The organism is Bradyrhizobium sp. 2TAF36 (assembly GCF_052114925.1).
GTDB lineage: Bacteria > Pseudomonadota > Alphaproteobacteria > Rhizobiales > Xanthobacteraceae > Bradyrhizobium > Bradyrhizobium barranii.
Genome location: NZ_JBFRFR010000064.1, coordinates 1 through 52,301, shown reverse-complemented (window position 1 = coordinate 52,301; position 52,301 = coordinate 1). Strand labels below are relative to the sequence as shown.

Genomic DNA, 52,301 nt, shown 5'->3' with positions numbered 1-52,301 from the left:
CCCCCCGCCATGCAAGACGTACCGGGAACACGATTCCATAGATCGATGCCAGGACTGCCAAACTCCCAACGACTATTGCAACGTACATGGTCCGTCGGGCCGCTCGCTCAATCCGGTAACTCATCATCAAGCCTTTCGCAGCGTCCTCTCTTGAGAGGGAGCTAACGGCACGTTGCAAACGCTTCTGCTTTACGTCCTTCATGAGCCGGTCACATCATGGAAGTTTTAGTTGCACCGAAGACGCATCGGTTGGGCAATGAATTCACCTCCACCTCATTTTTGCTTCCACGTCTTTGCCGAACATCGCCTTGAGTCTAGCCGCAATTCGAAAGTACCGAACGCGAAAGCGGGAATACTGGATCGTTGGCGGCTGCGGCTCAAAGCCTGTTCTCTGTCCGGCGGCCCAGCATCGAAGCTGCGATTGCATGTAACGCTTGTGAGCAACGCGATAATAGTGCCTGAAAACCGGGTACATCGTGGCCACGGAAATTCCGTGGATACGCAGACATTCGGACAATGCGATTTRCTCGATTGTGAGCAGCCTCGCGCCATGATCAAGCATGGCATCGATCAAAGCTATGGCATCTTTCAGAACCGGAATATGCCTTGCTGGGTCGACTGCAGTTAGCCCGCTATTATACTCAACAGATCGTTTTGTGTCGTATTCGTAAGGTCCAGCATTAGGCAGATTAGTGCGAAATCCCGAAATGGCGCGGAACGGATTACGTCCGTGAAAACGGTCCACGGCAATCGATCCTTCACTTAGCGCCGACCAGAGCTTTTCGAAGAAGCCCTCTTGGAAGAATGTGTCCGTGTCGATCATGACACAGAAATTCGGATTGTTCCTCATTTCCTCCAAGAGAACGCAAGGCTTGATGCGATGATGATAGAGACCATTGCGAGAGAACTCTGTAATTTTCTTTGAGATGTCGACGATCCTAACAGGCAGATCCAAGTAGCGACTTGGCTTGTCCGTATAAACAACAACCTCTACGGGGCGCTGGAATTGCAAGTATAGCAAGGTTGTCAAGCTATATCGCAACTCCAAGAAAAGACGCTCAAGATCCCCGTACTCGACATAGATGAACGTAAGCCCCCGAGTATCCATACGCCTGATCTTCCAACTCAATCTAATTTCTTATCTGCTTTACTCTCAGCGCGGAGGGCCGACCTAAAGGCACCATCGAATAGGCCCCTAAATTGGATCGCGTTGACATTGGAAATGTGGGCTGTATCGCGGAAGTTGGCCTGCCCGTTCCTGACGAGAAAACATTGGTTTTGCTCGCAGACCACCGATTGGGGATCCACCATAACCAGTCGCGGATTGTCCCAGTGCTTGTGGAGGTCTTGAGCGATTTCGGCTCGGAAGCCGCTCATCGTCAGACTAGGATCGGCGTCCACCCTCCATTCACCAATGGCTCCCCCAACGCGGACCTGTTTCTCAATCCATCGCTGTGGCAGGTCGAAGCCAATATTGAGTAGCGGCATGATCAGCACAACGGTCTTGCCGGAGGAAAGCAGTCGGTCAGCCAGCGAGGAGACCTCAAGAGCATTTCCCCAATTACCGCCAACGACAACGATGCTTGGCTCAGTGTGGTTCAGCACGTAGTCCAGCGTGCTGCGGTTGAAATCACGGCACGGCTGCTGATCTGCAGAGTTTCTAACAGGATCGTCAAGGAAGGGCCTGCACGCGCTCTGGGTTGCGATCAATCCATGGATTCCGTTGGCAAGCGCAGCCGAAGAAATTGGCTCAAGGTACTGGTTAGCAAACGAATCTCCCCACAGCATTACGGAAGGCTTTCCGGCGACCTCCGCGCTACCGAAACTGCAATAGGTCTCGGCCGCCTGCTTTGTGGAGTTGGCGTTCCTGAAACACTCGTCGCGAGGTGTGTTGGTCCTTCTCGCCAGCTCGGCTGGCAACAGGTAATCCGGCAACCTGTTTGGGAAACCATTGGTCAAGGAAGCCAGCGCGATGAAGCCGAGCAACAGAGCGAACGCTGCGCCAGAACTCGTCAGAAGCCTTCGCGGCGTCCAGAAGTCCCGTCGCATTCTGATTGGCTGCTCCACGTAACGATACGAGACGATGCTGAGCGCCAGCGACGCCAAAACCATCAGCACCTTTTGCGTGGCGTCTACGCCATACCCTCGCAAGGACAGCCACCCTAGTGCGAAGACCCAAATCGGCCAATGCCAAAGGTAAAGCGAGTAGGACCAATCGCCTAACCGCTGAATGGCAGACATCCCGAGCAAGCTCGCTTCCCCGGTCCACTGCCGCGCACTGACTATCATTGCCGCGCCCAGAATCGGCAGGACTGTAAGAACGCCCGGCCATCGCGATTCAGGGAGCGGATAGACGATACAAACCGCGACCAACGCCCAGCCCACGGTGGCGACTATCCCAGTTTCCAGCCACGGAATCTTGGAAGCACCGTTGGATCGTCGCCTGATTTCTGCGGCAGCGATCAATCCACCGGCCAAAGGTTCCCAAGCTCGGGCACGCAAGGAGAAAAAGGAAGAGCCAATCGCGTCGCTTTGGGTCTCCCACAAACACCACGCCAAGGAGAGGACAGCGACGACCTGAAGCGCAATCATCACTGTGCTGATTTTAGACTTCGAGCCGGAAGCGAAACGCCAGATCAGCGATGCGACCAAAGGCATCCAGATGTAGAACTGCCACTCCACCGAAAGAGACCAAGTGTGCAAGAGCGGCTTGGTCTGGGCCGCCATGGCGAAATAGCCGTTGTCGCTGTCGAAAGCAAAATTCGACACGAATGTCAGCGCAGACAACGCCTGCAGCAGGTGCTTCAAGTATTCGCGTGGCAAGGTCACGAACCAGCCAGCAACGACCGACGAAGCGGTCATAACCGCAAGCGCAGGATAGATGCGGCGTATTCGCATGATGCTGAAGTCACGGAATGAAAAACGACCCAAAGTGAGGTCGGTCAGCACTTTACCCGTCATCAGGTACCCGGTTATCACCAGGAAGACATCGACGCCGACAAATCCTCCGGCGAACCCCGATATTTGGAAGTGGTAGCCAACGACAGCCACCACTGAAAGCGCCCGGAGCGCGTTAATATCTAGCCGGAAGGCATCGCCACCTGCACCCACCATTCGAGGAGACAGCGGGCCAAATCCAAACGACGAACTACGCCCGTCAAATCGGACGGGTAACGACGCACCCCGCCGCACATGCGGCTGAGCACCGTCAAGCGAATAAGACAATGTGAGGCCCCCCGGCCCTTTGCGAATGCTGGTGGGGACCATAGACGGCACAGCACAGCCTAGACAAGTAGCGGATTGCTAAGGCTCGCAGCCCGCCAGAGCTATGCAAAACGGAATCGCCGGGATTCCCTGCGAGCGCCGCCCTCGGCACAGTTGGGTGGGAACCGCTTCGGCCGGCTTTCGTACTGAGCGCGTCGTAAGTGCTCCCTCAGGCCTCGACGATAATCTAAAGTCGACCTTCTCGCACCGCTAGACAGGTTGTCGCCAGCCACCAAATCACGCTAAAGGTTGCAAACACTCGGCTGGGGGGCGGACGTGGTTTCAAGGCAGCTGCGGCTAACTAAATTCCGTGAACTTCGACTTGATGATCCTTTTTTCGACAGCCTTAAGAAAGGCTACGTTGATTTTGCAGACTGGTTCGCCCGCAAAGCAGACGCCGACGTTTATGTGGTCGAAGATGACACCGCGATGAGCGGCATGATCTACCTCAAGCCTGAGATAGGTCCGGTTCCCGACGTAGATCCTCCATTGCCGCACCTTAGGTGGCTGAAGGTCGGCACTTTGAAGATTGAGGGCCGCGGGACCAAACTTGGCGAAAGAGTGCTGAAGAAAATATTCGACACAGCCATCGCCGAAAACATGAACGGCGTCTACGTCACCGTTTYCGACGTGCACGAGGAGCTAATCCGTCTCTTTGAACGGTATGGCTTTGAGAGAGCAGGCACGAAGACAACCGACAGCGGAGAAGAGTCAGTCTATGTAAGACGCTTAGATAGATTTTCCGGCAACATGCTAAGCGATTATCCTTTCGTGCATACGGAGAGCCGACGGTCTTGGCTGCTTGCGGTTTATCCAGAGTATCATACCCAGCTTCTACCTGACTCGATATTGAACAACGAGGCGCGCGAAATCGTCCGAGACGTTTCACACACGAACACAATTCATAAGGTTTACGTTGGTAAGATACCGCTCACGCGCATGTCGCCTGGAGACGCAGTAGTCATCTATCGAACGACGGATCACAAGGGACCGGCCCATTACCGCTCCGTCGCATCGTCCATTTGCATCATCGAAGAGGTTCGTCGTAAGAAAGACTTCGCGGGGGTCGAAGCTTTTCTGGAATACACTGCTCCACATAGTGTGTTTTCGGAGGAAGAGCTTCGAGAACAGTTTGATGAAGGCGACCGCTTGTATGTCGCACGTATGACGTACAATGTTGCATTCAATCGCCGTATTACCCGTGGACGCTTACTCGAAGAGGCTCATATAAGCGTACACCCAAGGTGGGACCTTCGAGAATTAACACCGACGCAATTTCGCGCGATTGTAGAGATGGGAGATGTAAATGCGCGTATTGTTGTCGATTAGGCCTGTACACGTCGAGAACATTATCTCCGGTACAAAGACGTTTGAATTCAGACGGAAGATGTTTTCGCGTCGCGACATCAAGACGGTCTTGATCTACTGCACAAGACCTGTCGGGCGCCTAGTCGGGGAGTTTGACATTGCAGACATCTTAGAAGATCACCCGGAACAGCTGTGGCTTAAGACTCGCTCGGGCTCGGGCATTTCAAAGGAGTATTATGATGGCTATTTCTGTGGGCGAACACGGGCATACGCCCTAAAAATTGGCGCCGTTAGACCGTTCGCGAAACACATCAATCCTTCTCACGTGATGAAGAACTTCAGTCCGCCTCAGTCATTCATGTACGTCGGAAATCAGCGAGCACCCCTATTTGAACAAGCCGAACTCTTCTAAAATCGGGACCGTCATCGTTTTCGGCATCTCAGGTGTGGGAAAGTCCACTGCCTGCGCCTCTTACATCGCTCGGCATCCGACGGTTTTGCACACGAGCGCTGGGGCTCTGCTGCAAGAAGTGAAAAGAACTGCTAGCGCCCTTCTGCGGACCGAAGATGCTCAAGGCATATTGCAAAATCAAACTCTTCTAGGCACCGCACTGGCGCGCTTTCGCCTCGACCGCGAAGACGCCGATATCCTGATCGACGCCCACAGCGTAATCGACAACGACCACGAACTCATCGAGGTTCCGGTTGATGTAGTGCGCGCCCTGAAGCCTAACGGATTGATCCTGCTAGAGGCATCCCCTGAATTGGTATTTGAGCGGCGACAAAAGGATGCGCGTTCACGGCCATCACGAACTGTCGAAGAGCTGCAATTTCAGATGACTATCGCGCGAACAGCCTGCGAAAAATATGCTGGCGAGCTAAACTTGCCTCTTGAGGTGGGGACAGTCTCGCGTGACCGGGACCTAGATGCGCTCATCATCAGAATGGCATCCCGCAGGAACTCCAACTGACCCGCTTGGGCACAAACCCGATACTCTATTCTCATTGTAGGAAATCTCAGAAGCGTTGGGGACGTACAGGCCCCGTTGGACCGACGTCAAGTTGAACCCGTAAAAGTCAAAGATGCGCTCAAATGCAGGCAGCCGGCTCTCGCTAACTGTGAGATGCGGCTTGTCATCGTTCAGCCAGCGCAGCACTTCGTCAAAAAGTCGAACACCGATACCGCGTCCGAAGTAGCTCGGAGCAATCCGAACGGTGCAAATCTTGTTCTCTTCAGGTTCACGCTTTCCGATGGCCAACCCCACAAGTTGTCCGTGCCGTTCGACACGAAGTAATACTCTGCTGTCGTTTCTTAAGCCCGGGACAACTTTCGTCCGAAACCAAGCTTCGATGCCCGGGTAATCGTGAGAGAGAGGAATTAAAAACGCGAGCGCCTCCTTCTCCTCATCACGAAGGGGCAGGGCTTCGAAAAGTCGGTCCGAGACGATAGTTGTCGGGGTTATCATCAATTCCCAGCCGCCGCAGCTGCCTTCAACATCGATGAAATCCACGGCTCAATCGCTGACGCAGCGAGATTCCCCAAGACGCCAAACGCAAAAGCAATAATCAAATAGTTCTGAAGAATCTGGCGCCCTGTGCGCCGCGTCTGCAGCTTAACGAAAGCAGAGAAGTCTTCGACTCCCGCCAAATCGTCCTCCCGCCAATGATACACCATCATCCCGTCCGGAATTCCGCTCGGAACATACTCGTTCCAAAAATCGTGTTCCAGCAATCTGCTTTTGTGGGGCTCCCTGCTGCTTAGCGTTAGATCGGCCAGTACGGGGATAGCCGTCAGAAACGCCACTCGCGTAAGCGGGACCGGCTGCCCACCAGCACCATCCGCGCGCATCAGGCTTTCTACACGGATCGGCAGGGTGCGAGCCTCATTGAGCCTGAAATCAACGTACTCCACCTCTTCAAACCCGCTCTGAAAATAACGGTCACGCGGTGTAATAGTACGAACAAACGGTTCTTTTTTGTCAAAATACATGCGAAGGCGAAAATACGCAGGACATCCAGGCACGAGATTTGTGCAGACTTCATCGATAGCGTGCCGCGTAATCGTTAGCAAAGTGCCATCTGAATTCTCTGACACTTCGAGCTGACGCGGATCAAGCTTCCCCTGCTCTTTCATGAACATGTGGATACGGCAAAAGGAAGTGCCATCCTTTATCAATTCCACACTTTGCGGACCTCTTCTCGAATTGCTTGTCAGCGGCTCATTGAAGATGCCTTGAGCGATTTCGACGCGCGCGAAATATGGCGCACAATCCTCTATCTCGATTTTCGCCATTGGTTGCGGCAGGAACAGATTTACCTTCTCAATGAGCATCGGCTCGGATAGCCAAATACCTAGCTCCAAAAAGTCGCGAACCCCGCCGCTTTTCCCTTTGAACTCGACGTCTCCAGCTACCCGCCAGTAGTTGCAGTGAATCTCCGCCGTACATCCTTGCGCACCGGGTCTATGGATACACCAGACTGCCACACTGCCATCGCTGCTCATCACATTGCCTATCGACCGCAGATGATCGTTAAATTCGCGCGGTGTTCCAACCTTCATGATTTGCCTCTAGATGTCCATGGACGAAACACAACCTCCGTAACATCTCAACAGGCAGGGGATTTTGTGGGCTTTGCCTCAGAATACCCTCAATAGTAGCCATGCAAAACGGAATCATAGGGATTCCCAAACGGCTCTGTATAAATCCAAATTGGACGTATAGGTCTTATACAAGCATCGCTTGGAGGACCTCGACATGCCCACTGCTCCCCTAATCTCCTACATCCGCGTTAGCACCTCAGCTCAAGGCCGCTCGGGCCTGGGCATTGAGGCGCAACGGAATGTCCTGGCTCACTTCGCCGCCTCCGAGGGTTACGAAGTGGCCCGCGAGTTCGTTGAGGTCGAGACGGGCAAGGGCTCGGACGCGCTGGACCGCAGGCCACAGCTCAAGGCCGCCCTGGCCGCAGCCCGAAAGCTCAAGTGCCATGTGGGTGTGGCGAAGCTCGACCGGCTCAGCCGCGACGTTCACTTTATTTCCGGCCTCATGGCCCACAAGGTGCCCTTCGTGGTCGCTGAGCTTGGGCCTGATGTTGATCCGTTCGTCCTGCATCTATTCGCCGCCCTAGCCGAGAAGGAACGCTCCCTGATCTCCACCCGCACCCGGCAAGCCCTCTCGGCTGCTAAGGCTCGCGGGGTCGCATTGGGCAACCCCAAGCTTCACGATGCCCGCAAGAGCGCGGTGAAGGCGGTGACCACCGAGGCCGACAGGTTCGCGGCGAACGTTCTGCCTATCGTCCGCGAGGCGCAGAAGGCCGGTGCTCACACGCTGCGCCAGATTGCTGAGGCACTGAATGCACGAGGGATACCTACGGCACGCGGTGGCCAGTGGCACGCGAAATCAGTCAGTAACATCCTTGAGCGCACATAGAGGAGCGGCGCTGCTGCTGGCAAACACGGGGGTATGCTTGGATCAACGGGTCCCATATTCGACCATGGGACCCTTTTTGGCCGATATGGCCTGATCGATTTCAAGTTCCTTCGGCTTAGCTGCGGCTGCTGCTCGGCAGAAGCGTGCTTCTCGGGGGAAATCAGCCGGTGAAGCTGCGCCCGACCGTGCCCCCTATTGAGCCTCGGTGCTCCTCTGGGTGGCGTGCGTCGGTCAAGGGGTAAGCCATTGCACCGCAGGCTCCCGAGCCTCCTCAGGCGCCACCGCGACTAGCGTCCGTGCATCCGTGATGCCGAACCGCCTTGTGAGATGGGTCCCCTATCGAGTGGGACGCCTATTTCCCGAGATTTCTGAGGTGAGCGTTCTGCAGGGTTTGGATTGTTTGGCTGCTCGGCTGAAGCAGCGCTTGAGAGCGCTCGGTTTCTGAGGGACTGTCATCGTCACTCGGCCACGCCTTGGCCATGATTTCGAGCGTACATCGCCAAATCTGGGCGATGGCAGGGCAGCTGCAATGACGGCTCAGTTCCGCAAGACCGCAGAAGAAGAGTACGAGGAGCAAGTTCGCATCCTCGTCCGCATCGTTTCAGTCTGCACTTCGGGGCTTTTCGCTTTCGCTGCAGGCCTGCTGATTGGTACCTTTCTGTTTTCGTGATCGAAATCAATGACCGGCCCTTCGGGCGCCGTTCTTTTTGGTTCAGGCCAGTCGGCGCAACGGAAGCAGCGGAACGTCAAGGCCCCCCGTCGCCCCCCAAACCGTTACATGGCGCTAGGAGTCCGTAGGAGAGCCCATGCGCGAGGCAGCTACCCGGGTAGCCCGGGCGCACCCGAACGAGTCAGCGAGTCTCCTAGGAGTCCTGAGGGGCATATCGCGAGCGGTGGTCCGAGGAGCGGGAAAGTCCAATTACCTCAGACATAATACGCCCGTGTGAGTACAACCGATCAGAACCTTGAACTGCAACAGAGCGCCCCGCGTGCGGCAGGCTGCGACATGATCCGCTCGGAGAAGCGCAGCGGCACAACGACCACAGGGCGGCTGAGCTGCGCACTGTGCTGGACTTCCCGCGATCCGGTGACGTGCCGATGGTTAGCGTATCGACCGGCTCGCGCGTAGCATTGGAGACCTTCAGCACATCGTGCGCACCGTAAAGGTCCGTGGCGCTTCCCTGCGAGCCACAGAGCAGCCCATCGATACGAGCACAGCGGCGGGGAAATGCTTCCTCGACATGCTCGGTGTATTCGCTGAGTTTGAGACCAACCTACGGCGCGAGCGCCAACTGGAAGGCATAGCGGACGCTAAGGCCCGTGGGGTCTACAAGGGTCGCAAGCCCTCGGTGGACGCTGCCAAGGTGAAGGCAATGCACGCGGAAGGCAAAGGACCGTCAGCCATCGCGAAAGAGCTTGGGATAGGCCGTGCGTCGGTCTATCGCGCTCTAGAAGGCAAGGAGGGCTGAGCCCATGCGGAAGCTCCCTCGCTGGCGCTGCCGCCCAGCTAATCGGCAGCTAAGGGACTCCGGCTCCCGGTGGGGCCCCCTGGGCCATCGTTGCCGGGGCCCCGCTTTCAAAAAGCTCGGGCTAAAGCCTTTGGCCTCTGCTCAGCTGAACAGGGCGGTGTGCTTCGCTGGGAGTACCGTGTGGGCCCAACAGGCCGGGGCTCAACAGGAACAAGGCGCAACACAAGGGCACTCTGGCGCCAATGCCCCTAGGGGACTCAGCGGAGTCCTCTGGTGGGCGCTATGGCTAGCCGCCGGTACTGCCTGGGCATAGCGTCAATGGCGCTCACGGGCTTCCTTGAGTCCCACAGGGGCATTGCAGGGATGCCCCTGGTCCGCCCAAAGCTAGACCATCGGCCGTGTGCACCTATATGGCCGCTGATTCTCGCCCAACCTATTGTTCGGCCCGGTGGACGGATCACAGTCAAATTCGTTCTCCGTTATGGTCTAGGTGCACTGTGGGGTGTTTGCTAGCAGCTACCCTCCTCTATCTCTCATGATAGGCTGGGCTCTAGTGGTGCGGGTGCGTAAGGCGGGGGCATCACGGCACAAACCGGTGGCTTCCCTGCCTGCTGTTGATTTTGAGGCTAGGACTTACCGGGATATGGCCCACGCGGAAATGCCCCCCGAAAGCTGCCATCAAAGCCATCGCGCCTTGGCGCTCATGTTGTTCAGGCACTATCAGGCTATCATGCACCGCTAGGCTAGGGACGCCGTCCCGCATCAACCCTTGCATCGCGGCAACGACAACGCGGCTCTCATCAAACATGAGATCAGCCCAAGTGCGCACACGGCCATCCTTTAGCGGCTGGCCCCACTGGCCCAGAAGCGGGTGGTGCTTGATTATCAGCTCACCTAGCTGGACCGCATGGTACTTGTTGCGGTCTAGAGGATGGCCGTGCTTTTCCTTGTAATCCTTCAGAATGACCGTAGGCCACTTGCGCAGCGGTTCGGTGCTGCCGAACGTCGCGGCCACCCAGAGCTTAACGACATCCCGCGCCTCCTCGCCTAGTCCGGGAATAACGTAAGGGTCCTGTTCCCTGTCGAGTTGGACGCCATGCCAAGCGTGGAAGATGGTCAGGTAACTTGCTCGCAGATCAATCTCGACTACCGGCAAGCCATTGACGGTCATCTCAAGGCGCTTCTCGCCGCTCAGCTGTTGGTAGTTCCTGTCTGCCGGTTGGCTGTACAGACGCCCGCCCTGATCCCAATTGAAGTCTGCCGCGTCGCCGTTATGGAACATGCGCACGTAACCTCGGTGTACGCAGCCCCCACCGAAGGTCTGTTTTGCAAGAAACTCATTCAGCTCGCGCACGTCCGCTTCCAGCTTTAGGGACAGGTCCGAGTGAACGAACTTCATGACCTGGCCTTGGATCTTGCGGCCAGCAGCTCGTGTGCTCGCGGCGCGTTTCTGAAGCGGCTGTTTCGGCAAGCCATAGTCGAAGTGGTCTAGCGCGTTCTCCAAGCTAATTCCGTGCTCGCCCGCCAGCGCTATGAGCTTCTTGGTAGGACGATAACGCGAAGCCCTTCGACGGTTGGCCAGCGCTGGTCCGCCTTCGTCAAATCGAACCCAATGACTAACGACACCGCCATGATGCTCCACGAGGCCAAGCTCTCGCATGGCTTGCTGGAGAGCAAGGAAGGCCCGCGCGCCGACCCCCGGCCCCGTGAAGCTGTCCTTTTTGAGTGACCGATAAATCCATTTGCCTTCAGCGCTCAACAAATCCGCTAGGAACGCCGCGATGGCGGGCTTGAGCTTATTGCGGTTCGCCTTGGCCTCACCCCCAAACTCTGCGTGGGCTAATTGATGCAGCACCTGTTCGTTAACGGCCTCGGTTAGAGCCTGCGCCGCTTCGGTGCATGGGTATCCCTCAAGGGAAGCGAAAGTAGCATCGCGCAGCTCAGCGCCATTAGGTGCCTCCGACTCGGGGGCAGTAGGAATTGCATATTTCAACAACGTAGTCTTCTTCCTCTCGTTACCTTCTCGCGTGAGCGCTGTGCTGGTGCAGCTAAGTTTTTCGGGCGGGCAGCCGCACGGCCAAAGCCCGCTTCATCTGGGCGGGCTTGACGCTGCGCACGAACGCTTCGTAGTTCTCGGCTTTCTTCCGTGTCGGGAACGTCTGTCTAAACACCTTGCCCGCGTCTGGGCGATCCACCTCGCCCACCCACAGGCCCGTTAGCTTGTCGTCTCGCGTCTCTGCGTATGCCATAGCTATTCATCCCCAGGTGTTGAGCTATTATCTGCGACTAAGTTCCCAGGTGCGACGGACCTTAGACAACAAGTTCGCGCCCTTCTCACTGATGAATGACCTGTTAACCCGCAGGTCCTTCCGGTCCCGCTTCTGCTCGATGATGTTCATCCCTTCCCCACCGCGTCGATCCCGCTCCCCAAGGTCCAACAGGTGGCGCGTCATCACAGCTTTGTAGATGCCCACCTCGCCCGCGTACTCGTTGACCGGGCGCCCTTCTTTCTCAGCTACCGTCAGAAAGCTAATGATGTAGCTGGCCGGTATCGTCGGGTTTAGCTCCACAAAGGGCTCTATGGCCAAGCGCAGCGCTTTGGCAGCCTGTTTAGTCTCGTCTGACAATAGTGACTTGTAGCCAACTGGTGTATCGGCGTTAGTCATGTGTGCGTGATGCTTTCGCTGCTATTCCGGCGTTGCCCTAGCGCCCCCGCCGGTAGTCCTTTAGTGCCACTGCGTACATACTACTATTCGGGCCCAGCCCGTTGCAGCCCCTCAAACAATCATATGAAAATCCTTATTCCCCGGTATGCGCCCGGTGTCCTTTGGTTGCCTTGGTGGTGGCGCGTGGACGCAGTGGTACGCAGAGCGGTTTGACACGCGACAGGTCAAGGCCGGGATAGGAAATCCGGTTGATAGCGTCCGACAATCCGGCAGCGCCGAACCGCGACAACATGGCGTTAGCGCCGTAGCCCCAGCTCACCGAGGACGCCTGTGCGTGCCCAATCAATGCCTCGCGCATCTCGTGGTCCGCCCTGCCTCTGCGTAGTGCGTCCTTCACGGTGTGCCTGAAGCTGTGGAATACCTTGGCTCTGTTCGTGACCCCTGAAGCACGAAGATAGCGGCCGAACCACTGCGACCACGCGGGCACGCCAGCGCGGCCACGGTCTGGCGACACCGAAGGAAACAGCCAAGCATCTGCGCCATCGGCCTTCCTTCGCTCCTCGACATAGCTGAGAAAGCCCAATCGGATCACTTCGGGATGCACGGGTACAACGCGCTCGGATGCGTCTGTCTTCACGCGCTTTCCCCGTGCCCGCTCGGTCATGAAATAGAGCAAGGGCACTCCCGTTTCAGCGTCCACCCGCACATTAGCAGCGGTGAGGCTTCCCAGCTCAGCCTGCCGTGCGCCTGTGAAGAGAGCCAGCACCGGTAACCAGAACCCAGCGGCCCCATGTGCCCCTAGTGGAAACTCGTGTTCGGTAAACACCGACGCATTGAACAGCGATTGAAGCTCCGCAATCTCAAATGACGTGCGCTCCGAGCGCTCCTCGGGAAGCCTGAGTTTGCTAAAGGGATCAGTCCACTGCGTGTCATCCGGCACAAGCCCGTTATCGCTGGCCCAGATGCAGATGGACTGCACAGCGCCAAGTTGCTTGTTGATGGTGGCTGCGGTGATCCTTGGCTCTTCTGGGTGCTCGCGGCCCCAAGCGGCCTGCGCAGGAAGCGTTGCGCGCAGCAAGTCGCCCGTTCGGCGGCGCGGCACGTCCTGAAGAGCTTTGCGAAGATCCAGCGCGTGGGCCTTTTTGATCGCCGCTACGGGCATGTTGCCGTGAAGCTGGATGAACATCTCCACGCTGCGCCCGAACTCGTCCACGGTGCGCTCGGGGCGCGTCCGGTGACGCTTCCAGCCATCTAGCGCATCTTGCAGCGTTCCGCCTTCTCCATGGCCATCTAAGGCTTTGGAATCAGGTAGGCGCGGAGTTTCAATAACTGCACCCGCATAACGAAGCCCAATGTCATCAAGGGCATTAAGGAGCGCCTTGGCGCTTTCGATACAAAGGTTGTGATAGGCCGTGCAGCTTTGGTCCAGCGCGATACCGAAGGCCGCTAGGGCATTTTGGGCGCGCTGCTCGGCGAAAGAAACATCCCCAACAGCAAACTGCTGCCTAAAATCTCGTAGTATGTCCCCATGTGCATCGGCGTTAACATTCTCGCCATGCGGTCCTATTAGCTCTAGCCTGCCCGAAAACCTTAGCGCCTCATCTTCGTTCAGCGCCGTTGCGTAGACGTACTCGGCCACGCGCTTGATTTCGGTGTCGTTCAGGCTGGTGCGCTTGACTACAGGCACCGTGGTCGCTGCAAGGCGCGCCTTCGCCTTGGCAATGATGCGGTCAAACTCCGCCAACACCGGCTTGGCCCTGATATTGGCCTCACGGACATCCTTGGTGCCGAGCGACTTCTTCAGATGCGATTGCACGGCCTTGCCGTTATCCAACTCAAGAGCGACGGTAGCCCTCAGCCCCGTTGGTGTCGCTGGCACAGTTTTCCGGGCGTAAAACGTCCCGTGTCTGTCCTTTATGACGCCCATCAATACACGCACGATTAGCACCACCGTTTGTGACCACCACACGGCAGCTAAACGCTTGTATCTGCGCTAGTTATTGATTTCCAATGGGAAGTTAGTTGAGTGGCGCGCCCGGAACGATTCGAACGTCCGACCCTCAGATTCGTAGTCTGATGCTCTATCCAGCTGAGCTACGGGCGCGTTTTTCGCAAACAGTGCGGGCTGAGCCCGCAGGCAGCCTCCAGACAGCGCCGGAGGGGTGCGAAAGAGCGCTCTGACTAACCGCTCTTGCCTCGATTGGCAAGGTCCGGGAAGGGGAGATTTTACAGGGAGGTGACGATTTCCCGGCTCGGCCTCTGGCCGACTACGCCCTCTGCCGCTCGTTGCGGATGGAGAGGAGTTCCACGGGGCGATCGGGGATGACGATCCGGAAGGTGGCGCCGATGGTGCCCTCGACCAGATGGATCTCGCCGCCATGGGCGCGGACCAGTTCGGCGGCGATCGCCAAGCCAAGCCCGCTGCCGCCGGGGCGGCCGGAGGTCTGGAACGCCTCGAACAGATGGTCCCGGGTCTTCTGGGGGACGCCGGGGCCGGTGTCGGAGACCTCCAGGATGGCGACGGCACCTTCGCGCTTTCCCGTGATCCGGATCTGCTGGGCGCCGCCGTCGCCCGACGAATGGCTTTCCAGCGCCTGGGCGGCGTTGCGGACGAGGTTGAGCAGCACGCGGAAGAGCTGGTCGGGATCGGCATCGACCGCGAGCCCGCGCTCGATCGCGGCCACCCAGGCGATCGAGGCGTCGCTGGCGAGGCCCGCGGTTTCGCGCACCTCCAGCACCACAGGCTCGATCATGATCATGCGGCGGTCGGGCGCCGCTTCCTGGGCGCGGCCGTAGGACAGCGTCGACTGGCAGAAGGCGATGGCGCGCTCGAGCGAGCGCACCAGCTTCGGCGCAAAACGCTGCACCCGCGGATCCGGCACGCTGGCGAGCTGGTCGGACAGAAGCTGGGCCGACGCGAGCAGATTGCGCAGATCGTGGTTGATCTTGGAGACGGCGAGGCCGAGGGCGGCAAGCCGGCTCTTCTGATGCAGCATCGACATCAGGTCGCGCTGCATGTCCGACAATTCGCGCTCGGCGACGCCTATTTCATCGCTGCGCTGGCTCGGCACGATGATCCGCGCCGAGCTTTCGGGGTTTTCGTGGAAGCCGACCAGGCTCGCGGTCAGCCGCCGCATCGGGCGCACGAAGAGATAATGCAGCACGAGATAGACGAGGCCCGCGGTCAGCACCGCGATGATCAGCGCGACCACCACGACGTTGCGGGAGAAGCGATACATCTGCTGCCGCAGCGGCAGCTCATCGGTCACGATCTCGATGAACTGGGCGTTGCCGACGCCGGGCCCGACGATGCGGATGGCCTGGTTGCCGGTCTCCAGCATCATCCGGAACGAGCCGGTGATCGCCTCCCACACCGTCATGTCGCGCAGGTCGATGTCATGCTCGATGGCCGTGGGAAGGTTGTCGCTGGCGAGCAGCCGTCGCTGCTGCCCCATCTTGATGGCGACGGCACGGGCATTGATGCTTTTCAGGATCTCGCGCGACAGCGACTCGGGGACCATGCCGAGCGGGGCGGCGTCGAGCACCAGCGCGGCGGTGTTGGCCGCCGCGACGCGGTCATTGAGCCGGTTGACCCAGAAGTTGGCGATGGCGGGCACGTAGAGCAGGACGGCGGCGATCATCACCAGGGGGACGGTGAGCAGCAGCAGCTTGCCGGATAGCCCGAGCCCGCTGGGCCCACGCGGCCGCATCGCCGGCTGGCCCGGCTGATCCGTATCATGGACCGGCTGGAGGTCTGTCGCTGCCACGAAGTTCGCCCCTGTTGGCTTTGTAATAGAGCCTGGCTGATGAAGGATGCGACCCGGCCGGGGGCCGGTCAAATTACGGATCGCTAATCTCTCAAGGTGGGATGTAAGCTCTGATATCGCGAGTCGCCACCTCAAGGGTTAAAAACCCCGCACAAACAGTGATATTCACCGGAACAGCGCGCTCTTGCGACGTTGACGAAAAGAAGACGCTCGCATATAAGCCGCGCAAATTGTCCGCGATGACCCGGTGCGCACGCCGGGAGCGGCTCTCTTGGGGCCGAAAAGGGCCCGTTTTGGGCCGCATCTTCCGGACTTTATCATCAATTCTACAGGCAAATTGCCCGGTCAGCGGAGAAAAACCCGTGAAGCGGACTTATCAACCCAGCAAACTGGTGCGCAAGCGCCGTCACGGCTTCCGTGCCCGTCTCGCCACTGCCGGCGGCCGCAAGGTTCTCGCCGCCCGCCGCGCCCGCGGCCGCAAGCGTCTGAGCGCCTGAGCCGGACCCCCATTTTTGGGATTTCATCATGGATCGGCTGAGGCAGCGAGCGGATTTCCTCGCCGTTGCCAATGGCGCGCGGGCGAATAGTCCCGCGTTCGTCCTGCAAAGCCGCCGCCGCGACGACAGCGGCCCGATCCGGATCGGCTTCACCGTTACCAAAAAGAACGGCAACGCCCCCCAGCGCAATCGCATCCGGCGCCGGCTTCGCGAATTGGCGAAGCGGCTCGATCCGGTGTCGATGCAGCCCCATCATGACTATGTACTGGTCGGCCGAAGGGACGCGCTCTCGCGCGACTTCGCCACCATGCTCGACGATCTGCGCATAGCGTTCACGAAGCCTGCGCGGCATACGCACAAGGGACGCGGCCCAAGAACCGACGGCTCAAGGCCCGGCCCCGCTCCTGCGACCAGCCGCAAACCGGATTGATGACGAGACAATAGTGATGACCGACAATCGCAATACCATCCTCGCCGTCATTCTGTCGGGCCTCGTCCTGATCGCCTGGCAATATTTCTACAACGTGCCGGCGATGGAGAAGCAGCGCGCCCAGCAGCAGGCGCAGGCCGAGCTCCAGAAGAACACGCCGCAGCCGACGGCCTCCGCAACGCCGGGCGCCGCGCCGCAGCCCGGCAGCGCGGCCCAGCCGGCAACACCGGCCGCGAACCAGGCCCAGCCGGTCGTTTCCCGCGAAAGCGCGATTGCAGCCAGCCCGCGCGTGAAGATCGACACGCCGCGGCTTGCCGGCAGCATCTCGCTGAAGGGCGGCCGCATCGACGACATCGCGCTGGTGCAATACCGCGAAACGGTCGACCCGAAGTCGCCGCCGATCATCCTCTATTCGCCCTCGGGCACCGCAGAACCCTATTACGCCGAGTTCGGCTGGGTGCCGGCGACGGGCGTGACGGCCAAGCTGCCGGACGCCCAGACCCTCTGGCAGCAGGACGGCAACGGCAGCCTGACGCCGACGACGCCGGTGGTGCTGAAGTGGGACAATGGCGAGGGCCTCACCTTCCGCCGCACCATCGCGGTCGACGACCATTATCTTTTCACGCTCAAGGACGAGGTGAGCAATGTCGGCAACGCGCCTGTTACGCTCTACCCGTTCGCGCTGATCTCGCGCCACGGCACGCCGCAGGTCTCCGGCTATTACATCCTGCATGAAGGCCTGATCGGCTATCTCGATGGCTTGCAGGAATACGCCTACAAGAAGATCGACGAAGCCAAGGCGGTGAACTTCAAGGCCACCAATGGCTGGCTCGGCATCACCGACAAGTACTGGGCTTCGGCGCTGCTGCCGGACACCAGTGCCCAGCTTCAGGCGCGTTTCTCGTCGAACCCGGTCGGCAACGTCCACACCTACCAGACTGATTATCTGCTCGACCCCGTCACCGTCGCGATCGGCGGCACCGCGACCGCGAACGCGCGGCTGTTCGCCGGCGCCAAGGAAGCCGGCGTCGTCGGCGTGTTCCCGTTCGCCGGCCTCGGCGGCTACAACAAGGAGCTCGGCCTCAACCATTTCGATCTGCTGATCGACTGGGGCTGGTTCTACTTCATCACCAAGCCGATGTTCCTCGGCCTCGACTTCTTCTACCGTTTCTTCGGCAATTTCGGCATCTCGATCCTGCTCGTCACCGTGATCGTCAAGCTGCTGTTCTTCCCGCTGGCCAACAAGTCCTACGCCTCGATGGCGAAGATGAAGTCGGTCCAGCCGCAGCTTCAGGCGCTGAAGGAGCGCTTTCCCGACGACAAGGTGAAGCAGCAGCAGGAGATGATGGAGATCTACCGCAAGGAGAAGATCAATCCGGTCGCCGGCTGTCTTCCCGTGGTGATCCAGATCCCGGTGTTCTTCTCGCTCTACAAGGTGCTGTTCGTCACCATCGAGATGCGGCACGCGCCGTTCTTTGGCTGGATCAAGGACCTCTCCGCGCCCGATCCGACCAACCTCTTCACCCTGTTCGGCCTGATCCCGTTCGATCCGACGACGATTCCGGTGTTCGGCCACTACCTCGCGCTCGGCATCTGGCCGATCATCATGGGCATCACGATGTGGTTCCAGATGAAGCTGAACCCGACGCCGCCGGATCCGACCCAGCAGCTGATCTTCAACTGGATGCCGCTGATCTTCACCTTCATGCTGGCGGGCTTCCCGGCGGGTCTCGTGATCTACTGGGCCTGGAACAACACGCTCTCGGTGCTCCAGCAGAGCTTCATCATGCGCCGCAACGGCGTGAAGGTGGAGCTGTTCGACAATCTCAAGGCGACGTTCGCGAAGAAGGCGACGTAGCGCCGTCATTGTTGGGCGCAAATGCCTCCACATCGTCATGCCCGGGCTTGTCCCGGGCATCCACGTTTTGGAGGGTACCGTGTGGACAGACGTGGATGGCCGGGACAAGCCCGGCCATGACGAGAGGTGAGATCTTCGCATGACCGACGACAAAGATGCGAAGCTGATCGAGACCGGGCGAAAGCTGTTCACCCGCGACTGGCAGTTCATCTGGGCCTCGCCCTCGATTGCGACGCTGCCGCCGATGGACGGGCTGGAGATCGCCTTTGCCGGCCGCTCCAATGTCGGCAAGTCCAGCCTGATCAACGCGCTGACCGGCCGCAACGCGCTTGCGCGCACCTCGCATACGCCAGGCCGCACCCAGGAACTGATCTTCTTCGAGGTCCCCGGCAAGAAGGACCTGCGCCTCGTCGACATGCCCGGCTATGGCTACGCCAAGGCGCCGAAGGCGCAAGTCGCGTCCTGGACCGAGCTGATCCACAAATTCCTGCTGGGGCGCGCCTCGCTCGCACGCGTCTACGTGCTGATCGACGCGCGGCATGGCCTCAAGGACGTCGACCTCGAAATCCTGGGGACGCTCGACCGTTCCGCGGTGAGCTACCAGGTCGTGCTGACCAAGGCCGACCAGGTGAAGGCGTCCGAGCTTCAGTCCCGCATCGCCGAGACCGAGGCCGCGCTGGCAAAACATCCGGCGGCGTTTCCGAACGTGCTCGCGACCTCGTCGCGGAGCTCGACCGGCATGGCCGAACTGCGCGCCGCGATGGCGAAGCTGCTGGAAGAGCGAACCTCGTGACGCCTGCATTCCGCCTGTTGCTAGGGCTTGCCGGTTTGATGGGCGCCGCCGGCGTCGCGCTGGCCGCCGCCTCCGCCCACGGCGCCGACGCCAGCCGGCTCGCCTCCGCCAGCGCCATGCTGCTGTTTCACGCAACTGCCATACTCGCAGGCGTCGCCCTGCTCGCGCGCGGCCTTCTGCACGGCGGAATTGGCCTCATCGCGGCGTTCGGCTTCGTGATCGGCGCCGCGCTGTTCGCGGGCGATCTCACCTTGCGGCAATATGCGGGGCACTCGCTGTTTCCATTCGCGGCGCCGACCGGCGGAACGGTGATGATCTTGAGCTGGCTGGCGGTGACGCTCGCAGCCGTGGCGGCGCGGAAGTGATGCTCCGTCTTACCCTCCCCTGGAGGGGGAGGGTAAGAGGCAACACCCACTTTGCGCCGCGCCCGCCAATCGGATAGAACGCGCACCGACAGTCCCGCCAGCGAGATCCGCCTCATGACCGACATCTCCCCGCTCGACCAGGCCCGCATCCTGTCCGAAGCGCTGCCGCACATGCAGCAGTATGACGAGGAAACCATCGTCATCAAATATGGCGGCCATGCCATGGGCGACGAGGAGACCGCGAAGAACTTTGCCCGCGACATCGTGCTGCTCGAGCAGACCGCGATCAACCCGGTGGTGGTGCATGGCGGCGGGCCGCAGATCGCGACCATGCTCAAGCGCCTCGGCATCCAGTCGGAGTTCGCGGCAGGCCTGCGCATCACCGATGCCGCGACCATCGAGATCGTCGAGATGGTGCTGGCCGGCTCCGTCAACAAGCAGATCGTCGGCTACATCAACGAAGCCGGCGGCAAGGCCGTGGGCCTGTCGGGCAAGGACGCCAACATGGTGAAGGCGTCGAAGACGACGCGCACCATCGTCGATCCGGGTTCGAACATCGAGAAGGCGATCGATCTCGGCTTCGTCGGCGACCCCGAGAAGGTCGACCTCACGCTGCTCAACCAGCTGATCGGCTACGAGCTGATCCCGGTGCTGGCGCCGCTCGCGACCTCCAAGGACGGCCAGACGCTCAACGTCAACGCCGACACCTTTGCCGGCGCGGTCGCCGGCGCGCTGAAGGCGAAGCGCCTGCTGCTGCTCACCGACGTGCCTGGCGTGCTCGACAAGTCGAAGAAGCTGATCCCGCAGCTTTCGGTGAAGGATGCGCGAAAACTGATCGCCGACGGCACCATTTCCGGCGGCATGATTCCGAAGGTCGAGACCTGCATCTACGCGCTCGAACAGGGCGTGGAGGGCGTCGTCATCATCGACGGCAAGATGCAGCACGCGGTGCTGCTCGAGCTCTTCACCAACACGGGCACGGGAACGCTGATCCATAAGTGATGATGAGCGGGCCAAAGCAAGCCGTCATGGCCGGGCTTGTCCCGGCCATCCACGACCTCTCATCTCGCGCCAAGAACGTGGATGCCCGGCACAAGGCCGGGCATGACGAGTTGAGGGCTCGGCGACATCGTCGCTCAACCCTCACACGTATCCTGATGTCCCTTCCGGCCGCAGCCGTTTCGTTTGTCTTCTCCGCCGCGCCCGCCCTGGCCGACCTGAAAATCTGCAACCGCATGTCCTATGTCGTCGAGGCCGCGATCGGCATCGACGACAAGGCCGCGACCGCGACGCGCGGCTGGTTCAGGATCGATCCCGCCACCTGCCGCGTCGTGGTGCAGGGCACGCTCTCCGCCGACCGCATCCTGCTCAACGCCCGCGCGCTCGGCGTCTACGGCGCCTCGCCGATCCCGCAGAACGGCAGCGACATGCTGTGCGTGGCGCAGGACAATTTCGTCATCGCGGCTGCGCGGCAATGCCGCAGCGGCCAGACCCAGGCCGCGTTCACCCAGATCACGCCGACGCAAGCCGCGGACGGCAATTTCACGGCCTATCTCGCCGAGGATTCCGAATATGACGACGAGCAGGCGCGCCTCGCCGGCATCCAGCGGCTGCTGGTGATCGCGGGCTACGACGCAGCGCCGATCGACGGCGTCGACGGGCCGAAGACGCAAGCAGCACTGGCCGCCTTCCTGAAGAGCCGCGGACTGGCGGCGGACATCATGTCGTCGCCGAACTTCTTCAAGACCATGGTCGATGCGGTGCAGACGCCTTCTGCAACCGGCCTGACCTGGTGCAACGACACGCCGCACAAGGTGATGGCGGCGGTCGCCACCGACGACGGCAAGTCCGTGACGAGCCGCGGCTGGTACCGCATCGATCCCAAGACGTGCCTGCACCCCGATGTGACCGGGCAGCCGAAGCAGATCTTCAGCTTCGCGGAAGCCATCGACGCCGACAACCGCGTCATCAAGCTGAAGGACAAGCCGCTGAACTGGGGCGGCGACAGGCAGCTCTGCACGCGCGAGACCAAGTTCGAGACCAACGAGCAGGCCGATTGCGGCGCGCGCGGATTCGCGGCGACGGGTTTTGGCGTGGTGGACATGTCGAGCGGCGGCAAGACGCTGCGCTTTGCGATGCCGTGATTGAGAGACCAGTGATGAATCCACCCCGCACCTTTGCCCATGTCGACACCTGGGTGTTCGACCTCGACAACACGCTCTACCCGCATCACGTCAATCTGTGGCAGCAGGTCGACGCGCGGATCGGGGAGTTCGTCTGCAACTGGCTGAACGTCGGCCCGGAGGAAGCGCGCAGGATCCAGAAGGATTATTATCAGCGCTTCGGCACCACCATGCGCGGCATGATGACCCTGCACGGCGTGCACGCCGACGACTACCTCGCCTACGTCCACAAGATCGACCACTCGCCGCTGGAGCCGAACCCGGCGCTCGGCGAAGCCATCGCGAAACTGTCGGGGCGCAAGCTGATCCTGACCAACGGCTCGGTCGACCATGTCGATGCCGTGCTGGCGCGGCTCGGCCTGGCAACGCATTTCGACGGCGTGTTCGACATCATCGCCGCCRGATTCGAGCCGAAGCCGTCGCCGCAGACCTATCAAAAATTCCTCGCCGACCATGCGGTCGATCCGACCAAAGCCGCGATGTTCGAGGACCTCGCCCGCAACCTCACCGTCCCGCACGCGCTCGGCATGACCACCGTCCTGGTGGTGCCTGACGGCACCAAGGAAGTGGTGCGGGAGGACTGGGAACTGGAGGGCCGGGACGCGCCCCATGTCGACCACGTCACGGATGATCTGGCGGGTTTTTTGGCGGGACTGTTGCCCAAATAGCCGCCGTCGTCCCGGGGCGCGAAGCAAGCCCGGGACCCATAACCACAGGGAGTGGTTGTGGCGCGAGATCGATAACTCCGAATCCTCGCCAAATGACTGCCCGTGGCTATGGGTCCCGGGCTCGCGCTTCGCGCGCCCCGGGACGACGGCGGAGTATGCCTTGACTCCTCCCCGCCAAATCCCGAAAAAGCGCCCCAATCCGTCAAAATTCCCATTTCCCAGAGGAAATCCCGATGTCCCTGTCCGCCCTCGAATCCACCATCAACAGCGCCTTCGACGCGCGTGACGGCATCTCGACCTCGACCAAGGGCGAGGTGCGCGAGGCCGTGGACCAGGCGCTGGAGATCCTGGACAAGGGCGAGGCCCGCGTCGCCGAGCGCGGGGCCGATGGCAAGTGGAAGGTCAATCAATGGCTGAAGAAGGCCGTGCTGCTGTCCTTCCGCCTCAACGACATGGGCGTCATTCCCGGCGGCTCCGGCAAGGCGACCTGGTGGGACAAGGTGCCCTCGAAGTTCGAGGGCTGGGGCGAGAACCGTTTTCGCGATGCCGGTTTTCGCGCGGTGCCGGGTTCTGTGGTGCGCCGCTCGGCCTTCATCGCCAAGAACGTCGTACTGATGCCGTCCTTCGTCAACCTCGGCGCTTATGTCGATGAGAGCACCATGGTCGACACCTGGGCGACCGTCGGCTCCTGCGCGCAGATCGGCAAGCGCGTGCACATCTCCGGCGGCGCCGGCATCGGCGGCGTGCTCGAGCCGCTGCAGGCCGAGCCCGTGATCATCGAGGACGACTGCTTCATCGGCGCGCGCTCCGAGGTCGCCGAAGGCGTGATCGTGCGCAAGGGTGCCGTGCTGGCGATGGGCGTGTTTTTGGGCGCCTCGACCAAGATCGTCGACCGCGAGACCGGCGAGATCTTCATCGGCGAGGTGCCGGAATATTCGGTGGTCGTGCCCGGCGCGCTGCCCGGCAAGCCCATGAAGAACGGCCAGATCGGCCCGAGCACGGCCTGCGCCGTGATCGTCAAGCGCGTCGACGAGCGCACGCGCTCCAAGACCAGCATCAACGAGCTGCTGCGGGATTAAGACTCTCTCCTCTCCCTCTCCCCGTTCTTACGGGGAGAGGGTTGGGGTGAGGGGCCTCTCTCCACACGCGAGATATTCGAGAGACCGGTACCCCCTCACCCGGATCGCAAGAGCGATCCGACCTCTCCCCGCAAGCGGGGCGAGGTGAAGCGAGCCCGCGGCGGCTTTCCTATCGAACCCTCCTTCTCCCCATCGCGACCAATCACCGGACGGCCTCCGCTGCCCGGAACCTTCGCCATGGACTGGACCTGGTATCTTTTTCGCTTCGACGGCCGCATCAATCGCGCCTTGCTGTGGCAGGCGCTGCTGATCGTCGCGGTGCTGGCAGCCTTGCTGGGAATCATTGCTCAGGTGATCCACCTCATCAACGCCGAGGGGGCGTTGAAGCTATCCCTGAAACTCGATTTCGACTTCGGCCTCGACGACCTCTTCAAGCTGGTCGATCCCCGGGCCTATCGCTCGCTGGCGCCCGTTGATCGCACCAACCTGATCCTGAAGGCGTTCGGCTTGTCGCTGTTCCTTTGGATCTATCTCGCGACTGCGATCAAGCGGCTGCATGATCGCGACAGGAGTGGCTGGTGGCTCGTTCCGTTCTTCTTCCTGCCCGGCCTGTACAACCAGTTCTCGGACCTGCTGCCGAACTCCACCTGGATGCTTCCGTTCTGGCTGGGCGCATCCATCCTGTGGCTGTGGGGATTTGTCGAGATGTTCATCGTATCAGGCAGCGTCGGCGACAACCGGTTCGGTCCTGATCCATTGGCCAAGACCGAGGACGGCCCGTCCCCTGCAAAAAGCTGGGACCAGCAAAGCGAGCTCGAATTGGTGCCGCCCAGCGCTAGCCCACCCGGCGGCATGCATGTTAAGCGGGGCGCATGACCGATGCTCTCTCGATTGCCCGCGATCTCATCCGCTGCCCCTCGGTAACCCCGGCCGATGCCGGTGCGCTGGGCGTGCTTGAGAAAGCCCTCAACGCTGCCGGCTTCACTTGCCACCGCGTGACCTTCAGCGAAGCAGGCACAGCCGACGTCGACAATCTCTATGCGCGGATCGGCACTGAGGGCCAGCACATCACCTTCGCCGGCCACACCGACGTGGTGCCACCCGGCGACGAGAACGCCTGGAGCGTCGGCGCATTCTCGGGCGAGGTGAAGGACGGCTTTTTGCACGGCCGCGGCGCGGTCGACATGAAGGGCGGCATCGCCTGCTCGGTGGCAGCCGTGCTCGAGCATCTCGCCGCCAATGGCGGCGCGCCGCGCGCCGATGGAAAGGGCTCGATCTCGTTCCTGATCACGGGCGACGAGGAAGACGTCTCGGTCAACGGCACCATCAAGCTGTTGAAATGGGCCGCGGAGCGCGGCGAAAAATTCGACCATTGCGTGCTCGGCGAGCCCTCCAATGTCGAGACGCTCGGCGACACCATCAAGGTCGGCCGCCGCGGCTCGCAGTCCGGCACGCTCTATGTCGACGGCGTGCAGGGCCATGTCGCCTATCCGCACCGTGCATCCAATCCGGTGCCTGATATCTCACGGTTGATCGTGGCGATCAGTGACGAGCCGCTCGACCATGGCAGCGCGCAGTTCCAGGCCTCCAATCTCGAATTCACCTCGGTGGACGTCGGCAACAAGGCCAACAACGTCATCCCCGGCGAGGCGCGCGCAAAATTCAACATCCGCTACAACGACAACCACACCCAGGCATCCTTGCGCGAGCTGGTCGAGGCGCGCCTGACGAAAGCCTGCGGCAACCGCATCAAGGCTCGCATCGTCTGGGAGCCCTCGAACTCGAACGTGTTCGTGACCAAGCCCGGCCCGTTCACCGACCTCGCGGTCTCCGCGATCGAAGAGGTGACGGGGCGCAAGCCGGAACTGTCGACCTCAGGCGGCACCTCGGATGCGCGCTTCATCTCGAGCTACTGCCCGGTGATCGAGTTCGGCCTGGTCGGCCAGACCATGCACCAGGTCGACGAGCGCGTGCCGGTTGTGGATTTGGAGAGATTGACGAAGGTGTATCGGGGGATTTTGACGCGGTATTTTGGGTAGCAAACCGCGACCTTCGCCAAATATTCCGCCGTCATGCCCGGGCTTGTCCCGGGCATCCACGTTCTTCGCGAGCCGAAAAGAAGATCGTGGATGGCCGGGACAAGCCCGGCCATGACGATGTGGCGAGAGCCCGGGCCCGTCTCATTGAACAATCGTCTCGTACAGATCCTTCCATTCRGGATTATCCCTGAGGATCAACCTGACCTTCCACGTCCGCGACCAATGCTTGATGTTGTGCTCGCGCTGGATAGCGGTTTGGATATCCTCATAGCGCTCGAAATAGACCAGCAGCTTGACGCCGTACTTCTTGGTGAAGCCGGGAACGAGTCCGTTTCGATGCTCATAGATGCGGCGAATAATGTCGCTCGTCACACCGACATACAAAATGCCGTTTGGCGCGCTCGCCAGGATGTAGACCCATCCACCATGCATGGTTGCATGTTGGCGCACGTGGATGGCCGGGACAAGCCCGGCCATGACGTCTGTGGCGGCAGCGGGCGCTAATAATCCACCTTCATCAGATACAGCCCGTCAGGCGGTGCGACGATGCCGCAGGCCGCGCGGTTGCGGGCTGCGAGCGCCGCTGAGAGATTGTCCGCGGTCCAGCGGCCCTCGCCGACCCAGACCAGCGATCCCACCATCGAGCGCACCTGGCTGTGCAGGAAGGAGCGCGCCGACGTAAGAATCGTGATCTCGCGGCCGTCGCGGTGCACGTCGAGCTGGTCGAGCGTTTTCTCCGGCGACTTGGCCTGGCACTCGGTGTCGCGAAACGTCGTGAAGTCGTGTTTGCCGAGCAGACGTTGTGCCGCCGCATGCATCGCATCGGCATCGAGCCGGCGCGGCACGCGCCAGGCGTGACCGATATCAAGCGCGAGATTGGCGCGGGTGTTGACGACGCGGTAGCGGTAGTGCCGCTTCACGGCCGAGAACCGCGCCTCGAAGGTGTCAGGGACGATCTCGGCCTCCAGCACCGCAATTGGATGCGGGCGCAGATGCGCGTTGAGACCATCGCGAAAACGGCCCGGCGGAAACTGCTTGTCGATGTCGACATGCGCGACCTGGCCGCGCGCATGCACGCCGGCATCGGTGCGGCCCGCACCGTGCACGCGCAGATCCGCGCCGGTCATCGCCTTCACCGCCGCCTCTAACGCGCCCTGCACGGAAGGCAGCGTGTCCTGCACCTGCCAGCCGAAGAACGGCGCGCCGTCATATTCGATGGTGAGCTTGTAGCGGGGCATCTCAATCCGGGTGGTGTCATCGCCCGGCTTGACCGGGCGATCCAGTACTCCGAGACATCTCTGTTCAGCCGAGAAGCCTCGGCGTACTGGATACCCCGCCTTCGCGGGGTATGACAGCGCTACGTGAATTTGGCTCCCGGCTTCACCGGCACGCCGCGCAAAAAGTCCGTGGCCTGCATCCGCGCCTTGCCCTCGCGCTGGAGCTCGAGGATGCGGATCGCGCCCTCGCCGCAGGCAATCGTGAGCTGGTCGTCGAGCACCTCGCCGGGTGCACCGGAGCCCTTCGCCAACTCGCAGCGCAGGATTTTTACGCGCGCATTCTCAAGCTCGGCCCAGGCGCCGGGAAACGGCGACAGGCCGTGGATGTGGCGCAGCACGGCGTGCGCCGGCTTGGTCCATTCGATCCGCGCTTCGGCCTTGTCGATCTTGGCGGCGTAGGTGACGCCATCCGCGCTCTGCTTCTTGAGCTGGAGCCCGCCGCGGGCGAGCGCGGCCATCGCGCGCACCATCAGATCGGCACCGAGCCGGGAGAGGCGGTCATGCAGATCGACCGCGGTCATGTTGTCGGGAATCGCCATGCGCTCGGCCATGGCGACGTCACCGGTGTCGAGACCGACATCCATCTTCATCACCATGACGCCGCTCTCGGCATCGCCTTCCATGATCGCGCGGTTGATCGGCGCGGCGCCGCGCCAGCGCGGCAGCAGCGAAGCGTGCAGATTGTAACAGCCGAGCTTCGGCGCATCGAGGATCGCCTGCGGCAGGATCATGCCGTAGGCGACGACGACGGCGGCATCGGCGTCGAAGGCGCGAAACTCGTCGAGCGCTTCGGGCGTCTTCAGCGACTTCGGCGTCAGCACGGGAACGCCGAGCTTTCGCGCGGCTTCCTCGACCGGGGTCGGCTGCAATTGCAGGCCGCGCCGTCCGCCGGGCTTGGGCGCGCGCGTATAGACCGCCGCGATCTCGTGGCCATGCGAGACCAGCTCGAGCAGCGTCGGCACGGAGAAATCGGGCGTGCCCATGAAGATGAGGCGGAGGGGCATGACAAGGACTCGGTATGTTCCCTCCCCCCTTGCGGGGGAGGGCTAGGGAGAGGGGTGCCACACGACGCGCTCTCTCGGCGTTAGCGCGGGCGCCCTATTGTTGGCATTCGCAAACGACGGGCGCCTTTTGCTGGGCTACCCCTCTCCCCCGCCCTCCCCCGCAAGGGGGGAGGGAGCGCACGGGAGTTCGCGGCAGCACCAGCGCTTACAAATGACTTACTCCGCGCGCTTGGCGGCTTTCTCGAACTTCTTGATCACGCGGTCGCGCTTGAGCTTTGAGAGATAGTCGACGAACAGCACGCCGTTGAGATGGTCGATCTCGTGCTGAATGCAGGTGGCGTAGAGGCCTTCGGCGTCCTCCTCGTGCACCTTGCCGTCGAGATCGGTGAAGCGCACGCGCACCTTCGCAGGCCTTTCGACCTCCTCGTAATATTCGGGGATCGAGAGGCAGCCTTCCTCGTAGACCGACAGATCCTCGGAGGAGGCGATAATTTCAGGGTTGATGAAGACACGCGGCTCCGGCTTTGTCTCGCCGTCCGGGTCAGGCTTGGCGAGGTCCATGGTGATCAGCCGCAAGGGCTGCGCGATCTGGATCGCCGCGAGCCCGATGCCGGGCGCGTCGTACATGGTCTCGAACATGTCGTCGGCAAGCTTGCGGATCTCCGTCGTGACCTTCTCGATCGGCTTGGAGACCAGACGCAGCTGCTTGTCGGGCAGGATGATGATTTCTCTGAGGGCCATGGCCGCGATTTAAGCCGCATGCCGGATGCGGTCAATGCGGCGAGGAACTCCGTTAACCCTCCGCTAACCATAAAACTTCAGGTTTCGTTAACCATAAAAATTAGGGGGCTATTAACCATAAGCGTTCGCTATTCGTTCGCGGAGAGTGTCGAATCGGCTACAAGGGCCGCCATGAACGAGATCATTTTCCTGGCTGGCGACTGGCCGGTCCGCACCATCGATGCGCTGATCGGCTTCGGCGCCCTCGTCGTCATCCTGCTGGTGGTGATCGCGGTCGTGATCGCGCGATCCGGGCGGCGCGGCGCGGAACTCGCCATGGCCAATGCCATCCGCGCGGACGAGCTCGAGGAGCGCCTCAGCCAGGTGCTGCACGCCCAGAGCGAGGCTGCCGGCCGAGCCGACGCCATGACCCAGGCGCTGGCCGGCCGCCAGGCCGACATGGCGCGCGCGGTCAACGAGCGGCTGGATTCGGTGACCCATCGGGTCGGCCAGTCGATGGAACACTCGACGCGCAACACCATGGAGAGCCTGCGCGCCCTGCACGAGCGGCTCGGCATCATCGACAACGCGCACAAGAACCTGACCGACCTCACCACGCAGGTGACGACCTTGCGCGACGTGCTCGCCAACAAGCAGTCGCGCGGCGCCTTCGGCCAGGCGCGGATGGAGGCGATCGTCCAGGACGGCTTGCCGAAGGGCGCCTACGAGTTCCAGTTCACGCTCTCGACGGGAAAGCGGCCGGACTGCGTGGTGTTCCTGCCCGACCAGCGGCCGCTCTGCATCGACGCAAAATTTCCGCTGGAGGCGATGACCGCGCTGCACGATGCGCGCACCGACGAGGAGAAGCGCATCGCCACGCAGCGGCTGCGCGGCGACGTGATGAAGCATGTCAGCGACATCGCCGACAAATATCTCGTCGCCGGCGAGACCCAGGAGATGGCACTGATGTTCGTGCCGTCGGAATCGGTCTATGCCGAGATCCATGACGGTTTCGACGACGTGATCCAGAAGGCCTATCGCGCCCGCGTCGTGCTGGTGTCGCCTTCGCTGCTGATGCTCGCGATCCAGGTGATGCAGCAGATCATGAAAGACGCGCGCATGCGCGACGCCGCCGACCAGATCCGCACCGAGGTGATCAAGCTCGGCGACGATTTGGGCCGCCTGCGCGACCGCGTGCTGAAGCTCCAGAAGCATTTTGCCGACGCGAACGAGGACGTGCGGCAGGTGCTGATCTCCGCCGACAAGATCGAGAAGCGCGCAGGGAGAATCGAGGAGCTCGATTTCAGCAAGACCGATGCGCCGGAGGGGCCGCATCTGGTGGCAACCGGTGCCGCGGAGCTGTTCCCGAGGAAGCTCCAGGCGGGGGAGTGAGTTTTGAGGCACACTGTCGTCGCCCGGCTTGACCGGGCGACGACACCTCACTTGTGGCAGCCAGAATCTGCTAACACCTCCCCATGACCGCACCCGACGCGACCTCCCCTGCCAGCCCCGACACGGCCCCCACCTCCTGGCGTGACGGCCTGGCCGTGTACCTGCAACCGCGGGTGCTGATCGTACTGTTCCTCGGCTTCTCGTCCGGGCTGCCGCTGGCGCTGTCGGGCTCCACGCTCCTGGTGTGGATGCGCGAGGCCGGGGTCGACCTCAAGACCATCGGGCTGTTTGCGCTGGTCGGCACGCCCTACACGCTGAAATTCCTGTGGGCGCCGCTGGTGGATGCGCTGCATGTGCCGCTGTTCACCCGCGCGTTCGGACGGCGGCGCGGCTGGCTGCTGTTCTCGCAATTGCTGCTGATCATCGCGATCCTGCTGCTGGCACTCACCGATCCCGCGCGCTCGCCGTTCTACGTCGCGCTCGGCGCGCTGCTGGTCGCGACGACGTCCTCGACGCAGGACATCGTGGTCGACGCGTTCCGCGTCGAGAGCCTGCCGGAGAGCGAGCAGGCCGCCGGAATGGCTTCCTATGTCGCGGCCTATCGCATCGGCATGCTGGTCTCGACCGCGGGCGCGCTGTTCATCGTGTCCGGCTTCGAGGGCACCGGCATTCCGCGCGCGTCGGCCTGGATGTGGGGCTACGTGGTGATGGCGGCGATGGTGCTGATCGGCACGATCACCGCGCTGGCCGCGACAGAGCCCGAGCAATCGGTGCGGGCGGAAGCCGCGACACAAACCGAGACGGCGTTCGCGCGCGTGCTGCACGCGGCGATCGGGGCCTTCTCGGAATTCCTGTCGCGCAAGGATGCGCTCGCCGCGCTCGCCTTCGTCGTGCTGTTCAAGTTCACCGATGCCTTCTCCGGCACGATGACCGCGCCGTTCGTGATCGACCTCGGCTTTTCCCGCAACGATTACGCGGCGATCGTGAAGGGCGTCGGCCTCGCGGCAACGCTGATCGGCGGCTTTGCCGGCGGCTTCCTCGCGCGGCGCTATTCGCTTGCGACCAGCCTCTGGATCGGCGGCGTGGTGCAGGCGCTCGCCAATCTCTCCTTCTCCTGGCTGGCCTTCGTCGGCACCAGCCAATGGGCGCTGGCCTTTGCCATCACCTGCGAGAACTTTACCAGCGCCATCGGCACCGTGATCTTCGTCGCCTATCTCTCCGCGCTGTGCCAGAATCCGCTGCACACGGCGACGCAATATGCGCTGCTCACCGCGCTCGCCGCGGTCGGGCGCACATATCTGTCAGCGAGTGCGGGCTATGTCGCGGAGACGACCGGCTGGCCGCTGTTCTTCGTGATCTGCGTGCTGGTGGCGATCCCGAGCCTTGTGCTGCTGGCCTGGCTGCAGAAGCGCGGGCATTTCGAGACGCTGGGGCCGGTGAGGGTGTAAACTCGGCACGCGCTACGCCCGCGATGCCGTAGGGTGGGCAAAGCGAAGCGTGCCCACCACCTGAATCGTCGCCGGGAGAATGGTGGGCACGGCGCTTTGCGCCTTTGCCCACCCTACGGTAGCTCGGCTGGAGCGGCGCCCCCTACTGCTTCCTGATCAAGCTCCACTTCGTGATCACGGCTTCGCTCATCTGGCCGGGATCGCTGGCGCAGGCGACTTCGTCGACCTTGACCGAGATCGCCTTGCCGACGAACGATTTCAGCTGCGTGGCCTGCGCGTCGCTGGAAGTGACGAGTTGGAACGTCTCAGGACCGGTCTCGAGATTGCACAGCCCGTTCGGCGCCGGCAGTCGACGCGGCTCGGAGGTGATCTGGTACATCGCAATCCGCTTGCCGGCGTTCTTGATGTCGCGCACCTTCATTGCGTTCAATTCGCCCGAGAGCACCTCGCCGGCACTGATTGGCTTGCCGGGCTTCGGCGGCGGCGGCGCCCCGTCGTCCTGCTGCGCGGAGATGGCCGGGGTCGCCAGCAGCATCATCGTCGCGACCAAAGCCGATCGTGTGGCGAAAAGTTTCGTCATGTCGTCCGTTCCGTAAGTCTGGATGGCTAGAACAAGGTCCGCTGCCGCATCGCGGCCGATAGCGTACCTTCGTCGAGATAATCAAGCTCGCCACCGACCGGCACACCATGGGCCAGCCGGGTTACTTTTACGTTGGCGTCCTGAAGCAGGTCGGTGATGTAGTGCGCCGTGGTCTGGCCGTCGACCGTCGCGTTCAGCGCCAGGATGATCTCGTGCACCTCGGCAGCATGCGCGCGCGCCACCAGCGCGTCGATGGTGAGGTCCTGCGGCCCGACGCCGTCGAGCGGCGACAATGTCGCGCCGAGCACATGATAGCGCCCCTGGGTCGCATTGGCCCGTTCCAGCGCCCAGAGATCGGCGACATCGGCGACGACGACGATGATTGCATCATCGCGTTTCGGATCGGTACAGACCGTGCAGGGATTTTGCGTGTCGATATTGCCGCAGGTCTTGCAGACCTGGACCTTGTCGAGCGCGACCTGCAGGGCCGAAGACAGCGGCATCATCAGCGCTTCGCGCTTCTTGATCAGATGCAGCGCCGCACGCCGCGCCGAGCGCGGACCAAGGCCTGGCAGCCGTGCGAGGAGCTGGACCAGCCGCTCGATTTCGGGACCTGCAACCGAACCCATCTTATTGGCCGAACATACCCGGTGGCAGGCTGAGGCCGCCCGTGAGCGCCTGCATCTTCTCCTGCACGGCCGTTTCGGCCTTGCGGCGGGCATCGCCGAGGGCGGTGACGAGCAGGTCCTCGAGCACCTCGCGCTCTTCCGGCTTCATCAGCGAGGGATCGATCTTGATGCCCTTCACGTCCATCTTCGCCGTCATGCGCACGGCGACGAGACCGCCGCCGGAGATGCCTTCGACCTCGACGCTGGAGAGCTGATCCTGCATCTCCTGCATCTTGGATTGCAGCTGCTGCGCCTGCTTCATCATGCCGAAAATATCGACCATCGGTGCTGTCCTTGGTTGCGCGATGACTCGTCATCGCGCCTTAACTCTTGGTTTGAGCATGATCTAATCGGAAAACCGCTTCACACTTTGCGCTACGCGGCCCTTCGGGTCCGGATCATGCTCTAGAGATCGTCGCCGTCGGAACCATCGGGCGGATCGTCACTGCCATAGTCCGCATTCATATTGGTTTCCGGCGCCTCGGGGGCAAGCCTGCGGACCTCGACGACCTTCGCACCGGGAAAACGCGACAGCACCTCCTGCACGCGCGGATCGGCTTCAGCGGAGCGCGCATGTTCCTGCTTCGCCGCGTGGTTCACCGAGCGCAGCGTCGGCTGGCCCTGCTCGTTGGAGACGATCACGGTCCAGCGCCGGCCGGTCCAGAGCTCGAATTTTCGCGCAAGCTCGGAGATCATGGTCTTGGAGGCGTTGGGCTCGAGCGCGACTTCCAGCCGGCCCTCCTCGAAACGGACGAGGCGCATGTCGCCTTCGAGCGCGGCCTTGGTCATGAGATCGCGCTTCTGCCCGGCGACCGCGACGAGCTGGGTGAAGCTCGTGATGCGCAGCTGGGGCGCGGCTCCTTGCGGATCCGGCGCGGGCGCCGCCATCTGCGGCCGGGCGGCGCCGCCGCCGAACGCGGACGGTGACGAAGTCGGTGCGCGCATGGGCGCGGCCGAGGCAACCGGCGCCGCGGAGGCCACCGGCGCCGCGGAGGCCACCGGCGCACCCGGCGCGCCGCTGCGCGCGGCACTTCCGCCGCCCACGACCGGCGAGCCGCCGCCGTTCTGCTCCAGCATCTTGATCGCTTCGTCCGGCGTCGGCAGGTCGGCGACATAGGCGATGCGCACCAGCACCATCTCGGCGGCCGCTGCGGGGCGCGTCGCGGCCTGCACCTCGGTGATGCCCTTGAGCAGCATCTGCCACATCCGCGACAGCACGCGCATCGAGATCTTCGAGGCAAAATCCCGCGCGCGCACGCGCTCGGTCTCGCCATAGGCGACGTTGTCGGCGGTCGCCGGCACGATCTTCACGCGGGTGACGAAATTGACGAACTCGGCAAGGTCCGACAGCACGACGATCGGATCGGCGCCGACGTCGTACTGGTCGCGGAACTCCTTGAAAGCGGCAGCGATGTCGCCGCGCGCCAGCGAATCGAAGAGGTCGATGACGCGGGTGCGGTCGGCGAGGCCCAGCATCTGCCTGACCGCATCCGCCTTCACGGTGCCTGCCGCGTGCGCGATCGCCTGGTCGAGCAGCGACAGAGAGTCGCGCACCGAGCCTTCCGCGGCGCGCGCGATGATGCCAAGCGCCTCGGGCTCGATCTCGACGTTCTCCTTCGCCGCGATATTGGCGAGGTGCTTCATCAGCACGTCGGCCTCGACCCGGCGCAGGTCAAAACGCTGGCAGCGCGACAGCACGGTGACCGGAACCTTGCGGATCTCGGTGGTCGCGAACACGAATTTGGCGTGCTCCGGCGGTTCCTCCAGCGTCTTCAGGAAGGCGTTGAACGCCGCCGTCGACAGCATGTGGACTTCGTCGATGATGTAGACCTTGTAGCGGGCGCTGGCCGGCGCGTAGCGCACGCTGTCATTGATCTGGCGGACGTCGTCGACGCCGGTGTGCGAGGCCGCGTCCATCTCCAGCACGTCCATGTGCCGGCTTTCCATGATCGCCTGGCAATGCACGCCCAGGGTCGGCATGTGGATGGTCGGGCCCTTCACCGATCCGTCCGGCATCTCGTAGTTGAGCGCACGGGCCAGGATACGCGCGGTGGTGGTCTTGCCGACGCCGCGGACGCCGGTGAGGATCCAGGCCTGCGGAATGCGCCCGGTCTCGAACGCGTTCGAGACGGTGCGCACCACGGCCTCCTGGCCGATCAGATCGTCGAAGCTGGAGGGCCGGTATTTGCGCGCCAGCACCCGGTAGGGCGTGCTGGCCTGGCCGGCGCTGTCGGGGTTGGGAGGGGCGCCAGCGTCGGTCATCGGTCGATCCGCAATGGAATGTCTTTCGCCCGGCTTTTGCGGAAAGGAGCGCGCTGACGGGAAGCCCGCCGGCGCAATTCGCTCGGAAAAACAGGTAGGAGACTGACGAGCGACCCGATCCGGACCTCGTTAGGGCTGCTTCCTTCCGGACCTGACCCGGTTGGCGAGTGGCTCGTCCACCGCCAATCTCCCGGTCCCTATTTGGGGCCAAAAGGTCGGGAAAGCAAGCGGGTATCCGTAGGTCCCGCACACCCCGCTGGGCGGCCCCCGCCGGCCCATTTGGACGCGGAAGCCGGCTCAGTGTTGGCGAGCTGGAACCTACGTGATTCGCGCAAACCGCTTGCGATACTCGGCGGGCGTCACGCCGACGTGACGATTGAACGCGCGGCGCAGCGTATCGGCATCGGCGAATCCACAATGGAGCGCCACCTGCTTCGGGGCTTCATTGCCAAACTCGAGCAGCCGCCTCGCCGCATTGACGCGGGCTTCCTCGACCCAGGTCGCAGGCGTGACGCCCACCTCGGCGCGGAACAGCCGTGCAAAGTGCCTCGGGCTGAGCTCCATGCGCGTCGCCAGGCTCGCAACGCTGTGGTCGAGCCCGGGATTGGCGGCGACCCAGCGCTGCAGCTCCTGCAATGCGGCGCGGCCGGCGGGAACAGCCTCGCCCTTGCGGGTGAACTGCATCTGCCCACCCGGGCGCTTGAAGAACATCACGAGCTGGCTTGCGACTCTCATGGCCGTGTCGCGCCCGAGATCTTCCTCGACCAGTGCCAGCGCGAGGTCGAGCCCTGCGGTCACGCCGGCGGCCGTGCGGAGCTTGCCGTCGGTGACGTAGATGGCATCCTTGTCCACGGTGACCGACGGGAATTTGCTGGCCAGCATGTCTGCGACCGCCCAATGCGTCGTGACCCGCCTGCCATCAAGGAGACCGGCGGCGGCAAGGAAGAAGGCCCCGCTGCAAACCGAGCCGAATCTGCGGGTCCGCGAAGCCCGCCGCCGCAGCCAGTCGATCACGCTCCCGTCCGCCGGGACTTCGGCCGCGTTCGGGCATCCCGCCACCAGCAAGGTGTCGATCGGCTCCTGGAAGTCGCGGTCGACGATTCGGTCGGGCATCAGCTGGACGCCTGAGGAACTGCGGATCGGCCCTGGCTCCGCGCCCGCCACGAACAAGGCATAGGCGGGATAGCCGGCCTGCACGTTCGCCTCGGCGAACACATCGAGCGGCCCTGCGACATCGAGCAGCTGCACGCCTGGCAGCGCCACGATCACAACCGTCCTTGGTTTCGGCTTTGCACCCATGTCCGCCTCGATCCGGATTTGTCCGTTTTTGACGTATTACGTCGATTTAAGACAACGTAGCCCGGATTTACAGTGGACGCGATCCAAAATTTCAGGAGCTGCTCATGTCAGAAATCACCGAGGCCGCCGTCATTCCCGACAGCAAGCTGGCGCGCGCCATCACCGAATACGTCCGCGATACCGAAACGGACCTGCTCTTCAACCATTCCAGCCGCGTCTACCAGTTCGGCGCGATGGCCGGCGTCCGCCGTGGGCTGACGTTCGACCGCGAACTGCTCTACGCCGGCGCCATGTTTCACGACATCGGCCTGATGCCGGGCCATGGCAGCCAACACGAGCGGTTCGAGGTCGACGGCGCGCATGCCGCGCGCGATTTCCTGCGCAGCCACGGCATTTCGGAAGCCGACGCCTACATGGTGTGGACCGCGATCGCCCTGCACACCACGCCGGGCGTCCCCCAGCACATGCACCCCGTCGTCGCGCTGGTGACCGCGGGCGTCGAGATGGACGTGCTCGGGCTCACCTACGACGAATATTCCGACGCGGAGCGCGAGGCGGTCGTGAACGCCTTTCCGCGCACGCCGCACTTCAAGGAAGACATCATCCAGGCCTTCTACGACGGCATCAAGCATCGGCCCGATACGACGTTCGGCAACGTCAAGGCCGACGTCATCGCCGACAAGGAGCCGCATTTCCATCGCGGCAATTTCTGCAGCGTCATCCGCAACTCGCATTGGCACGGTTGACCGGCGTTCGCGCAAGGACAGTGCGATCTCGAAATCGACTGCTGTGGACCCATGCGAGCCTGAGATTTCGCACGCGGGCAGCAATAGCCAATGACCCCATATTCAGGAGCATCCCATGGCCGATGAGCCGAAACGTTTGACCCATGCGACGGGCGCGCCCGTCAGCGATAACCTCAACATCATGACCGCGGGCCGCCGCGGGCCCGCGCTGCTGCAAGACGTCTGGCTGATCGAGAAGCTAGCACATTTCGATCGCGAAGTGATCCCGGAGCGACGGATGCATGCCAAGGGTTCCGGCGCCTTCGGCACCTTCACCGTGACCAATGACATCACCCGATACACCAAGGCGAAGATCTTCTCGGAAGTCGGCAAGCAGACGCCGATGTTCGCGCGGTTCTCGACCGTTGCCGGCGAGCGCGGCGCAGCCGACGCCGAACGCGACATCCGCGGCTTTGCGCTGAAGTTCTACACCGAGGAAGGCAATTGGGACATGGTGGGCAACAACACGCCCGTGTTCTTCTTCCGCGATCCCTTGCGCTTTCCCGACCTCAATCATGCGATCAAGCGCGATCCCCGAACCGGAATGCGCAGCGCGGACAACAATTGGGATTTCTGGACGTTGCTGCCGGAGGCTCTGCACCAGGTTACCATCGTGATGAGCGAGCGCGGCCTTCCCAGAAGCTTCAGGCACATGCATGGCTTTGGCAGCCATACCTACAGCTTCATCAATGCCGCCAATGAGCGGACCTGGGTGAAGTTTCACTTCCGGACGCAGCAGGGCATCGAAAACCTGACCGACGCCGAGGCCGAAGCCCTCATCGGCAAGGACCGCGAGACTCACCAGCGCGACCTGTTCGAGAGCATCGAATGCGGCGATTTCCCGCGCTGGACCATGTTCGTGCAGATCATGACCGACGATCAGGCCAAGGCGTTTGCCTTCAACCCGTTCGACCTGACCAAGATCTGGCCGAAGGCGGACTTCCCGCTGATCGAGGTCGGCTATTTCGAGCTGAACCGCAATCCGGAAAACGTCTTCGCCGAGGTCGAACAGGCCTCCTTCTCGCCGGCCCACGTCGTTCCGGGCATCGGCTTCTCGCCCGACAAGATGCTGCAGGCGAGGCTGTTCTCCTACGGGGACGCGGCGCGCTATCGCCTCGGCGTCAACCATCATCTGATCCCGGTCAACGCGCCGAAATGCCCGTATCACAGCTACCATCGCGATGGCGCAATGCGGACCGACGGCAATCTCGGGAGGACGCCGACCTATTTCCCGAACAGCCGTGGCGAGTGGACGGACCAGCCCGATCTCAACGAGCCGCCGCTCGAGATCGATGGTGCAGCCGCACATTGGGATCACCGCATCGACGACGATCACTATCGGCAGCCCGGCGACCTCTTTCGCAAGATGAACGCAGCCCAGCGGCAGGCCTTGTTCGACAACACGGCGCGCGCCGTCGGAGCGGCGGCCATCGCGATCCAGGAACGGCACATCGCCAATTGCACCAAGGCCGATCCCGCCTATGGCGCGGGCGTCCGCGACGCGCTGACGCGCCTCGCGACCGTTCGTGCCAAGGGAACGGAAAAGGCCGCGGAATAGGGTCGGTCGATCCGCACCGACCTCTCGCCGTCTTCGGCGAACGGCGCCGACAGGGCGCCGTTCGCATTTTTAAAGCGAACCGCCGAAACCTCTCAATTTTCTCGCGAAAATAGCTCGAGCCGACGCGCTCGCCGGGCCTTCCCTCGCGCATCGTCGCGAAGTGCAGATGCGGACGTTCGCCTCGGAAAGCGTCATGGCCGATGGGCTCCCTGCCTATCTTCGAGGCCCCGCACATCCCTGAGGCAATCGAGTCTTGACAGGGCCCGCCCGGCAGCGCCTTTCTATGAAATCCTGCCGGAACCGAAACAAAGGGTGCGCGAAAATCCGATCCTGAGCATTTTTCAGCCGGCTGACGCCGATTGATGGGCGAATTTTTCGCGCGAGATCAACCACTCACCTTCATCCAACCAGAAAAGCGATTCCTCAAAATGGTTACACGTCGTGATGTCGCATCGATTGTCGGACTTGGCGCGATGGCTGCAGCCACGCTGGCCTCACCGGCCGTGGCGCAGACCGCAGCGGATTCCAACGAATCGACCTTTGCCCGCATTCGCCGCACCAAGAAGATGCGGATCGGCGCGGTCGGCGGCGGCGCGCCCTATTACATGAAGGACCTCGCCAGCGGCCAGTGGAAGGGCTTCTACATCGACATCGCCAAGGCGCTCGCCGACGACATGGAGGCCGAGCTCGAGATCACCGAGACCACCTGGGGCAATTCGGTGCTCGATCTGCAGTCCAACAAGATCGACATCTTCTTCGGCCTCAACCCGACCCCGAAGCGCGCGCTGGTGGTCGACTTCTCGGTGCCGGTCTTCAACAACGCCTTCGGCATCCTCTGCAAGAAGGACTTCAAGCCGAAGAGCTGGGCCGAGCTGAACTCGCCCGACGTCAAGATCGCCGTCGACCAGGGCTCGTCGCACGACCAGGTCGTCAGCCGCCTGACGCCGAAGGCGCAGATCTCGCGACTGAAGACCGCCGACGATGCCACCGCCGCGCTGCAAACCGGCCGCGTCGACGCGCAGTGCCTGATCACCATGCTGTCGCTGACCGTGTTGAAGAAGAATCCCTCGCTCGGCCAGTTCGTGCTGCCGACGCCGATCTTCGCCACCACGTCGAACGCCGGCTTCCGCCGCGAGAACGACAAGACCTTCCGCGACTACGTCAACACCTGGATCGACTTCAACAAGGGCCTCGGCTTCATCCGCAACGCGATCATCACCAACATGGAGCTGGTGGGCGTGACCGAAGCGGACATTCCGCCGGGCGTTTCGCTGTAGGTGATGAGCGCCTGAAGTATCCACACCGTCATGGCCGGGCTTGTCCCGGCCATCCACGCCTGACTCGCGGCACCAAGAACGTGGATGCCCGGGACATAGGCGAGCGGAAGCGACGCCGTCCTTCGGACGGCTACGCCCGGGCATGACGACAAGTTTCTGAACTGACATCGGGTAAAAGTAACGCACGCATGTATCAGTGGGACTTCGGCATCCTCTGGAGCTATCGCTGGCTCTTTCTCAACGGGCTCGGCGTCACCGTCGGCTTCACCGTGGTCATCGTCGTGCTCGGTCTCGTCTTCGGCCTGTTCGGCGCGTTCGGCAGCCTGTCGCGCTTCAAGGCGGTGCGTCTCCTCGCCCTCACCTTCATCGAGGCGTTCCGCTGCACGCCGATCCTGGTGCAGCTGATCTGGTTCTATTACGCGCTGCCGATCCTGGCCGGCGTCGAGATGACGCCGATCACGGCCTCGGCGCTCGCACTCTCGCTCTATGGCGGCTCGTTCTATTCCGAGATCATCYGCGGCGGCATCATCTCGATCGACAAAGGCCAGTCGGAAGCCGGCGCCGCGCTCGGCATGACGCCGGGACAGAGCATGCGGCGCATCGTGCTTCCGCAAGCGATCAAGCGCATGATCCCGGCGCTGATGAACCAGTCGATCATCCAGTTCAAGAACACCTCGCTGGTTTCGGTGCTCGCCGTGCCCGACCTCGTCTACCAGAGCCAGGTCGCCGCCCATGACAGCTACCGGCCGCTCGAGACCTACACCGCGGTCGCGGTCGCCTATGCGGCGATCCTGATTCCCTTGACCATCATCGTCCGCCGCGGCGAGAAGCGACTGGCGGTCAGCGAATGAGCGAGCCATCCAGGAACACTTCGAAGATCGAGATCCGCAGCCTTCGCAAGAGCTTTGGCAGCAACGAGGTTCTGAAGAACATCAGCCTCGACGTGGCCAAGGGGGGCGTGGTGGCGCTGATCGGCCCATCCGGCTCCGGCAAGTCGACACTGCTCCGCTGCATCAATCTGCTGGTCGTGCCCGACGGCGGCAGCGTCCGCGTCGGCGACACAAGCTTCCAATTCGGCGAAGGCGCCAAGCTTCCGGACGTGAAGACACTCGCCAAATTCCGCACCACCACCGGCATGGTGTTCCAGCATTTCAATTTGTTCCCGCACATGACGACGCTTCAGAACGTCATGGAGGGGCCCGTCACGGTGCGCCGCATGGCCAGGGCGGACGCCGAGAAGCTCGCGCGCGCGCAGCTTGCCAAGGTGGGCCTTGCGGAGAAGGCCGACCAATATCCGGCGACGCTGTCCGGCGGGCAGAAGCAGCGCGTCGCGATCGCACGTGCGCTCGCGATGGAGCCGGACGTGATGCTGTTCGACGAGGCCACCTCGGCGCTCGATCCCGAGCTCGTCGGCGAGGTGCTCGCCGTCATGCAGCGGCTGGCCTCGGAAGGCATGACCATGGTGATCGTGACCCATGAGATCGCCTTCGCCCGCGAGGTCGCCGACCGCCTCATCTTCATGCGCGACGGCGTCGTGGTCGAGGAAGGTCCGGCGCGGCAGGTGATCGACAATCCGCAGGAAGCCGCGACGCGCGCCTTCCTCAGCCATTTCCACCGCACCGGCGCGTTGCCGCCGGCCAACGTAGCACCGTGATGCCTGATATCGATCGCGCCTATCTCGTTACCGGTGCCGCCAGCGGCATCGGCCGCGCCACCGCAAAACTGCTCGCGGCCCCCGGCACCGCGCTGCTGCTCCACACCCGCTCGAACGCGGAAGGTCTCGATGCCGCCGCGGCCGAAGCCGAAGCGAAAGGCGCCGCCGTCGCAAAATGCCTCGGCGATCTCGCCGAGGAAGCAGCCGTTACCGACGCCGTCGCCGCCGCGCAACGCGTTTTCGGACGGCTCGACGGATTGATCCTGGTCGGCGGTCATGCCCGCCGCGGCAGCGCGATCGGCACGCCGGCGGATCAGTTCCGGCAGGCGATGGACGAATCGGCGCTGGCGTTCACGCGGCTGGTCGACGCCGCGCTGCCGCTGCTGCGTGCCGGGCGCGATACGCGGATCGTGGCGGTGTCCTCTTTCGTCGCGCATGCGATCCGGCCGGAATTCGCACCCTTTGCCGCAACGGCGGCAAGCCGCTCCGCGCTCGAAGCGCTGGTGCGTCTCACCGCGATCGAGCTCGCAAAAGACGGCATCACCGTCAATGCTGTGTCACCCGGCCTCATCATCAAGGACAAGCCGAGCGAGAGCCGGCTCTCGCCCGAGCAGATCGCCACCACCGAGGCGCTGATCCCGATGCGCCGCCGCGGGCGGCCGGAAGAAGTGGCCGAGATCATCGCCTTCCTGGCATCACCGAAGGCGTCCTACGTCACCGGCCAGGTCTGGCACGTCAATGGAGGCCTGACATGACCGAAGCAACCGTCGAACGCATCAGGCTGTTCCTGATCGAGAGCCCGATCAAGATGGCGCGCCTCCAAGGCGTCGGCAACGTCAAGGGCACGGTGAAGCGCGTGCTGATCGAGCTCACCGCGAGCGACGGCGTGATCGGCTGGGGCGAGGCGGCACCGTGGGAAGTGTTCACGGGGACGCCGGAAGCGGCCTTCTCCGCGCTCGACATCTATCTGCGGCCGATCGTGCTCGGCAAACCCGTGCGCCGCATCCGCGCGCTGATGACCGAGCTCGACCGCGCGCTGGTCGGTCATGCCGAGGCCAAGGTCGCGATCGAGATGGCGCTGCTCGACATCGTCGGCAAGTCGTCGGGATTGTCGGTCGCCGACCTGCTCGGCGGCCGCGTGCGCGACACGATTCCCCTCTCCTTCTCCATCGCCGATCCCGATTTCGCCGCCGATCTCGAACGCATGCGAAAAATGGTTCCGGACGGCAACGTCATCTACAAGGTCAAGACCGGCGTGAAGCCGCATCGCGAGGATCTCGATCATCTCGAAGCGATCCGCAAGGAATTCGGCGACAAGGTCGATCTGCGCGTCGATTACAACCAGGCGCTGGCGCCGTTCGGCGCGATCAAGATTTTGCGCGACATCGAGGAATTCGCACCGACCTTCATCGAGCAGCCGGTGCCGCGCAAATATCTCGACGTGATGGCGCAGCTCACCGCGCCGCTGGAAACACCCGTTCTCGCCGACGAAAGCTGCTTCGACCGCCGCGACATGATGGAGGTGGTGCGCCGCGAAGCCGCCGATGCCGTCTCGATCAAGCTGATGAAAGCCGGCGGCCTGTTCGAGGCGCAGGCGATCATGGCGATCGCCGACATCGCCGGCCTGCCCGGCTATGGCGGCACGCTGTGGGAGGGCGGCATCGGGCTTGCCGCCGGGACGCAGCTGATCGCGGCAACGCCGGGCATCTCGCTCGGCTGCGAATTCTACATGCCGCATCACGTGCTGACCGAGGACGTGCTGGAAGAGCGCGTTGCCAACCGCGCCGGCCATGTCGTGGTGCCCGACGGCCCGGGCCTCGGGATCCGCGTCAGCGAGGCCTCCGTCCGCGCCAATGCGCGGGTGCTTGCGGAGGCGTGAGTTCGTCATTCCGGGGCGCGCGTAGCGCGAGCCCGGAATCCATAACCACAGGGAGGGGTTGTCGCGCGAGCTGGTCACCACGCATCTTCGCCAAACTTCTCTCTGTGGTTATGGGTCCCGGGCTCGCGCTTTGCGCGCCCCGGGACGACAGCGGAGCATGCCGCCCCCGCGGTCCCTAACCTTCCCCTAGCTAACTCCGTATCGTATGGTCCGGCCAAACAAGCCCGCCCCCATCGGGCCATCCGGAAACGCATATGTCTGAACCCGCCTGGTCGCTGCACTCCCGCCTGAAAGAGGACACCATCGACATCGGCGACCTGCCGCTCTCGAAGGTCCTGGTCATCAAGGACGCGCATTATCCCTGGCTGCTGCTGGTGCCGCGGCGACCCGATGCGGTCGAGATCATCGATCTCGACGAGGTGGAGCAGGCGCAACTCATGACGGAGATCTCCCGCGTCTCGCGCGCGCTGAAAGAGATCACCAAATGCGACAAGCTCAATGTCGCCGCGCTCGGCAACCTCGTGCCGCAGCTTCACGTCCACATCATCGCACGCCGGACCAGCGACGCTGCATGGCCGCGGCCGGTCTGGGGCGTGATGAAGCCCTTGGCGCATGACGCCACCGAGGTGCAGACTTTCATCAGCGCGCTTCGCCGCAAGATCTGGTTGGGTTGAGAACAAGAAATGTCAGCATTCGACTCGTTTCCGCTGGGACAGCCGGCCTTCGTCACCAACGTCCTCGATCGCGCCGCGCATCTGCGCCGCGACGACGAAAAGCTGTTCGCGATGGAGCAGAAGCCATTGTCGCGCGCCTATGTCGTCTACCGCGACTCGCTGCTGGTGAAGCGCGAGGGCGACAAGGCGCGCGCGCTGCTGGGAGTAGACGAGGCGCTGAAATGCGGCGCCAACCCCGGCACGATCTTCTTAGGCCTGCGCGACGGCGCCGCGGTGTTCGGCATGGGGATGTCGCAGGCGGCGGCCGAGAAGCTGATCGGCCGCGAGGACTACACCGTCACCGAGCTGCGCGGCATGGCGATGCAGGGCGCGATTCCGCCCGGCGAGCTCTCGGCGATCGCGATGGCGAAGTCGATGGTGAGCTGGCATCAGCGCCACGGCTATTGCGCCAATTGCGGCACGCGGAGCGCGATGAAGGAAGGCGGCTGGAAGCGCGAGTGCCCTGCTTGCAAGGCCGAGCACTTTCCGCGCACCGATCCCGTCGTGATCATGCTGGTCGCCTCCGGCGAGAAGTGCCTGCTCGGCCGCCAGAAGCAGTTCCCGCCGGGGATGTATTCCTGTCTCGCCGGCTTCGTCGAGGCCGCCGAGACCATCGAGGACGCGGTACGCCGGGAAATCCTCGAAGAATCCGGAATCCGCTGCACCGACGTGCAGTATTACATGACGCAGCCCTGGCCCTATCCATCGTCGCTGATGATCGGCTGCAGCGCGCGGGCGCTCAACGAGGACGTCGTCGTCGATCATTCCGAGCTGGAGGACGCGCGCTGGTTCACCCGCGAGGAGGCCGCGCTGATGCTGACGCGGACGCATCCGGACGGGCTCGCCGGCCCGCATCCGTTCGCGATCGCCCACCACCTGCTCGGCCGCTGGGTGCACGACAAGACCGGCGCGTAAGCTGGGGCCGCCGGTGGCCATATCAGGGACCGCGCCGCACATCCTTTGCATCGGCATTCCCGTGCGCGACCTCACCTTTCGCGTCGAGGCCGTGCCCGCGCGCGGCAGCAAGGCCAACGCCACGCATCTCGCCGAGATCTGCGGCGGCAACGCGCTCAATGCTGCGATCGCCATCGCGCGGCTCGGTGGCCGGGTCTCCTTCGCAGGACCGATGGGCGATGCACGGGAAGCGTCGAGCGGCTTCATTCTCGAACAGATGGCCAGTGAAGGCATCGACACGACGCACGTGGTGCGCGTGCCCGGCCTGACCACGCCGGTCTCCGCGATCCTGATCGAGCCCTCGGGCGAGCGGACGCTGACGATCTATCGCGATCCCGGCCTGTGGAGCGTGAAGCTGCCGGACGGTGACGCGCTGCTCGCCGATTGCCGGGCGGTCCTCGTCGAGAGCCGCTGCGGCGCCCTTTGTATCGATCTCTGCGCCGAGGCGCGACGGCGCGGCATTCCTGTCATCGTCGGCGTCGATCGCGCGATGTCGTTGCAGGACGGCCTGCTCACGGCCGCCTCGCACGTGCTGTTCGCCAGCGACCAGGTGCAGGAGACGGCCGGTGTCGCCGATGACGGCGAGGCATTGAAGCGCCTGGCAGGGCTGACGCCGGCCCTTCTCGCCGCCACGCGCGGCCCGCGCGGCACGATCTGGCTGAACGAGGCGGGCAAGCTGGAGGAGACCCCGGCCTTCCCGGTTCAGGCGGTCGATACGCTCGGGGCCGGCGACGTTTTCCATGGCGCCTTCACGCTTGGCCTCGCCGAGGGCGCGGAGGTGCGGGAGGCGCTGCGATTCGCCGCGGCCGCCGCAGCGCTGAAATGCACCCGCCACGGTGGCGGCATGGCCGCCCCACAACGCGTTGAAGTTGAAGAGCTTTTACGAGGCAGGCTCTAGAGAAGTTCCACTGTTACGCCGAGATTATAGGCTTGCCGTGGAAAGATTTTCTCTATATCAGGGAAATCAGCCCCTGAAATGGAACAAAGTTCTTCAAATGACTGACCTCGCCGTGCAACTCCCCGAGACYAGCCGCCGCCTCGATGCCATCGACCGCAAGATTCTGATGGTGCTCCAGGAGGATGCGTCCCTCTCCGTCGCCGAGATCGGCGACCGCGTCGGGCTGTCCTCGACCCCCTGCTGGAAGCGCATCCAGCGCCTCGAGGCCGACGGCGTGATCCTGAAGCGCGTCGCCCTGGTCGACCAGAACAAGATCGGGCTCGGCATCTCCGTATTCGTGTCAGTCGAGAGCGCCGACCATTCGGACGCCTGGCTGAAGAAGTTCGCCGAGGCCGTGAGTGCCATGCCCGAGGTGATGGAATTTTACCGCATGGCCGGCGACGTCGACTACATGCTGCGCGTCGTGGTCGCCGACATGCAGGCCTATGACGTGTTCTACAAGAAGCTGATCAGCGCCGTGCCGCTGAAGAACGTCACCTCGCGCTTCGCGATGGAGAAGATCAAGTCGGTCACCGCGCTGCCGATCCCGGCGGTGGTGGCGGCTTAGAGGCTTAGTTCTCAGGTCTCACCACAAGGAAGCTGTCATCGCCCGGCCTTGACCGGGCGATCCAGTATTCCAGAGGCGGCGATTGGATACGGAGAAGCTGCGGCGTACTGGATGCCCCGGTCAAGCCGGGGCATGACAGCGGAGATTTGCGGCGCGGGTTGTGCTCCCTGATGCCCCTCAAATCGTCTGATTGTACGCGCCGACTTCGGGATGCGTGCGGAGCACGCTGTTCACCATCTCGAACATGTCGTGCATGCGCTGCTCGGAGACCGGGCTCTCGACCACGACGACGAGCTCGGGCTTGTTGGAGGACGCGCGCACCAGGCCCCAGCTGCCGTCCTCGACCGTGACGCGTACGCCGTTGACGGTGACGAGATCGCGGATCGCCTGGCCGCCGATCTTGGCGCCCTTGGCCTGCAAGCCTTCAAAATGCTTCACCACCTGGTCGATGACGCCGTATTTGGTCTCGTCGGCGCAATGCGGTGACATGGTCGGCGACGACCAGGTTTTCGGCAGCGCGTTCTTCAGATCGGCCATCGACTTGCCCGGCGCGCGGTCGAGCATGTCGCAGATCGCGAGTGCCGACACCAGGCCGTCGTCGTAGCCGCGTCCATACGGCTTGTTGAAGAAGAAGTGGCCGGACTTCTCGAAGCCCGCGAGCGCACCCGTCTCGTGGGTGCGGCGCTTCATGTAGGAATGGCCGGTCTTCCAATAGGCGACCTTGGCGCCCTGCTTCTGCAGCACGGGATCGGTGACAAACAGACCGGTCGACTTCACGTCGACGATGAAATGCGCATCCTTGTGGATCGCCGACATGTCGCGGGCGAGCATCACGCCGACCTTGTCGGCAAAGATTTCCTCGCCGGTGTTGTCGACGACGCCGCAGCGATCGCCGTCACCGTCGAAGCCGAGACCGACATCGGCCTTGTGATGCAGCACCGCGTCGCGGATCGCGTGCAGCATTTCCATGTCTTCCGGATTCGGATTGTATTTCGGGAAGGTGTGGTCGAGCTCGGTGTCGAGCGGGATCACCTCGCAGCCGATCGCCTCCAGCACCTGCGGCGCGAACGCGCCGGCAGTGCCGTTGCCGCAGGCGGCGACGACCTTGAGCTTGCGGGTCAGCTTCGGACGGCCGGTGAGATCGGCGATATAGCGCGCCGGATAATTCTCGTGGAACTGGTAGGAGCCGCCGGCCTTGTTCTTGAATTCGGCGTTGAGCACGATCTCCTTCAGCCGCGTCATCTCGTCGGGGCCGAAGGTCAGCGGGCGGTTGGCGCCCATCTTCACGCCGGTCCAGCCGTTGTCGTTGTGCGAGGCCGTGACCATGGCGCAGCAGGGCACGTCGAGATCGAACTGCGCGAAATAGGCCATCGGCGTCACCGCGAGCCCGATATCGTGCACCTTGCAGCCCGCAGCCATCAGGCCGGAAATCAGCGCATATTTGATCGAGGCCGAATAGCCGCGGAAATCATGGCCGGTGACGATCTCCTGCTTGACGCCGAGCTCCGCAATCAGCGCGCCCAGCCCCATGCCGAGCGCCTGGATTCCCATCAGGTTGATTTCCTTCTGGAACAACCAGCGCGCGTCGTATTCGCGAAAACCCGTGGCCTTCACCATCGGCTCGGATTCGAAGGCATAGGTGTTGGGCAACAAGACGGATTTCGGCTTGGGGAACATTGAGACGGTCTCGTGAAAATGGCGGGAATTGATGCAGCCTTAGCGAATGCCGGGCCGCAGCGGAAGGCGGGAATGGCAGCTTATGGCTTATAATTGCGGCAGTTTGGTAACGGGAAAACGCGGCCCGGCGCGAGACTTCCGCCAATGCCGTCCTGAAAAAATCCGTGCGAACGACCGTTCGTCGGCGCGGTGAGCGCCTTTGAGGCGGCTTACTGCTCCAGCACCATCTGGCCGTTGGCGTATTCGAAGCGCTTGAGGCGGGACAGGAAGGAGAGGCCGAGCAGGTTCTCCGACAGAGCCTCGTCCGGCAGCACCATGGCGTCGACGTCGCGCACGACGAGGCCGCCGACCTCGAGCATGGCGATGCGCGTGCGCGCCGCCTTGATGGTGCCGTTGGCGGTCGAGACGGTGGCGTTGTACTCGCCGCGCGAGGGACGGAGGCCAAAGCGGGCGGCCGAGCTCTCGTTCAGCGCGACCACGGAGGCGCCGGTGTCGATCATGAAGCCGATCCGTTGGCCGTCGATGCGGCCTTCGGCCTGAAAATGGCCACGGCCATCGCGGGAGATGGCGAGGCTGCGCCCACCGGCCGGCGCCGTCGCAGCAACCGTGATCGTCGTGCGCGGCGCTGACGTCGCGGAGGCGGAACTCATCCTGTCCGCCATCTGCGCCATGAACGTGCCGAGGCCGATCATGATGGCCGCGAGGATCATTATGTTACGCATCACACCACTTCCGAGCCGGAAAGCTCGATTTCACCACGCGACACGTCTGGCCGCGAGCGACGCTGCGGTCAGAGCGCCGCTATTTTGACGAAAAGGATGAGCGGAGGGTTAATGGCGCAGTGTCGCCAGTACGACAGATCCTCATCCTGAGGAGCCCGCCAACGGCGGGCGTCTCGAAGGATGGCCGCGGGCGAAAGTTGGGCCTGCATGGTTCGAGACGCGCGTTCCGCGCTCCTCACCATGAGGGTCTACTTGCGGTTCACGTCCCGCGCGGCTTGACCCGCCGGGTCGGCAGCGCGCTCGCCGGATCCTCCGGCCAGGGATGGCGCGGGTAGCGGCCGCGCAGGTCGGAGCGTACCGCGGCGTAGCTGCCGCGCCAGAAACCGGGGAGGTCGCGCGTCACCTGCACAGGGCGCTGCGCCGGCGACAGCAATTCCAGCACCAGCGGCACCTTGCCGGCGGCGATCGACGGATGGGTGTTGAGCCCGAACAATTCCTGGAGCCGCACCGCGATAGTCGGCCCCTGCTCGGCCTCGTAGTCGATCGCGAGCACGCTGCCGGTCGGCGCCTCGAAATGCGTCGGCGCCTCGCGATCGAGCCTTGCGCGCATCTCCCAGGGCAGCAGCGCCATCAGCGCGTCGGACAGATCGCCGGCCGAGATGTCTTTGAGTGCGATCTTGTCGTAGAGCGCCGGCACCAGCCAGTCGTCGCGCCGCGCGATCAGTCCGTCGTCGGACAAATCGGGCCAGCTGTCGCCCTCGGCCTTGCGCAGAAACATCACGCGGTCGCGCCACTGCTTTGCGGCCTTCGACCAGGGCAACCGGTCGAGACCTGCGGCAATCAGCCCATCTGCTAAGATGCGCGCGGTGTCCTCCGAAGGCGACACCGCGAGTGTTGCCTCCGACAGTGTGATCGCATGCAGCGCGCGCTTGCGCCGCGCGCGCAGCGCCATCGCGCCACGATCGAAGGAGATCTCGTCGACGGTCTCGATATGCTCGGCGAAATGCCGCTCGATGTCGTCCTCGCCGATCGGCGCTGCCAGCAGAACGCGGCCGCTCGCCGCCGTGCCCGTCATCTCGCCGATCGCGATGTAGGGCGCGCGGGCGAGCGACGAGGTCTGCTCCACCGCGGCGCCGCGACCATTGGCGAGCACGAAGGTGCCATTGCCGCGGTTGCGCGCGACACGGTCCGGGAAGGCGTAGGCGAGCATCAGGCCGGTCGAGAGATCGTCCTGTCCGGTTGCGGCCTTCTCCGACGCCGCCACCTGCGAAGCCCAGCGCCGCGCGAGATCGCGCGCGCTCGCGGCGCGCGGCGAGCGATCGCGGCGGAACTGGTCGCGCCGGTACTCGAGATCGACGCTGTCGCCGCCGAGCCCGCGCTCGGTGATGATGGCCGCGATCTCGGCGGCGGCTTCGCCGCTGCCCACGCGATGCGAATCCACGATCATGCGCGCCAGCCGCGGCGGCAGCGCCAGCGCGCGCAGGCTTTTGCCTTCGGCGGTGATGCGGCCGTCGCCATCAAGCGCGTTGAGCTCGGAGAGAAGGCTTTTCGCCTCTTTCCAGGCGGGCAGCGGCGGCGGATCGAGGAATGACAACGCCGAAGGATCGGCGACGCCCCATTGCGCGAGGTCGAGCACCAGCGAGGAGAGGTCGGCGCTGAGGATTTCCGGCTGGGTGTAGGGCGCAAGCGAGGCCGTCTGCGGCTCATCCCAGAGCCGGTAGCAGACGCCGGGCTCGGTGCGGCCGGCGCGGCCGCGGCGCTGGTCCACCGCCGCACGCGCAGCGCGCACGGTCTCGAGCCGGGTCAGCCCGATGTCGGGCTCGTAGCGCGGCACGCGGGCGAGACCGGAATCGACCACGATGCGCACGCCCTCGATGGTGAGCGAGGTCTCCGCGATCGAGGTCGCCAGCACCACCTTGCGCGTGCCCTTCGGCGCGGGCGCGATCGCGCGGTCCTGCACGGCAGCGTCGAGCGCGCCGAACAACGGCACGATCTCGATGCTGGCATCCTGGACGCGCTCGCTGAGGAAATTCTGGGTGCGGCGGATTTCGGCGGCGCCGGGCAGGAACGCCAGCACCGAACCGCTGTCGGCGCGCAGCGCGGACGCGATCGCATCCGCCATCTGCCGCTCGACCGGCGCATCCGCCTTGCGGCCGAGATAGCGCGTCTCGACCGGAAAGGCGCGGCCCTCGCTCTCGACAACGGGCGCTTCCCCGAGCAGCTTTGCCACGCGCGCGCCGTCGAGCGTTGCCGACATCACGAGGATGCGCAGATCCTCGCGCAGGCCGGTTTGCGCGTCGCGCGCCAGCGCGAGGCCCATGTCGGCATCGAGCGAGCGCTCGTGGAATTCGTCGAACAGGACGGCCGCGATGCCGGAGAGCTCGGGATCGTCGAGGATCTGGCGGGTGAAGATCCCCTCGGTCACCACCTCGATGCGCGTCGCGCGCGAGATCTTCGAGCCGAAGCGGACGCGGTAGCCGACGGTTTCGCCGGCGCGCTCGCCAAGCGACTTGGCCATGCGCTCGGCACTCGCCCGGGCAGCGATACGCCGCGGCTCCAGCACGATGATCTTCTTGCCCGCGGCCCAGGGCGCATCCAGCAGCGCCAGCGGCACCCGCGTGGTCTTGCCTGCGCCGGGCGGCGCCACCAGCACAGCGGCGTTATGCACCTCCAGCGTGCGCGAGAGGTCGTCGAGCACGGCGTCGATCGGGAGGGGCGTGTCGAAGCTGCGGGGCAAGGCCTATCCATTCGTCATGCCCGGCCTTGTGCCGGGCATCCACGTCTTCGACTAGAAACAGACGTGGATGGCCGGGACAAGCCCGGCCATGACGAAATCGTTGCGGCAGTGGACCGTCAGCCCTGCACCGGCGGACGGCCGATGCTCTCGTAGGTGAAGCCGGCGGCTTSCATSTCTTCGGGMSGGTAGAYGTTGCGGAGATCGACSACGACGGGCTGSGTCATGGYCGCCTTCAGCCGGCCGAGATCGAGCGCGCGGAACTGCACCCATTCGGTGACGATGACGAGCGCATCGGCGCCTTGCGCGCAGGAATAGGCGTCCTCGCAATAGGTGATGTTCGGCAGCTCGCCCTTGGCCTGCTCCATGCCGACGGGAT

At 63.1% G+C, this 52,301-nt stretch carries 52 protein-coding genes, 1 tRNA gene, 1 other RNA gene and 1 pseudogene; 30 read left to right on the top strand and 25 right to left on the bottom strand.

What is annotated here, in order from left to right:
• From AB4Z51_RS31710 to AB4Z51_RS31700, 3 genes are all read right to left on the bottom strand, one after another.
• Positions 1–202: hypothetical protein (locus tag AB4Z51_RS31710; RefSeq protein ID WP_441498713.1), on the bottom strand; the 202-nt coding region annotated here is incomplete at its 3' end.
• 60 nt (positions 203–262) lie between these two features.
• Entirely contained in the window at positions 263–1,129 is an 867-nt protein-coding gene (locus tag AB4Z51_RS31705) for a hypothetical protein (protein ID WP_441498712.1), read from the bottom strand.
• A complete protein-coding gene (locus AB4Z51_RS31700; protein ID WP_441498714.1) occupies positions 1,126–3,114 on the bottom strand; it encodes an acyltransferase family protein in 1,989 nt (662 codons plus the stop codon). The genes AB4Z51_RS31705 and AB4Z51_RS31700 overlap by 4 nt, the downstream gene beginning before the upstream one ends.
• Before the next feature lie 426 nt (positions 3,115–3,540).
• Here AB4Z51_RS31700 and AB4Z51_RS31695 point away from each other — a divergent pair, with 426 nt between their 5' ends.
• Genes AB4Z51_RS31695 through AB4Z51_RS31685 form a run of 3 tightly spaced genes read left to right on the top strand, consistent with a single transcriptional unit; the run spans position 3,541 to position 5,543 of the window.
• Positions 3,541–4,593, top strand: coding sequence for a GNAT family N-acetyltransferase (locus AB4Z51_RS31695; RefSeq protein WP_441498711.1), 1,053 nt, complete (start codon positions 3,541–3,543; stop codon positions 4,591–4,593).
• On the top strand, positions 4,571–4,984 hold the full coding sequence (locus tag AB4Z51_RS31690; RefSeq protein ID WP_441498710.1) for an ASCH domain-containing protein: 414 nt from the start codon (positions 4,571–4,573) through the stop codon (positions 4,982–4,984). Before AB4Z51_RS31695 ends, AB4Z51_RS31690 begins: the two co-directional genes overlap by 23 nt.
• Positions 4,962–5,543, top strand: a complete 582-nt coding sequence (locus tag AB4Z51_RS31685) for an ATP-binding protein (protein WP_441498709.1) — start codon at positions 4,962–4,964, stop codon at positions 5,541–5,543. The genes AB4Z51_RS31690 and AB4Z51_RS31685 overlap by 23 nt, the downstream gene beginning before the upstream one ends.
• Here AB4Z51_RS31685 and AB4Z51_RS31680 read toward each other — a convergent pair.
• Complete coding sequence (locus AB4Z51_RS31680) at positions 5,496–6,083, bottom strand: GNAT family N-acetyltransferase (protein WP_441498708.1); 588 nt, start codon at positions 6,081–6,083, stop codon at positions 5,496–5,498. The genes AB4Z51_RS31685 and AB4Z51_RS31680 overlap by 48 nt on opposite strands.
• A complete protein-coding gene (locus AB4Z51_RS31675) occupies positions 6,038–7,132 on the bottom strand; it encodes a hypothetical protein (RefSeq protein ID WP_441498707.1) in 1,095 nt (364 codons plus the stop codon). Before AB4Z51_RS31675 ends, AB4Z51_RS31680 begins: the two co-directional genes overlap by 46 nt.
• A gap of 196 nt (positions 7,133–7,328) precedes the next feature.
• Here AB4Z51_RS31675 and AB4Z51_RS31670 point away from each other — a divergent pair, with 196 nt between their 5' ends.
• The 3 genes and pseudogenes from AB4Z51_RS31670 to AB4Z51_RS31660 all read left to right on the top strand — a co-directional run bounded on the left by AB4Z51_RS31670 (position 7,329) and on the right by AB4Z51_RS31660 (position 9,469).
• Positions 7,329–8,000: a recombinase family protein gene (locus AB4Z51_RS31670; protein ID WP_441498706.1), complete on the top strand. Its 672-nt coding sequence runs from the start codon at positions 7,329–7,331 to the stop codon at positions 7,998–8,000.
• A 529-nt stretch (positions 8,001–8,529) separates the two neighbouring features.
• Positions 8,530–8,670: a hypothetical protein gene (locus AB4Z51_RS31665; protein ID WP_441498705.1), complete on the top strand. Its 141-nt coding sequence runs from the start codon at positions 8,530–8,532 to the stop codon at positions 8,668–8,670.
• Positions 8,671–8,943: 273 nt separating this feature from the next.
• Positions 8,944–9,469, top strand: a pseudogene (locus AB4Z51_RS31660) (recombinase family protein).
• 580 nt (positions 9,470–10,049) lie between these two features.
• On the opposite strand, the gene AB4Z51_RS31655 reads toward AB4Z51_RS31660, so the two are convergent.
• The 6 genes from AB4Z51_RS31655 to AB4Z51_RS31630 all read right to left on the bottom strand — a co-directional run bounded on the left by AB4Z51_RS31655 (position 10,050) and on the right by AB4Z51_RS31630 (position 15,902).
• Positions 10,050–11,465 carry a hypothetical protein gene (locus AB4Z51_RS31655; protein ID WP_441498704.1) on the bottom strand — a complete coding sequence of 472 codons (1,416 nt, stop codon included), beginning with the start codon at positions 11,463–11,465 and terminating at the stop codon, positions 10,050–10,052.
• Between the two features lie 52 nt (positions 11,466–11,517).
• Positions 11,518–11,718, bottom strand: coding sequence for a hypothetical protein (locus AB4Z51_RS31650; protein WP_441498703.1), 201 nt, complete (start codon positions 11,716–11,718; stop codon positions 11,518–11,520).
• A 27-nt stretch (positions 11,719–11,745) separates the two neighbouring features.
• Positions 11,746–12,135, bottom strand: a complete 390-nt coding sequence (locus AB4Z51_RS31645; RefSeq protein ID WP_441498702.1) for a hypothetical protein — start codon at positions 12,133–12,135, stop codon at positions 11,746–11,748.
• Positions 12,136–12,268: 133 nt separating this feature from the next.
• Positions 12,269–14,074 (bottom strand): tyrosine-type recombinase/integrase, encoded by a 1,806-nt coding sequence (locus tag AB4Z51_RS31640; RefSeq protein ID WP_441498701.1) that lies wholly within the window; start codon positions 14,072–14,074, stop codon positions 12,269–12,271.
• A gap of 88 nt (positions 14,075–14,162) precedes the next feature.
• Positions 14,163–14,239 (bottom strand) — tRNA-Arg (locus AB4Z51_RS31635).
• Positions 14,240–14,402: 163 nt separating this feature from the next.
• The gene (locus AB4Z51_RS31630) at positions 14,403–15,902 is read right to left on the bottom strand and encodes an ATP-binding protein (RefSeq protein WP_094183985.1); all 1,500 of its coding nucleotides are present in this window, start codon (positions 15,900–15,902) and stop codon (positions 14,403–14,405) included.
• Between the two features lie 362 nt (positions 15,903–16,264).
• Between AB4Z51_RS31630 and rpmH the strand changes: the two genes are divergently transcribed.
• From rpmH to dapE, 11 genes are all read left to right on the top strand, one after another.
• Positions 16,265–16,399 carry a 50S ribosomal protein L34 gene (gene rpmH, locus AB4Z51_RS31625; RefSeq protein WP_008542748.1) on the top strand — a complete coding sequence of 45 codons (135 nt, stop codon included), beginning with the start codon at positions 16,265–16,267 and terminating at the stop codon, positions 16,397–16,399.
• 28 nt (positions 16,400–16,427) lie between these two features.
• Positions 16,428–16,829: a ribonuclease P protein component gene (gene rnpA, locus AB4Z51_RS31620; RefSeq protein ID WP_085399984.1), complete on the top strand. Its 402-nt coding sequence runs from the start codon at positions 16,428–16,430 to the stop codon at positions 16,827–16,829.
• A 16-nt stretch (positions 16,830–16,845) separates the two neighbouring features.
• Positions 16,846–18,687 (top strand): membrane protein insertase YidC, encoded by a 1,842-nt coding sequence (gene yidC / locus AB4Z51_RS31615; protein WP_085399982.1) that lies wholly within the window; start codon positions 16,846–16,848, stop codon positions 18,685–18,687.
• A 139-nt stretch (positions 18,688–18,826) separates the two neighbouring features.
• Positions 18,827–19,480 (top strand): ribosome biogenesis GTP-binding protein YihA/YsxC, encoded by a 654-nt coding sequence (gene yihA, locus AB4Z51_RS31610; RefSeq protein WP_085399980.1) that lies wholly within the window; start codon positions 18,827–18,829, stop codon positions 19,478–19,480.
• Entirely contained in the window at positions 19,477–19,845 is a 369-nt protein-coding gene (locus tag AB4Z51_RS31605) for a DUF423 domain-containing protein (protein WP_094183983.1), read from the top strand. The genes yihA and AB4Z51_RS31605 overlap by 4 nt, the downstream gene beginning before the upstream one ends.
• Before the next feature lie 114 nt (positions 19,846–19,959).
• A complete protein-coding gene (gene argB, locus AB4Z51_RS31600) occupies positions 19,960–20,847 on the top strand; it encodes an acetylglutamate kinase (protein WP_063979811.1) in 888 nt (295 codons plus the stop codon).
• A gap of 155 nt (positions 20,848–21,002) precedes the next feature.
• Complete coding sequence (locus AB4Z51_RS31595; RefSeq protein ID WP_085399977.1) at positions 21,003–21,989, top strand: DUF1036 domain-containing protein; 987 nt, start codon at positions 21,003–21,005, stop codon at positions 21,987–21,989.
• 14 nt (positions 21,990–22,003) lie between these two features.
• Positions 22,004–22,696, top strand: coding sequence for a pyrimidine 5'-nucleotidase (locus AB4Z51_RS31590; RefSeq protein WP_441498700.1), 693 nt, complete (start codon positions 22,004–22,006; stop codon positions 22,694–22,696).
• Positions 22,697–22,929: 233 nt separating this feature from the next.
• Positions 22,930–23,775 (top strand): 2,3,4,5-tetrahydropyridine-2,6-dicarboxylate N-succinyltransferase, encoded by an 846-nt coding sequence (dapD, locus tag AB4Z51_RS31585; protein WP_063979813.1) that lies wholly within the window; start codon positions 22,930–22,932, stop codon positions 23,773–23,775.
• Positions 23,776–24,012: 237 nt separating this feature from the next.
• Entirely contained in the window at positions 24,013–24,651 is a 639-nt protein-coding gene (locus tag AB4Z51_RS31580) for a DUF805 domain-containing protein (RefSeq protein WP_085399974.1), read from the top strand.
• Entirely contained in the window at positions 24,648–25,814 is a 1,167-nt protein-coding gene (gene dapE / locus AB4Z51_RS31575; protein ID WP_085399972.1) for a succinyl-diaminopimelate desuccinylase, read from the top strand. Before AB4Z51_RS31580 ends, dapE begins: the two co-directional genes overlap by 4 nt.
• 141 nt (positions 25,815–25,955) lie before the next feature.
• Here dapE and AB4Z51_RS31570 read toward each other — a convergent pair whose 3' ends face one another.
• From AB4Z51_RS31570 to def, 4 genes are all read right to left on the bottom strand, one after another.
• Entirely contained in the window at positions 25,956–26,291 is a 336-nt protein-coding gene (locus AB4Z51_RS31570) for a GIY-YIG nuclease family protein (RefSeq protein ID WP_063979816.1), read from the bottom strand.
• Between the two features lie 23 nt (positions 26,292–26,314).
• Positions 26,315–27,052, bottom strand: coding sequence for a tRNA pseudouridine(38-40) synthase TruA (truA, locus tag AB4Z51_RS31565; RefSeq protein WP_085399970.1), 738 nt, complete (start codon positions 27,050–27,052; stop codon positions 26,315–26,317).
• Between the two features lie 119 nt (positions 27,053–27,171).
• Complete coding sequence (gene fmt / locus AB4Z51_RS31560; RefSeq protein ID WP_085399968.1) at positions 27,172–28,095, bottom strand: methionyl-tRNA formyltransferase; 924 nt, start codon at positions 28,093–28,095, stop codon at positions 27,172–27,174.
• 216 nt (positions 28,096–28,311) lie between these two features.
• Positions 28,312–28,836, bottom strand: a complete 525-nt coding sequence (gene def / locus AB4Z51_RS31555; protein WP_063979819.1) for a peptide deformylase — start codon at positions 28,834–28,836, stop codon at positions 28,312–28,314.
• Positions 28,837–29,007: 171 nt separating this feature from the next.
• Between def and AB4Z51_RS31550 the strand changes: the two genes are divergently transcribed.
• Together AB4Z51_RS31550 and AB4Z51_RS31545 are read left to right on the top strand one after the other, a co-directional pair.
• Positions 29,008–30,207 (top strand): DNA recombination protein RmuC, encoded by a 1,200-nt coding sequence (locus AB4Z51_RS31550; RefSeq protein WP_085398512.1) that lies wholly within the window; start codon positions 29,008–29,010, stop codon positions 30,205–30,207.
• Positions 30,208–30,290: 83 nt separating this feature from the next.
• Complete coding sequence (locus AB4Z51_RS31545) at positions 30,291–31,655, top strand: AmpG family muropeptide MFS transporter (protein WP_085398513.1); 1,365 nt, start codon at positions 30,291–30,293, stop codon at positions 31,653–31,655.
• Positions 31,656–31,797: 142 nt separating this feature from the next.
• Here the strand turns inward: AB4Z51_RS31545 and AB4Z51_RS31540 are convergent, their stop codons facing one another.
• The 6 genes from AB4Z51_RS31540 to AB4Z51_RS31515 all read right to left on the bottom strand — a co-directional run bounded on the left by AB4Z51_RS31540 (position 31,798) and on the right by AB4Z51_RS31515 (position 36,464).
• Positions 31,798–32,235, bottom strand: coding sequence for a hypothetical protein (locus tag AB4Z51_RS31540; protein WP_085398514.1), 438 nt, complete (start codon positions 32,233–32,235; stop codon positions 31,798–31,800).
• 26 nt (positions 32,236–32,261) lie between these two features.
• On the bottom strand, positions 32,262–32,864 hold the full coding sequence (gene recR / locus AB4Z51_RS31535) for a recombination mediator RecR (RefSeq protein WP_063979823.1): 603 nt from the start codon (positions 32,862–32,864) through the stop codon (positions 32,262–32,264).
• 1 nt (position 32,865) lies between these two features.
• On the bottom strand, positions 32,866–33,186 hold the full coding sequence (locus AB4Z51_RS31530) for a YbaB/EbfC family nucleoid-associated protein (RefSeq protein WP_085398515.1): 321 nt from the start codon (positions 33,184–33,186) through the stop codon (positions 32,866–32,868).
• A gap of 122 nt (positions 33,187–33,308) precedes the next feature.
• Positions 33,309–35,165, bottom strand: a complete 1,857-nt coding sequence (locus tag AB4Z51_RS31525) for a DNA polymerase III subunit gamma/tau (protein ID WP_441498699.1) — start codon at positions 35,163–35,165, stop codon at positions 33,309–33,311.
• Between the two features lie 94 nt (positions 35,166–35,259).
• Positions 35,260–35,356: signal recognition particle sRNA small type (gene ffs / locus AB4Z51_RS31520), an RNA gene on the bottom strand.
• 127 nt (positions 35,357–35,483) lie between these two features.
• A complete protein-coding gene (locus tag AB4Z51_RS31515) occupies positions 35,484–36,464 on the bottom strand; it encodes a GlxA family transcriptional regulator (RefSeq protein ID WP_085398517.1) in 981 nt (326 codons plus the stop codon).
• A 104-nt stretch (positions 36,465–36,568) separates the two neighbouring features.
• On the opposite strand from AB4Z51_RS31515, the gene AB4Z51_RS31510 reads away from it, so the two are divergent.
• The 11 genes from AB4Z51_RS31510 to AB4Z51_RS31460 all read left to right on the top strand — a co-directional run bounded on the left by AB4Z51_RS31510 (position 36,569) and on the right by AB4Z51_RS31460 (position 46,789).
• A complete protein-coding gene (locus tag AB4Z51_RS31510) occupies positions 36,569–37,210 on the top strand; it encodes an HD domain-containing protein (RefSeq protein ID WP_135215948.1) in 642 nt (213 codons plus the stop codon).
• 115 nt (positions 37,211–37,325) lie between these two features.
• Positions 37,326–38,807, top strand: coding sequence for a catalase (locus AB4Z51_RS31505; protein WP_354080258.1), 1,482 nt, complete (start codon positions 37,326–37,328; stop codon positions 38,805–38,807).
• Positions 38,808–39,235: 428 nt separating this feature from the next.
• Complete coding sequence (locus tag AB4Z51_RS31500) at positions 39,236–40,084, top strand: transporter substrate-binding domain-containing protein (RefSeq protein WP_085398526.1); 849 nt, start codon at positions 39,236–39,238, stop codon at positions 40,082–40,084.
• 188 nt (positions 40,085–40,272) lie between these two features.
• On the top strand, positions 40,273–40,935 hold the full coding sequence (locus tag AB4Z51_RS31495; RefSeq protein WP_441498698.1) for an amino acid ABC transporter permease: 663 nt from the start codon (positions 40,273–40,275) through the stop codon (positions 40,933–40,935).
• Positions 40,932–41,738: an amino acid ABC transporter ATP-binding protein gene (locus AB4Z51_RS31490; protein WP_085398520.1), complete on the top strand. Its 807-nt coding sequence runs from the start codon at positions 40,932–40,934 to the stop codon at positions 41,736–41,738. Before AB4Z51_RS31495 ends, AB4Z51_RS31490 begins: the two co-directional genes overlap by 4 nt.
• Entirely contained in the window at positions 41,738–42,493 is a 756-nt protein-coding gene (locus AB4Z51_RS31485; protein WP_085398521.1) for an SDR family NAD(P)-dependent oxidoreductase, read from the top strand. The genes AB4Z51_RS31490 and AB4Z51_RS31485 overlap by 1 nt, the downstream gene beginning before the upstream one ends.
• Positions 42,490–43,617 carry a muconate cycloisomerase family protein gene (locus AB4Z51_RS31480; protein ID WP_441498697.1) on the top strand — a complete coding sequence of 376 codons (1,128 nt, stop codon included), beginning with the start codon at positions 42,490–42,492 and terminating at the stop codon, positions 43,615–43,617. Before AB4Z51_RS31485 ends, AB4Z51_RS31480 begins: the two co-directional genes overlap by 4 nt.
• A gap of 254 nt (positions 43,618–43,871) precedes the next feature.
• The gene (locus tag AB4Z51_RS31475; protein WP_085398523.1) at positions 43,872–44,291 is read left to right on the top strand and encodes an HIT domain-containing protein; all 420 of its coding nucleotides are present in this window, start codon (positions 43,872–43,874) and stop codon (positions 44,289–44,291) included.
• A gap of 9 nt (positions 44,292–44,300) precedes the next feature.
• The gene (gene nudC, locus AB4Z51_RS31470) at positions 44,301–45,245 is read left to right on the top strand and encodes an NAD(+) diphosphatase (protein WP_085398524.1); all 945 of its coding nucleotides are present in this window, start codon (positions 44,301–44,303) and stop codon (positions 45,243–45,245) included.
• A 13-nt stretch (positions 45,246–45,258) separates the two neighbouring features.
• Positions 45,259–46,182 carry a sugar kinase gene (locus AB4Z51_RS31465; protein ID WP_085398525.1) on the top strand — a complete coding sequence of 308 codons (924 nt, stop codon included), beginning with the start codon at positions 45,259–45,261 and terminating at the stop codon, positions 46,180–46,182.
• Positions 46,183–46,279: 97 nt separating this feature from the next.
• The gene (locus tag AB4Z51_RS31460; protein WP_014491365.1) at positions 46,280–46,789 is read left to right on the top strand and encodes an Lrp/AsnC family transcriptional regulator; all 510 of its coding nucleotides are present in this window, start codon (positions 46,280–46,282) and stop codon (positions 46,787–46,789) included.
• A 177-nt stretch (positions 46,790–46,966) separates the two neighbouring features.
• Here AB4Z51_RS31460 and AB4Z51_RS31455 read toward each other — a convergent pair whose 3' ends face one another.
• The 4 genes from AB4Z51_RS31455 to AB4Z51_RS31440 form a co-directional block, all read right to left on the bottom strand.
• The gene (locus AB4Z51_RS31455; RefSeq protein ID WP_085398210.1) at positions 46,967–48,466 is read right to left on the bottom strand and encodes a phosphomannomutase/phosphoglucomutase; all 1,500 of its coding nucleotides are present in this window, start codon (positions 48,464–48,466) and stop codon (positions 46,967–46,969) included.
• Between the two features lie 209 nt (positions 48,467–48,675).
• On the bottom strand, positions 48,676–49,188 hold the full coding sequence (locus AB4Z51_RS31450; protein ID WP_085398211.1) for a TIGR02281 family clan AA aspartic protease: 513 nt from the start codon (positions 49,186–49,188) through the stop codon (positions 48,676–48,678).
• Positions 49,189–49,447: 259 nt separating this feature from the next.
• Complete coding sequence (hrpB, locus tag AB4Z51_RS31445; protein ID WP_085398212.1) at positions 49,448–51,925, bottom strand: ATP-dependent helicase HrpB; 2,478 nt, start codon at positions 51,923–51,925, stop codon at positions 49,448–49,450.
• Positions 51,926–52,041: 116 nt separating this feature from the next.
• Positions 52,042–52,301, bottom strand: a 260-nt coding sequence (locus AB4Z51_RS31440) for a UDP binding domain-containing protein (protein ID WP_441498696.1), incomplete at its 5' end; no start/stop codon positions are given.

Coding starts and splice junctions, on each gene's coding strand:
- AB4Z51_RS31700 (WP_441498714.1), bottom strand. CDS start 3,114: ATGGTGGGTGCAGGTGGCGATGCCTTCCGGCTAGATATTAACGCGCTC.
- AB4Z51_RS31690 (WP_441498710.1), top strand. CDS start 4,571: ATGCGCGTATTGTTGTCGATTAGGCCTGTACACGTCGAGAACATTATC.
- AB4Z51_RS31675 (WP_441498707.1), bottom strand. CDS start 7,132: ATGAAGGTTGGAACACCGCGCGAATTTAACGATCATCTGCGGTCGATA.
- AB4Z51_RS31670 (WP_441498706.1), top strand. CDS start 7,329: ATGCCCACTGCTCCCCTAATCTCCTACATCCGCGTTAGCACCTCAGCT.
- AB4Z51_RS31665 (WP_441498705.1), top strand. CDS start 8,530: ATGACGGCTCAGTTCCGCAAGACCGCAGAAGAAGAGTACGAGGAGCAA.
- AB4Z51_RS31650 (WP_441498703.1), bottom strand. CDS start 11,718: ATGGCATACGCAGAGACGCGAGACGACAAGCTAACGGGCCTGTGGGTG.
- AB4Z51_RS31645 (WP_441498702.1), bottom strand. CDS start 12,135: ATGACTAACGCCGATACACCAGTTGGCTACAAGTCACTATTGTCAGAC.
- rnpA (WP_085399984.1), top strand. CDS start 16,428: ATGGATCGGCTGAGGCAGCGAGCGGATTTCCTCGCCGTTGCCAATGGC.
- yidC (WP_085399982.1), top strand. CDS start 16,846: ATGACCGACAATCGCAATACCATCCTCGCCGTCATTCTGTCGGGCCTC.
- yihA (WP_085399980.1), top strand. CDS start 18,827: ATGACCGACGACAAAGATGCGAAGCTGATCGAGACCGGGCGAAAGCTG.
- argB (WP_063979811.1), top strand. CDS start 19,960: ATGACCGACATCTCCCCGCTCGACCAGGCCCGCATCCTGTCCGAAGCG.
- AB4Z51_RS31595 (WP_085399977.1), top strand. CDS start 21,003: ATGTCCCTTCCGGCCGCAGCCGTTTCGTTTGTCTTCTCCGCCGCGCCC.
- dapD (WP_063979813.1), top strand. CDS start 22,930: ATGTCCCTGTCCGCCCTCGAATCCACCATCAACAGCGCCTTCGACGCG.
- AB4Z51_RS31580 (WP_085399974.1), top strand. CDS start 24,013: ATGGACTGGACCTGGTATCTTTTTCGCTTCGACGGCCGCATCAATCGC.
- dapE (WP_085399972.1), top strand. CDS start 24,648: ATGACCGATGCTCTCTCGATTGCCCGCGATCTCATCCGCTGCCCCTCG.
- truA (WP_085399970.1), bottom strand. CDS start 27,052: ATGCCCCGCTACAAGCTCACCATCGAATATGACGGCGCGCCGTTCTTC.
- fmt (WP_085399968.1), bottom strand. CDS start 28,095: ATGCCCCTCCGCCTCATCTTCATGGGCACGCCCGATTTCTCCGTGCCG.
- def (WP_063979819.1), bottom strand. CDS start 28,836: ATGGCCCTCAGAGAAATCATCATCCTGCCCGACAAGCAGCTGCGTCTG.
- AB4Z51_RS31550 (WP_085398512.1), top strand. CDS start 29,008: ATGAACGAGATCATTTTCCTGGCTGGCGACTGGCCGGTCCGCACCATC.
- AB4Z51_RS31545 (WP_085398513.1), top strand. CDS start 30,291: ATGACCGCACCCGACGCGACCTCCCCTGCCAGCCCCGACACGGCCCCC.
- AB4Z51_RS31540 (WP_085398514.1), bottom strand. CDS start 32,235: ATGACGAAACTTTTCGCCACACGATCGGCTTTGGTCGCGACGATGATG.
- recR (WP_063979823.1), bottom strand. CDS start 32,864: ATGGGTTCGGTTGCAGGTCCCGAAATCGAGCGGCTGGTCCAGCTCCTC.
- AB4Z51_RS31530 (WP_085398515.1), bottom strand. CDS start 33,186: ATGGTCGATATTTTCGGCATGATGAAGCAGGCGCAGCAGCTGCAATCC.
- AB4Z51_RS31525 (WP_441498699.1), bottom strand. CDS start 35,165: ATGACCGACGCTGGCGCCCCTCCCAACCCCGACAGCGCCGGCCAGGCC.
- AB4Z51_RS31515 (WP_085398517.1), bottom strand. CDS start 36,464: ATGGGTGCAAAGCCGAAACCAAGGACGGTTGTGATCGTGGCGCTGCCA.
- AB4Z51_RS31510 (WP_135215948.1), top strand. CDS start 36,569: ATGTCAGAAATCACCGAGGCCGCCGTCATTCCCGACAGCAAGCTGGCG.
- AB4Z51_RS31505 (WP_354080258.1), top strand. CDS start 37,326: ATGGCCGATGAGCCGAAACGTTTGACCCATGCGACGGGCGCGCCCGTC.
- AB4Z51_RS31500 (WP_085398526.1), top strand. CDS start 39,236: ATGGTTACACGTCGTGATGTCGCATCGATTGTCGGACTTGGCGCGATG.
- AB4Z51_RS31490 (WP_085398520.1), top strand. CDS start 40,932: ATGAGCGAGCCATCCAGGAACACTTCGAAGATCGAGATCCGCAGCCTT.
- AB4Z51_RS31485 (WP_085398521.1), top strand. CDS start 41,738: ATGCCTGATATCGATCGCGCCTATCTCGTTACCGGTGCCGCCAGCGGC.
- AB4Z51_RS31480 (WP_441498697.1), top strand. CDS start 42,490: ATGACCGAAGCAACCGTCGAACGCATCAGGCTGTTCCTGATCGAGAGC.
- AB4Z51_RS31475 (WP_085398523.1), top strand. CDS start 43,872: ATGTCTGAACCCGCCTGGTCGCTGCACTCCCGCCTGAAAGAGGACACC.
- nudC (WP_085398524.1), top strand. CDS start 44,301: ATGTCAGCATTCGACTCGTTTCCGCTGGGACAGCCGGCCTTCGTCACC.
- AB4Z51_RS31455 (WP_085398210.1), bottom strand. CDS start 48,466: ATGTTCCCCAAGCCGAAATCCGTCTTGTTGCCCAACACCTATGCCTTC.
- AB4Z51_RS31450 (WP_085398211.1), bottom strand. CDS start 49,188: ATGCGTAACATAATGATCCTCGCGGCCATCATGATCGGCCTCGGCACG.